Here is a 56,111-nt window from a genome sequence, read left to right on the forward strand (position 1 = left end):
GCTCCGCTCATGGGTCTAGATCCGGGGTTCTGGCAATTGGCCAGTCTCTCCATGCACGATGCCCTGGTGCCGGCCTTCATGGGCGGACTGCTCGGCGGTGCCATGGCGGGGCTGCTGCTTGAGATCTTCCGTTTCCCCTGGGTCCACGACCTCTAAGATCCGCTTCGAGACTCTCTGCAAGTCGATCATGACCTGGATTCTTGTGGTAGGCTTTTTGGTTCCGTTTTGGTCAACCCCTCACCACCTACATGTCACGTAGCAAATCCAGCCGCCGCTGGCTCGACCGACACTTCAACGATCCCTATGTCAAGCGTGTCCAGATCGACGGCTACCGCTCGCGTGCGGCCTATAAACTGCTGGAGATCCAAGAGAAAGACCTTATTCTTAGACCAGGGATGCGGGTGGTCGACCTGGGCGCAGCGCCGGGGAGCTGGTCGCAGATCGCGAGCAACCTGGTTGGTACCGATGGCTTGGTGGTGGCCCTGGACATCTTGCCGATGGAACCCTTGCCGGGCGTCATCGTGCTCCAGGGTGATTTTCGCGAGGATGAGGTACTGAGGTGCTTGCGGGCGGCGATTGGTGAGGCGCCACTCGACCTGGTGCTCTCGGACATGGCGCCCAATCTCACGGGGACTGCGGTCGTGGATCAAACGCGCGCCATGTATTTGGTTGAGCTCGCGTTGGATCTGGCGCGCACGCATCTAAGGCCCGGCGGTGCGCTCGTTACCAAGGTCTTCCAAGGCGCGGGTTGCGACGACTACACCCGTGAGCTGCGTGCGAGTTTCAAACAGGTGGTCACACGCAAGCCCAAGTCCTCGCGCTCGGAGAGCCGTGAGGTGTTTCTAGTTGCCAAGGGCTTTCGCCCCTAGAATTCGGGCATCGGGTCATTTTCCAGCGTTTTGACTTCAGGGGTCGTGAATCGTGAGTGACATGGCGAAAAATCTCTTGCTGTGGGTGGTCATCGCCATCGTGCTGATGTCCGTGTTCAACAACTTCACCGCGACCCAATCGACGCCTCGAAATCTGGATTACTCGGATTTCATCGCCCAGGTCAAGCAAGGCGGGGTCAAGGAGGTCACCATCCAGGATCGCCTGATCGAGGGCGTCACCGACACCGGTCAGCGCTTCAGCACCTACAGTCCGGGCGACGATGGGTTGGTGGGTGACCTGATCAACAACAATGTCATCATCAAGGCCGTGCCGCCCAAGGGGCAGCCGGTGCTGATGCAGATCCTCATCAACTGGTTCCCGCTGCTGATCCTGATCGCGCTCTGGATCTTCTTCATGCGTCAGATGCAGGGCGGCGTTGGTGGGCGTGGCGCCATGTCGTTTGGCAAGAGCCGCGCGCGCATGCTGTCTGAAGATCAGGTCAAGGTCACCTTTCAGGACGTCGCCGGGGCCGATGAGGCCAAAGAAGAGGTCGCCGAGATCGTCGACTTTCTCAGGGACCCGGCCAAGTTCCAGAAGCTTGGCGGTAAGATCCCCAAGGGTGTGCTCATGGTCGGCCCGCCTGGAACGGGCAAGACGCTCCTGGCGCGCGCCATCGCCGGCGAGGCCAAGGTGCCGTTCTTTACCATCTCGGGTTCGGACTTCGTCGAGATGTTTGTCGGTGTCGGGGCCTCGCGCGTGCGTGACATGTTCGACCAGGCCAAGAAGCATGCACCCTGCATCATCTTCATCGATGAGATCGACGCCGTGGGCCGGCATCGCGGTGCCGGTCTCGGCGGCGGTCATGACGAGCGCGAACAGACGCTCAATCAGCTCCTGGTCGAGATGGACGGCTTCGAGGGCAACGAGGGCGTGATCGTGATCGCCGCCACCAATAGACCCGATGTGCTCGATCCAGCGCTGCTGCGTCCCGGACGCTTTGACCGTCAAGTGGTGGTGCCGTTGCCGGACGTGCGCGGGCGTGAGCAGATCCTGAAGGTCCACATGCGCAAGGTGCCTGTCGCTGAGGATGTCAAGGCCTCCATCCTGGCGCGGGGTACGCCTGGTTTCTCGGGTGCCGATCTCGCCAATCTGGTCAACGAGGCGGCGCTCTTTGCCGCACGTGCCAACAAGAAGCTGGTCGAGATGAGCGACATGGAGAAGGCCAAGGACAAGATCCTGATGGGCACCGAGCGCCGGTCACTGGTCATGACCGAGAACGAAAAGAGGCTCACCGCCTATCACGAGTCGGGGCACGCCATCGTCGGGCGTCTGGTGCCAGATCACGACCCGGTGCACAAGGTCAGCATCATCCCGCGCGGTCGTGCGCTGGGCGTCACACTCTTCCTACCCGAGGACGACCGCTTCAGCTACAGCAAGCAGCGTCTTGAGAGTCAGATCTCCAGTCTGTTTGGGGGGCGCTGCGCCGAGGAGCTCATCTTTGGTCCGGACAGCGTGACCACGGGGGCGCAGAACGACATCCATCGTGCCACCGAGATCGCGCGCAACATGGTCACCAAATGGGGCCTATCCGATCGTCTGGGTCCGCTGACCTATAGCGAAGAAGAGCAGGAGGTCTTCCTTGGCCACTCGGTTACCCAGCACAAGAGCGTCTCGGACGAGACCTCGCACCTGATCGACGAGGAGATCAGGCGCATCATCGATCGCAACTACGAGCGGGCGCGCGAGCTGCTTCGGGAGCATCTCGACAAGCTGCATGCCATGGCCGCTGCGCTCATGAAGTACGAGACCCTCGACTCGGCCCAGATCGACGACATCATGGCCGGGCGCGCGCCGCGTCCGCCGCACGACTGGGAGGACGACGAGCCGTCGCGTCCGGCGGCTGCACCGGGGCGGCACAAGGATGGCGCCGACGATGGCTTCGAGGCCGGGGTTGGTCGTCCGGCGGGAGAGCACTGAGCCATGCGACGCTATTTTGGCACCGACGGTATCCGCGGCCGGGTCGGCGAAGGGCATATCACGCCCGACTTCGTGCTCAAGCTCGGCTGGGCGGCCGGGCGTGTGCTGACCAACGGGCGCGGCAAGATCCTGATCGGCAAGGACACGCGCATCTCGGGCTATATGTTCGAGTCGGCCTTGGAGGCTGGACTGGTCGCCGCCGGGGTCGATATTCGGCTGCTTGGTCCCATGACTACGCCGGGCGTGGCCTATCTGACGCGCACCTTCCGCGCCAGCGCTGGTATCGTCATCACCGCCTCGCACAATCCATTCGACGACAACGGTATCAAGTTCTTCTCCGCCGAGGGCGACAAGCTGCCCGACGAGGTAGAACTGGCCATCGAGTCTGAGCTCGAGCAACCGCTGCGCACGGTCGAATCGAGCGCACTCGGCAAGGTCAAGCGCATCGACGACGCCAACGGGCGTTATATCGAGTTCTGCAAGAGCACCATCCCGACAAGCATGAACTTCCGGGGTCTCAAGCTAGTGGTCGACTGCGCCAATGGCGCGACCTACAACACCGCGCCCTGCGTCTTCGAAGAGCTCGGTGCCAACGTCATCCGGCTCGGCACTGAACCCGATGGCTTCAACATCAACCGGGGCCTCGGCTCGACCCAGCCGGGTGCGCTCTGCGAGGCGGTGGTGCGCGAGGGCGCAGACCTCGGCATCGCCTTCGATGGCGATGGCGACCGGGTCGTGATGGTGGATTCGCGCGGCACCCTGATCAACGGCGACCTGTTGCTTTATCTGATCGCCAAATCGCGTCTGCGCACAGGTGCCATGCGCGGCGAGGTGGTCGGTACCCTGATGAGCAATCTCGGTCTCGAGCACGCGCTCAAGCGGCTCGGCATCGGTTTTGCGCGTACTAAGGTCGGCGACCGCTACATCCTAGAGCGGCTCAAGGCCGGCGACGGTATCCTCGGTGGCGAACCCTCGGGTCACATCATCTGTCGCGACCGTACCACCACAGGCGACGGCATCGTCTCGGCACTCCAGGTGTTGGCGGCACTCGAGCAGCTCAACACCAGGCTCGAAGACCTCAGCCGCGAGGTCGAACTCTACCCACAGGTACTCATCAATGTGCGTCTCGACCAACCGCGCGATGTGCTGAGCCTGCCTGAGGTCCGGGACGCCGTCGCCACGGCCGAGAACGAGCTGATGAACGGGGGCGGCAGGGTGCTGCTCCGTCCATCCGGCACCGAACCCCTGGTGCGCATCATGGTCGAGGGTCGCGACCGCCCGCAGGTCGAACGACTCGCCGAGCGGCTCGCCGAGGTTGTGCGCGCTCAGATCACCGCTTGATGGAGTTTTCGGAGTCATCGTGCCCATCATCAGAAAAAGCGCCCTGGTACCCTATTCGGCCTCGCGCATGTTTGATCTCGTCTATGACGTTGGTTCCTATCCGCAATTTTTGCCCTGGTGCGACAGTGCTAGCGTGCTTTCCGAGACCGAGGATAGGATCTGCGGTCAGATCGGGGTGCATCGGCTGGGGATTCGCCAGACCTTCAGTACCTGCAATCGCTTCGAACGTGATCGGCTGATGCACATCGATCTGCTCGACGGGCCGTTCCGCAAGCTGGTGGGGGCCTGGCGCTTCACCCCGCTGCGCGAGGATGCGTCCAAGGTCGAGCTGGAACTTGAGTTCGAGTTCTCGGGGCGCCTGATCGACAAGGCGTTCGGCGGCGTCTTCAACCAGATCGCCAATACCCTCGTGGATGCCTTCTGCAAGCGTGCCGAGGAGGTCTATGGCCGTGACTGAGTATCTGCGCGTCTCGGTCGCCTATGTCGGCGCAGACGGTCAGGCGCTGCGCGCACTGGAGGTGCGCGCCGGTACCAGCGTCGGTGAGGCCATCGAGCAGAGCGGTCTCCTGAGGCGGTTTCCTGAGATCGATCTCGACGTCAACAAGGTCGGTATCTTCGGACGGCTGGTCAAATTGGATCAGCCGGTCGAGGAGGGCGATCGGATCGAGATCTATCGCCCCCTGATCGCTGATCCCAAGACGGCGCGCAAGCGGCGCGTGACCTAAGGTTGGCCTTCACTCTTCGGCGCTGGTCAGGACGCGGGTGAGGTGGCGGATGGTGCCGATATAGTCGGCGGATAGTGGATCCACGACCTCCACCCGTCCGCCGATCTCCCGGGCGACCTGCTCGGCGGACTTGGTCGACATCTGAGGCTGGGCCAGGATGACCCGGATGTTCTCACGTCGCGCCTGATCGATCAGGGCCGCCAGCTGTCGCGGGCCAGGTTCCTTGCCTTCGGCCTCGATGGGGATCTGAGTGAGTCCATAGGTATCGGCAAAATAGCCCCAGGATGGGTGATAGACCATGAAGCGGCGGTACTTAAGCCGTCCGAGATCGGCGCGAACCTCGGCATCCAGATCCTTCAGCGCAGCGACGAAATCTGCGAGCCGTGACTCATAGTCGGTGGACCGATCCGGATCGATTTCATCGAGCGTTTTGGCAATCCGTTCTGCCATTCTGATCACGAGCAGCGGGCTGGTCCAGATGTGTGGATCCTGCTCGCCGTCGGCTTCATGGTGATGATCAGGCTTGGCTCCTTGTCCATCATGTTCATGCGCCTCGAGACGGCGCCGGGCGATGCCTTCGCTGAGATCCACAACACGAAGCTTCGGGTTCACAGCCAGAATCCGTTTTATCCAGGCCCCCTCCATCGGTAGTCCGACCCCAAAATAGACCTCTGACTCGGCCAGCCGTGCGATCTGACCGGGGGACGGCTCATAGGTATGTGGGTTGGAGCCGGCGCCGACCAGTGCCTCGACCTGGACCTGAGGTCCGCCGATCTGTTCGACGAAGGTCTGCTGTGGCGGCACGGTGACAAAGACCTGGATCCGGTCTGCACCCAGCAGGATGGTGGGTAGGCAGGCCAGAACGATGAACGATAGAAGGTGCATCCGCATCATTTACTCAGAGAGCAGTTCAAGTTGGGATTCGCGGCGGACACGAGCGCCTACTATTTGGTCAGGATGAGCTTGTTGTTGCGCGTCATCCGCAGGACGTAACGACAATCACCGTGCTCGATCATCACGAACGGATCATTGCCGAGCAATGATCGGACGTCGATCGTGCGCGGCATTGGAGACAGGGCGCTCTTGTCGAGGTGTTCAGGACGGCGATTGGCGGTGGATGTGGTCCTAGGCATCGTCAAACTCTCAACTAAGGTTGGCGGTGATCGAACTCAGGGACGGCCAGATGGCTATCAAATAACAATCATTCTCGTTAAAGATTAAGAGCTGAGTTCGAGCCTGTCAACTGGCAGCCAGCCATGACAACGCGCAGATTTCAGTCCTTGGGTTCCAGCCCAAGGGTTCTCAGACCCTTGCGGACGATACCTTCGCGTGCCTCATAGTCGGGCACCTCGATCAGGATCTGCTCGGGTTTGCGCGCGGCGGCGCGGGTCGGGTCGGGCCGCAGATCGCCCTCGATACGCACCAGTTGATCGCCCTCGAAATAGAGGGTCAGATGGCGCTGTTCCATCGGCTGATGGCCATGCTTGAGGGTATAGGTGTAGTCCCAGCGATTGTTATGGAAGAAACTGACCAGCGGCGGCGTGCCCAGCACCAAGCTAACCTGACGCTTGGTCATGCCGAGCTCGAGTGCATCGACCATCTCCTCGGTCAGGATGTTGCCCTGCTGGACCGTCATCTTGTAAACGAAGGGCAGATTCTCCAGCAACGAGGTCCGCGTCTCGTCCGGCTTGGTGTCACGTGCGCATCCCGTGACGGCGATCGAGACCATCATGGAACCCAGTATTGGAAAACTGAAAATCTTTCGCATCTTGTCCTGATCACGACTTTGCGCTAAATCAGCGCATCATACCGTAGCGCCCTTTCTGGATCACAGGGGGCGCTGATCCAAGTGGCCGAGCGTGATCGTCTAGGTCGGTCGTATTGGTCCGCGAGCTGGAGAATCGAATTGAAAAACGAGCAGATCAAACAGGCCGGACTCAAGGTGACGGCGCCGCGCGTCAAGATCCTGGGCATTCTCGAGCGCAGCGACAAGCGCCATCTGAGCGCTGAGGATGTCTACAAGGAGCTCCTGAGTCAGGATGAGGATATTGGTCTAGCCACCGTCTATCGCGTGCTGACCCAGTTCGAGGACGCCGGTCTCGTCTGTCGCCGTCACTTCGAGGGTGGTCAGTCGGTCTTCGAGCTCAACAGCGGCGAGCACCACGATCATCTGGTCTGCATCAAGTGCGGCGCGATCGTCGAGTTCCTCGACCCCACGATCGAGTCACGCCAAAAACGGATCGCCGCCGAGCATCACTTCAAGATCAAAGACCACTCACTCGTGGTCTACGGTATCTGTCCGGAGTGTCAAGGCAAGCGCTGAGTCTAACGGCTGACGTCCAGGTATTCGCGCTCGATGGCGGTCTCCAACGCCTGGGAGCCTTTGACCAGTTCTTCGTAGACGAGGCGCAGGCCGGTGAGCCGTTTGATGTCGGACTCACTCGGCTGGCCGTCTGGGGCCTGGTGGGCGATGTCGTAGAGTGTCCTCAGGTAGTTGGCGCGCGCCTTGGCCACCATCTCGATCACCGGGGTCAGATCAGCGAGTTTGAGTTCCTTGAACAAGGGGTTGATGGTCTGGCGGTTGATCTCGCGGATCTCGGCATCGATCGCGATGAGCAGGCGTCTGTTCTCAGTGGTCATCTTGAGGGGTCCTCGCTGATTTGGAAATACGTTCCGTTCGACTCTGAAACACCCCTGTCAGGGCTGTGCCGTCTTTATCGGCATGCAGCGCGGTAAGCATAGGCCGAGAACCCTCTGTGAAACGTTGCCTAGTTCACGAAATCTGGATGGATGGTCTTGTCTTGATCACCGCGGCGCGTTTTAGATAGCGGGTTTTTCCGCAACAGCAGCGTCGGATCCACGTTGCTCGAATCAGTGGCGTGTCGGAGATTCGTCACCCTCTGATTGTTGCGTCTCGGTTTCACACCGTACCTGTTATGTCAAGCCGGCTTGATATCGATTGGACGGCCTTTGGAATGCTGACCCCTGCGCGCGGCACGTAGCCGTGCCACGCCTAGCCATATCGATTCAGTCCAGCAGAGGTTTTAGGATGCGCCGAACCTCGTGGATCCGGACTCCGGGTTCGGCCATGTCGCAAAAGAATTTCAGCTTGTTGCCGCCTTCCAGCTTGTATTCTTTGGGCCGGCTTTGGATCAGGGCGATGAGTCGGGCCGGGTCGATCTTGGGCGATTCGGTGAAGAGTAGGCGCCCGCCTGCCGGGCCGGCCTCGATCTTGCGGATGCCCCAGGGTTGGATCAGGAGCTTGAGTGCGGTGATCTCGAGCAGATTCCTCGCCGGCTCGGGCAGGTCTCCGAAGCGGTCGATCATCTCGACCTGCAATTCGTGCAATTCCTCGCGATCGCGTGCGCTGGCGATGCGTTTGTAAAACACCAACCGTGCCTGGACATCGGGTAGATAGTCACTCGGCAGGAGCGCCGGGATTCCGAGATCGATCTCGGGACCGTGATCGAGCGGTCGATCGAGCTCAGGGACGCGCCCTGACTTCAGCGCCGCGACCGCGCGCTCTAAAAACTCCATATAGAGCGTGAAACCGACCTCGGTAATCTGGCCTGATTGTTCCTCGCCCAGCAACTCGCCCGCACCGCGGATCTCCAGGTCATGGGTGGCGAGCGTGAATCCGGCACCCAGATCCTCCATCGCTTCGATCGCCTCCAGCCGTTTCTTGGCATCCGCCGTCATGGCCTGGGTCGGGGGGGTGAGGAGATAGGCATAGGCGCGATGGTGTGAGCGCCCGACCCGACCGCGCAATTGATGGAGCTGGGCCAGACCCAGTTTGTCGGCGCGGTTGATGAGGATGGTGTTGGCCGAGGGGATGTCGATCCCGCTCTCGATGATGGTGGTACAGACCAGCAGGTTGAAACGTTGGTGGTAGAAGTCGCGCATGATGCGTTCGAGCGCGCGCTCGGGCAGCTGACCATGGGCGACCGCTAGCCGTGCCTCCGGGATCAGGGTGGCGAGCCTCTGGGCCAGGTTCTCGATGGTCTCGACTTCGTTGTGCAGGAAATAGACCTGGCCGCCGCGCTTGAGCTCGCGCAACACCGCCTCTCGGATCAGTGCGTCGTCCCAGGGGGTAACGCAGGTCTTGATCGGATGGCGCTCCACTGGTGGGGTGGCGATGATCGAAAGATCGCGCAGACCGGACAGGGCCAGGTTGAGGGTGCGCGGGATGGGGGTGGCAGTCAACGTCAAGACATCGACCTCAGTGCGCAGCGCCTTCAGCCGTTCTTTGTGACGCACCCCGAAGCGATGTTCCTCGTCGATGATGACCAGACCGAGTCGCTTGAATCGGATCTGTGGCTGAAGCAGCTTGTGGGTCCCGATCACGATGTCGATGCTGCCATCGGCGAGCCCATTGAGCACCGCCTTCTGTTCCCTGGCGGTGCGGAAGCGCGACAGACTCTCGATACGTACCGCCCAATCGGCGAAACGGTCGGAGAAGTTCTCGAAATGCTGGTGCGCAAGCAGGGTGGTCGGCACCAGGACCACGACCTGCCGCCCGCCCTGGACCGCGATGAAGGCGGCGCGCATGGCGACCTCGGTCTTGCCAAACCCCACGTCACCGCAGACCACGCGATCCATCGGCCTGGGACTGGCCATGTCGGCCAGCACCGACTCGATGGCGCGTTGCTGATCCGGTGTCTCCTCGAACGGAAAGGCGGCGGCGAAGGCGGCATAGTCCTCACCGCCCGTCGGGAAGGCGATACCCTGACGTGCGGCACGCCGCGCCTGGATATCGAGCAGCTCGGCGGCCACGTCGTGCGCCTCCTGCGCGGCACGCCGCTTGATCCGCTGCCACTGATCACCCCCGAGTTTGTGCAAGGGGGCGTTTTCTGGCGAGGCCCCGGTGTAGCGCGAGATCAGGTGCAGTGAGCTGACCGGCACATAGAGCCGGTCGCCATTGGCATATTCGAGCATCAGGAACTCGGTGGTCACTCCACCGACTGTGAGCGTCTGGAGACCTAGATAGCGTCCGACGCCGTGCTCCTCATGGACCACGGGTGCACCCTCGCTCAGCTCGGTGAGGTTGCGGATGATGGCGTCGCTGTCGCGCTCGCGGGCACGTCGGCGCCGTTCTTGACGCACCCGCTCGCCATAGAGCTGGCTTTCGGTGATGACGGCGAGCCCGGCGTCTTCGAGCAGCAGACCCTGCTCGATGGGGGCGACCGTCAGGGCGAGATCAGCCTCGCCGGCAAGGAATTTGTGCCAACCCGCGACCGGACGGGTCTGGATGCCGAAGCCCTTGAGCTGCTCGGCCAGCAGTTCGCGCCGTCCGTTGCTTTCGGCGACGAAGAGCAGGCGCCGCTGCGCGCTGGCGAGAAAGGCGCGCAGGGCCTGGTCTGGGTGCGCGCTGCGCGCCTGGATGGTCAGTGGCGGCAGGGGCTGGGTCGAGAAGTGATAGACCTCGGCATAGCCCTTGCGCCTCTGGTCGATGGGGTCTGACTGATGGATGACGCCCGAGAGCCGATTGAGCCGCCCGGCCAGTTCCTCGGGAGTCAGATAGAGCTGGGCGGGTGGCAAGGGTGGGCGTTCGCTGTCATGGCGACGCTGCGCATAACGCTGCTCGATCTCCGCGAAAAAGGCACGCGCCGTATCACGACACTCGACCGCCTCGATGACCAGGGTGTCTGCGGGCAGATAGTCGAAGAGCGTGGCCGTCTGCTCGAAGAAGAGCGGCAGATAGTATTCGAGCCCGCCTGGCGCCTGACCTCGGGAGACCTCGCGATAGATGAGGCTGCGTTGCGGATCGCCGGCGATGGCGGCGCGATAGCGGCGGCGGAAACCCGAGATGGCGTCCTCGTCGAACGGAAACTCGCGCGCCGGCAGCAGCCGGATCTGGTCGAGTGTATCCTTGGAGCGCTGGGTCTCGGGATCGAACACCCGGATCCCCTCGATCTCGTCGTCGAACAGATCGATCCGCAACGGCACCCGACTCCCCATGGGGAAGACATCCAAGAGCGAGCCCCGCACCGCATATTCGCCGTGTCCGAGAACCTGCGAGACACAGGTATAGCCTGCCTGCTCCAGGCGGCGGCGCATGGTGTCGCGATCAAACCGCTGGCCGACGGCCAGTACCAGCGAATGGCCATCGACATAGTCACGCGGCGGCAGACGCTGCATCAGGGTGGCGACCGGGACGATCAACAGACCCGACTCCAGGGTCGGCAGACGATACAGGGTAAGCAGTCGCTCCGAGACCAGCTCGGGCAAGGGCGAGAAGATGTCGTAGGCGAGGGTCTCCCAATCGGGAAAGTCGAGGAGCGGAGGCTCGCCTCCGTCCAGGAAGAAGCCCAGTTCAGCGCGTCGGGTCGCAGCGGCCTGGATGCTATCGACCACCACCAGGACCAATCCGGAGTGGCGTGCGGCGACCCTGGCGATCGCCAGCGAGGTGCCGGCACCATAGAGCCGGCCCCAGAGCTGACGTTCACCCGGGCGACGCGGCAGCGGTGGGTCGAGCGGAGAGTGCAAGGGGCGGGTTGAGGACGACGACATCGTGTGGCACATGACCTCAAGTGATTCGCTAAAAACGGACGCAGCGTGCTGGATTTTCGCACAGAGGCCGGCAGTCGTCCGATTCGGGCGGCCTAATTATTCGGGTTTTTAAGGAGCGCCGTAAGGCGCGATCGCGGTGCCCACCCCCGCATCAATCGCCAAGATCGCGGCTCAAGCCGCTCTACGGCACGAGCAAGAGTGGCAAGGGCGCCTTTGAGCGCGATGCACATCCGGGTCAATAAATTTGACTTGAGTGGTTGACAAGTGCCTCGCTAAATAAGAAAATTTTCATGTACTGAAGCGATTGCTCCAGTGCACTCCTCCATCCTCCTTTGGTGGTAATTTTTCTAGCGCGACACAACCCGTCGCGCTTTTTTTTTTTTGGTGCGCCCGGCAGGGCGCACTCACTGGGAGTTAGACGTCCTCCTCGGGGCCTTTCGCGCACGGAAAGGCAAACGCGGATCCACGCCTGGAGCGATCGGTTGCGCGGCATCGAGCGCAAGTCGCCGATCGTTAGCGACTCGATAAATACCGTCGGGAGGGACAGGTCTGCAAATACCTGGTGCGAACGTAAAACCGGTGGTGTCTTCGGGCTGCCGATCGATCGGGGTATGCCCTTGGTGTGAGAGGGTGACGGGGCGACCCCGCCCACTAGGCGCTCGCGCCCATCACCGACTCGATCTCTAGCATCCGCCAGGTCTCGACGGGTGGCAGCTGGGCACGGGCGACGGCGGCGCTATAACCGCACGCCGGGATGAAATGGGCGATCTGGGGGGCGACGGCCCTGGGCGGACGCGGGCGCAAGAGCCCACGCCCATCGCACTTGACGTCGGCCTCTAGGGCTGTCCAGGCGAGATAAAAGCGTTCCAGTCGCCCTGACTCGGGCACTGTCTCCAGTTCTGCGACAGTCTCGGGGTCGAACAGACGCCGGGCGATCGCCGCCAGATTGGCGCGTGGGCGGATCCATTCGCAATCGACACCAACGGTGGCGTTCGTTCCGCAGCTCAGGGCCACCAGGGCCAGATCGCCACTGTGACTGAAACTAAAGGACAACCAACCGTCTGCACCATCCAGATAGGGTTTGCCGGTGGGGCCACGTTCGATCCGAATCTGTTCGGGCTGCCGATCCAGGTAGGCGGAGAGGATGCGGTTGAGACCGGCACAGGCGCGTGCATAGCGTGCCCGTTGGACGTCCTGTCCCAGGGCATCGATACGTGCACGCTGTGCCTCGCTCAATAGCCCGCGACACCTGTCCAGAGGCGCGCCACCCTCACCCGTGTCGATACGCCATAGATGCAGGCCGCCAGGCTTGAGTGTCGCAGCGAGTTCCGGGCCCGGTTGAACGGATGTCGCCTGCCAGGGGACGAGGGGGAAGGAGGGCATGGTCCTTGAGTGATTCACACCGATCGGCGGTTTGTAGCATGTCGGGGCCGATCATGGCTCACCTGGGTGAAGCCCCGCCCAAGCCTTTCTCTCCACAGGCATCGCATCCATACCCTGCGGCGCAGGGGGGCATGAAGCAATCGTGGACGCCCTTCTTGCCCGCTTGCCCGCTGCGCGCGGGCAAGCGAAGGTTCGGATACCGGGCGCGTCCAGCAAAGTTCTTAAACGCCACACCCAACTGCCTTGTGGGTGACGATCACGCCTGCGCCTCTTCGACAGCCTTCTTCACGCCATCGATGAGCTTCTGGTTCTTGCGGCTGCGCACGCCGTACAGACGGGCAGAGAACAGGGTGATGATCTCCAGCACGTCCTTGGCCAAATCCTCTTCAAAAGTGGTGTCCTCGCCTTGGTTGAGGATGACCACCTCGACGTTCTTCGCTTCACAGATGGCAAAGACGAGTTCCGCGCCAAAGCGCAGCAGCCGGTCCTTGTGGGTGATGACCAGACGACCGACCTGGCCTTCGATGATCACATCCAGCAGGCGCTTCAGGCCCTTCTTGTGGTCGTTCATGCCCGAGCCAAGATCGGCGATCACCTCAAACGTCCAGCCTTGCCTGGCACAATAGAGTTCGAGCACCTGCTTTTGCCGCTCCAGGTCGTCTTTCTGGTCGTGGCTAGAGACACGGGCATAGGCGATGGTGCGACGCGCCGTCTCTGGCGCATGGAACTGCTCTGGCCGAAGCTGCGCCAGGTCATAACGTCGCCGCCCACCTGGTGTACGTTCGGTTGGTAAAAGCCGCCCCTCGCGCTCCCAGCGCCGCAGCGTCTGGGGTGAGACGCCGAGAAACTCAGCGGCTTTGTGGATACTGACCATCTTACGAGACATGATCTGAAGATACACCAATACGCAAGAACAAGAAAGACGTCAAAAAACTGTTCTGCTCTATAATCGCGCCTCTCGCCGGTCGATAGCCGGCTGGGCGGCGCCTTAAGCCGCCGAGGCTCGTTTGCCCAGCCGTCCATCTCTAATCCTCGCCAACTCTGATGTATCCATCATGAACCCGATCATCGTGACCCTCAGTCAGGAACTCGCCGCGCGTCCGGCCCAGGTCGAGGCGGCCGTGCGGCTGCTCGACGCGGGCTCCACCGTGCCCTTCATCGCGCGCTATCGCAAGGAAGCCACCGGCGGTCTCGACGACACCCAGTTGCGTCACCGCAAAGAGCGGCTCGGCTATCTGCGCGAGCTGGCCGAACGCCGGGCGGCGGTGCTCAAGGGCATCGGGAACAGGGTAAGCTGATGCCTGAGCTCAAGGCCGCGATCGAGACCGCCGACACCAAGCAGCGGCTCGAAGACCTCTATCTGATCTCGGCCAGGATGTGCCCGATCGCACCGCTGCAGTGGAAGGGACACGTCAGATCCTGATGGAGCGCTTCGCTGAGGATGCCGAGCTGGTCGGGCCTCTGCGCGATCTGCTCTGGGGGCAGGGGATCCTGGTCTCGACCCTGATTGCGGGCAAGGGACAAGAGGGCAACAAGTTCTCCGATTACTTCAACTATCGCGAGCCGATCGCCAGGGCGCCCTCGCATCGGGCCCTGGCGCTGTTTCGCGGTCGTAATCAGGGCGTGCTCAAGCTGGAGATGCTGGCGGGGGAGGGCAAGGATCCCGTCGTCAAATCGGGCGACCTGGTCAGGGTCCAGGTGCTGGAGGTGGATCTGGAGCGCAAGCGGATCGCCTTGAGCCGGCGTCTGGACGAGCCAGCCGAACGCGCGCGCCCTGGGCGCTCGGAGATGGCGGAGCGGGGCGCTCGTCAGCCCCAGGCCCCAAACACACCTTCGGACAGGGTGCGTGGCGGCGGCAAGGGGCCGAGTCGCCCGAGCAATGCGCCGGCGTCTGGGAGGGGTGGCGCGCTGGCCGATGCCTTCGCCAAGGCGCGCAAGGGATGAGACGTCGCTTCGGGGCCGAGACGCTCGAGCACCGCCTCCGGGTCGCGCCCTCGCCCATCCACGGCCAAGGCTGTTTCGCCCGGATCGCCTTCGAGCCGGGCGACCATATCGGTACCTTCGAGGGGCTGGAGGTCACCGAGGATGGCCCTCATGTACTCTGGGTCTATGATCCCGAGCGCGGTCGCCTGACCGGCCGGCGCGGAACCAATGTGCTGCGCTGGCTCAACCACAGCGATGACCCGAACGCCGAGTTCGATGGGTTCGAGCTCTATGCGCGGCGGGCGATCGCGGTCGGGAGCGAGATCACCATCGACTATGGCGCCGGCTCACCGTCGTGAGTCGTAGCGCCCCATAACACCGAGGCCACCGACATGCAGGAACGTCCCATCATCAAGACCGCCATCCCCAAGCGTCGCTATCAGGCCGGACGTTATACCGCCTCGCTGCTCGCTGAGATCGAGAGCGGCGATGGTCGAAGCTATCGCTATATCCTCGGCTTCGTGGCCCAGGGACAGGTCGAACCCGCACTCTATGTCTGCTCCGAGCCGACACCGCCTTCGGAGCGGGCCGAAGGTGCCTATCGGCTGCGGGTCGTGAGCGAGGTCATGACCGAGACGCTCGACACCGACGACGACTGGGGCGATCTCGACCGCTTCGCCGAACAGGCGCTCAGGGTCGGCATCCAAATGCTCGGATTGCCCGAGTCCGGTATCGTGCGGCTGATGTGAGCGGCTATTCCAATGCGCCTATGAAGGCCCACTGTTCGGGCGTCACCGGCAGGATGGAGAGCCGGTTGCCCCGGCGCAGCAGCGGCAGCCCCTCCAGGGCTCCGGTGGCATAGGTCTTGAGTTCGGCGAGCGAGATGACACGCCTCAGGTGCCGGATATAGCGCACATCGACCAGATACCACCGCGGCGAGGCAGGGTCGCTCTTGGGGTCGTAATACCTGGACTCGGGATCGAAGGCCGTGGGGTCTGGACGCGGCTCGCTGGCGATCTCGGCAATCCCGACGATCCCCGGGACCGTGCAGTTGGAGTGATAGAAAAAGACCTGGTCACCTGGCCGCATCTCGTCACGTAGCATGTTGCGCGCCTGGTAGTTGCGCACACCATCCCAGGGCTCGATTTGGCCGGGACGCGCTGCAAGATCATCGAGACTGAAAATTTCTGGCTCGGATTTCATCAACCAATGGCGCATTGGCCCCTCCCCGTCAGTCAGCCAGTAGATGATGGAAGTTGGCCAGTCGCTCGGGTGCGATCAACCCATCCTCGACCGCCTGACGAATCACGCAACCCGGCTCGCGGGCGTGCCGACAATCGCCGAAGCGGCAGCGCCCTAGATAGGGCCGGAACTCGCGAAATCCCTGCTGCAGCCGATCACGATCGATCTTTCCCAGGCGAAAGCCACGCACGCCGGGCGAGTCGATCAAAAACCCATTACCGCTCAGACGATAACAGGTCGTCGCCGAGGTTGTGTGACGCCCGAGTCCGGTCGCCTGCGACAGGCGCCCGATCTGGATCTCCCGGTCGGGCAGCAACAGCTTGACCAGCGACGACTTGCCCACACCCGACTGCCCGACCAGCACGCTGGTCTGTCCGGCCAACTCGGCGATGAATCCCTCGACCGATTTGGGTTCGAGCAGACTGATCCAGAAGGTCCGGTAGCCAATGGCGCCATAATGGGCGAAGCCTGACTGGAAGGCGGCCCGTTCCTCCGCGTTCGGTAGCAGATCCATCTTGTTGCCGACCAGGATGGCCTCGACGCCGATGAGCTCGGCGGCGACCAGATATTGATCGATCAGATAGCCGCTGGGCTCAGGTTGCGGGGCGATGAGGATGACCAGCTGTGTGAGGTTGGCCGCAAGCGGCTTTTCTTGCCCAGTTGCATCCAAACGACTCAGGGTGGTGGTACGCGGCAGGATGGCCGTGACCACACCCTGACCATCGGGCAGGCGCTGCCAGACGACGCGATCCCCGCACACCACCTGGCCGATGTGCTGGCGCGCCAGACAGTGCACCAGATGGCCGCGCGCGTCCTCGACCGCCAGATTGGCACCATGCCGGACGACGACCCGTCCTTCCTCCGGCTCCTGCTCGGCATCGAGTTCGGCCAGCGCCCGTTCGGGCCGCGTGGCGAGTCGCTCGCGGCGGCGCTCCTGGATGGCCCGGATGCGCTCGATCTGGCGCGCGGAGAGTCGTCGCCTGGTCAAGGGGTCAACCGAGCTGGCGGCTGGGACACGGACGAGGATTTGGCCCCCTCACGGCAGTGAGACCTGGACCGGCGGTTGCCAGCCGGCGGCACGATGCTCGGCCACCACCGTGGTATAGATCCCGCCGCGCACATTGAACTTGGCGGTCAGACGCATGAAGCGCGGTGCGAGCGCCTCGACCAGGTCATCGAGGATGCGATTGGTGACGGCCTCGTGGAAGACACCCTGGTCGCGATAAGACCAGATATAGAGCTTGAGGGACTTTAGCTCGACGCACCTTTGCTCGGGGACGTATTCGAGCGTCAGCTCGGCGAAATCCGGCTGACCGGTCTTGGGGCAGAGGCAGGTGAATTCGGGCACCCGGATGCGGATCGTATAGTCGCGCTCGGGCTGGGGATTGGGGAAGGTTTCGAGCGACTGGCTCGGGGCGCTGGGCATGAAGGACCTCTCCGCTGACAAGGATGGACCAAGCGAGCCGGCTCCTCGACTCGGCCGGCCGATCAAATTCCCATTATATAATCCTTCTGGCGTCTCTCCGGACGCGCTTTCTCAAACACATAGGTTCAGACGGGGACATCCATATCCATGGACACCAGCAGTGAGTTAGCCCGCTTCAATATGATCCAGCAGCAGATCCGCCCCTGGGGCGTGCTCGACGACCGCGTGCTGGAGGTGATGGGCACGGTTGAGCGCGAGCGTTTTGTGCCGGACGCCTATCGGTCGCTGGCCTATGCCGACATCGAGATCCCCAATGGTGACGGCACCTTTATGCTCGCGCCCAAGGTGGTCGGTCATCTATTGCAGGCGCTGTCCATTCAGCCGGGTGATGGGGTACTGGAGATCGGCACGGGCTCGGGCTATGTCGCTGCCTGTTTGAGCCGGCTCGGCGCGCGCGTGATCAGTCTGGAGATCGACCCGTTGCGGGCGGCTGAGGCAGACGCGCGGCTCAAGGCGCTCAATTTCCACTGGGTCGAGGTGCGCGAAGGGGATGGATTGGCCGGTCCGGTGAGCGGGGCGCCGTTCGACGGGATTGCCGTCAATGGATCCCTGCCGACTGAGGACGCCCTGCCGATGCTGCGCGAACAGCTGACCGTCGGCGGACGGCTGTTCTGCATCCTGGGAAGGGCGCCGGCGATGGAGTGCGTACGCATCACCCGCGTCGGTCGCAACGACTATCGACGCGAGTCGCTGTTCGAGGTCGAGGTCGCGCCCCTGCGCAACGCGCCCGAGCCGGCTGAGTTCGAATTCTGAGGCTCGCCTTTCAGACGATCTGGGCAGTGGCGCTGCCGCTCTCGCCTTTGTTGTCGGTCCAGGCGATCTCGATCGGATCGCCGAGGGCGCCGCCCTTGAACCTGAACGACAGATAGGGATTCTTGGAGACGGCCCCGCTCCAGGAGGCCCTCATCACCACGGCACCCTTAACCTTACACACCACCTCCTGGATGAAGTGCGCCGGGATGAGCTCATTGGTCTGGCTGTCCCTGCGCAGACCATTTTCCATCGGGTGGGTGATCAGACACTTGACCCTGGTCTCCTCACCTTCGAGCTTGGCGCGGATCTTGATGTCAGACATCGTCTCGACTCCTGGTATTCACAAGGATTTGTTTCGGCCTGGGATGGTCTTTGAAAGCGTCAGGGGTCGATCAACTGCCGCAGCCACCGAGGGTGACAGTCACCGTCTTGGCGTTTTTATAGAGCTTGTCGCCGGCCTTGACCACGGCGATGACATCGGCGGTCTCGGCCATCTTGATGTTGGTCTCGATGAATGGGATCAGGGATGGATCGACGAACTCGAAGGAGGCGACAAGAGGGTGCTGATTCTTGGAGGCAATGAGATTGATGGAGGTGACGCCATCCAGATCGGTCTCGACCATGACCCGCACCGAGGCGCCGTTCTCGGCGATGTCCGGGGCCTTGATCCTGATCCGGTCGCTGACCTCGGCAGCATCGCTGCCAAACAGACCGGTCATGGCCGTGGAGACCTCCTTGGCATGGAAGGCGTCCGCATTCCAGTCGGCAAGGGCGCTGGGTACGATCAGCCCGGCGCCGACGGCGGCCAGTGAGCCCTTGATGAATCTCCGGCGTTTGTGATCGATCATGGTTTAACTCCTCGCTTGTTTTGGCGTTTGGATTCGCGTTCTTCTTCTTTCCAGCTTTCAAGCCGCGCCTGGATCCGGGCGGCCTCGTGATAGGGCAGATCGCGTTGACGCAGTGCGATCTCAAGCTGACGGATGGCCGGCTCGCGCTCGCCCTCGGCATAGAGCTTCTCGGCACGGAAGCGATGGGTCGCCGCCTGATGTCCGGCGCGAAGGGCTGCCTGCTCCAGCCAATCGTACAACATGGGGTTGCCGGGGCGCAGCCGTGCGACCGTGGTTAGTTCGTCGATGGCCGATGCAGGGCGGTTGGCCTTCATCAGTGCCTCGGCGTAGGCCATGCGCAATGGCCAGCTTCCGGGTGAGAGGGCGACCGCCTGTTTCAGTGTCCGCACGGCGCGTTCGACCTGGCCCTGTTCGAGATCGAGCCGGGCGTCGAGGATGATGAACTCGGCAAGGCCGGCATTCGATTTCATCGCCTCGGCCAGTGCGGCGCGGGCGGCGTCGAACTGACCCGTGCGCATTAGGGCCAGGGCATGACCGTAGTGCTCGGCGGTGACATTACGGTAACGCCCCTCGCGCAGGGTGTCGCGGAAATAGGCCACCGCCTGCTCCGGGCGCTTGTAGGAGCGTTCGCGCAGGGCCGCACGCACCAGGTGGAAACGCAGGCTGTCGGGGCGCTGGCGGGCCCCAAAGACGTCGGCCCGACCGAGTGCCTCGGCGATGCGGTCGGCGTTGACCGGATGGGTACGCAGGAACTCGGGTGCATTGTTCTCGTAGGCGCGACTGGACTTGGATAGCCGCTCGAAGAAACCGGCCATGGCATAGGGGTCGAAGCCCGCCTTGGCCAGGGTCATGATGCCGAGCCGATCGGCCTCGTACTCGTTCTCGCGCGTGAAGTTGATCTGGCGTTGCAGGGAAGCGGCCTGGATCCCAACGATGGCGGCCGCCCCGGCGTCGCTCGAGACCTGGGCGCCGAGGATGGCGGCGGCCACCATCAGGGCCATGGTCGGGATGAGTGTCTTGTTTTGATCCTCCAGCGTGCGCAGCAGATGACGCTGGGTGAGGTGCGCGATCTCATGGGCAAGGACGGCAGCGAGCTCGCTCTCGGTCTCGGCAGCGAGGATGAGTCCGGCATAGACGCCGATGTTGCCGCCTGGTCCAGCGAAGGCATTGACCACCGACTGGTCGATGATGAAAAAGTTAAAACGTCCAGTGGCGCTTGGATCGGCGGCGACCAGGGTGTTGCCGAGCGATTCGATGTAATCGGTCAACAGCGGGTCGTCGAGGACAGGCAGCGACTCGCGCACATGACGCATGAAGGCCTGACCCAGACGCGCCTCGGCGCCTGTGGTCAGGATAGCGTCGGACGAATTGCCCATGTCGGGGAGATGATAGTCCTGGGCCTGGAGTTGAGGCGAGCCGACCAGGAGCAGGCTACCCAAGGCGATCACTGGCCGTATCGAGAGAGGTCGGGGCGCTGTCCGTTTCGTCATGGATGTTCAGTTGAGCTGGATGCGTTGTCCCCAAGGCACGGAGGCGCTGCCCTTGACCAGCCAGATCACTGGATAGCACGGCTCGCGTTTGGGGAACTCGCCCTGAGCATCGGTGAAATAGACCAGTAGATCTGGGCGTCCGTCCTGGCGCTCGACCCAGTCGAATACGGGTTTGAAGCTGGTTCCGCCGCCCCCCTGTAGACGCTCGGGACGCACGAAGGTTTCCCAAGGCTCGAACTGAAAGGGGGCACCCGGCGCCAGCGCGCGATCGCAGGGCAGCAGGGTGATACGCGCCCGGATCTGGCCCTTGAGCGCGTCGATCTCGCCGATGAATGCGCTCAGCTCGCCGTCCTGGATCGACCCCGAGGTGTCGATCGCCACCACCAGATCGGCCTGATGGCTGCGCAGTCCGGGCAGGATGAACGCCCCCTCGCGCCGCGATGGACGCTGATAGCTGTAGTCCTCGCGCGCGATCGCCATCAGATGACGCGCCAGCAGCATCCGCCAAGGCAGGCTGGGCTGGAGTAGATGGTCGATCTGACGCGCCAGCTCGCCGGCCAGCTTGCCGGCTTGTAACGCCTGCTGGGCGGCGCCGGCCAGGCGTTGGCGCCATTGGATGGAGAGGGCTTCACGTTCGTCTGGGGTCAAGGGGGTGGGCGGTGCCGTGCGAGGCTCCAGGCCCGATGCGGTTGTCGGGGTGTGCCGCTCGTTTGCGTCCTGGCCCTTGGGCGTGTGGTGCTGGCGCTGTTCGAGATCCTGTTCGTTCCGCCCAGACTGACTGCTGCCGTGGCGCTCGTCGAGGTCATAGGCGTGGGTGTCCAGCGTCTCTGAGTCGTCGCGTTCGTCGATGAGCGGATAGATCTCCTCGGCGGTCAGCCCGCGGTAGAGCGGCATCACCAGGGCATGCGGCGGCGGTATCAGACCGTCCTCGATCAGCAACGGATTGATCGCATAGTCACAGGCCAGGTCCCAACGCCGGCGTTGACGATGGCCGCGCCGTGCAAAGTGCGACAGGGCGCAGTGTAGGGCCTCGTGGGCGAGCACGAACTGGGTCTGCTCCAGACTCAGGGCCTCGATATAGGCCGGATTGTAATAGAAGGCGCGCGCGTCCGTGGCCGTGGTACGGCACCAGTCACCGGTGGCCGCGCGCAGCGGCAGACGCAGCACCAGGGCGCCGAGAAAGGGTTTGTCCAGAATCAACCGGGTGCGTGCCGCCGCGAGCTTGGTCTCGATGGCGGATGGGTCGGGCAGGGTCGCAGACGTCCTCTCAGGCATGGAGCATCACCTCTGCGACCGACCGCGCCCAGTTGGCGAAGGCCGGCACCTCGAATAGCCGTCCGCCGATCGCCCGATGCAGATCCGAGACCAACATCACCCCCATCTCGCGCTCGGGGAGGCGTCCGGCATAGTCGAGGATGTGGCCTATGACCTCCCGTCCGTCCGGGCCGTCGAGCGCGCGGATCGCCCGCCCGACCAGTGCGGCGGCGACGGCATACTGGAGATCGATCTCGCGCGGGACGGCGACCGGCTCGCCGCGCGTGATGGCGTCGAGATCCGGCATCTGGTCGAGGTTGGTGATGAAGGCGCTCAGCTCGATCCCAGCGGCCGGGCCCACGCAGGCCTGGAGCGCACCCGGTAATAGGTCGGGCGCCGCCTCGAACTTCTTGAGTGCGCGATGGGCAAACTCCCAGGAGCGCGGCGAGGGGAAGGCGACCGGATTGTGCGCCGGATCGAAGTCGAACAGGAGCTCAGGCCGAAAGCGCAGGAAGGCGATGATCCGCTCGTCGATGCCGCTGGCATAGGCCCAGTCGACCCAGTCGTCGAGATGGGTCTCGACCTCGAAGTGCGAGAAACGATTGGCAAGCGGTGCCGGCATGCTGTAGGTCAGCCCGCGATCGCCCTGGCGGTTGCCAGCGGCGAAGATCGCCCAGCCGTCCGGGAGGCGATAGTCGCCGAGCCGCCGGTCGAGGATGAGCTGATAGGCCGCCGCCGAGACCATGGGCGGGGCCGAGGTGATCTCGTCGAGAAAGAGCACGCCGCTCGGCCCATGGCGCTCGGCGTCGGGCAGCATAGCAGGCACGGCCCATTCGACCCGCTCACCCTGACGGAAGGGGATGCCGCGCAGATCGCTCGGTTCCATCTGCGACAGCCGGATGTCGATCATGGGCACGGCATGGCGCGCGGCGATCTGGGCCACCATCTGCGACTTGCCCACGCCGGGCGGTCCCCAGAGCATCACGGGTGTATGATGGCCCTCGGCGGTGCCGAGGAATTCGCGATCGAGGACGCGGAGCAGTTGGGCAGGGCGCATGATGGGGCCAAGTTCTCCAGCCGTTGGATTGGGTCAATCAAGATGCGTGTGACGCCGGCGTTTCGCAAGTTCGAGGTTCTTCGAGGTCCATGAGGCCAGACCTGGAGATCCCCGTCCATTCATAGACCCTCCGCAAGGAAACCCGCGACTTGAGTCGCGGGAGGAATGGCGGGTGCGTGAAGCGCACCATGTGGTGTATAATACAGTGTGGTCTCCGGGCGCACGCCGACTGTAACGCCAGTCGAAACCTGGCCCGGATTGGCAGCGGGGCCCCGCTGCCAAGGGTGGCTGTAAACACGCCCAATGTTGGGGATGCGGTCAACCATGTTTGCTGCGTCTTACAATAAAGCCTTCGACTTCAGTCGAGGGTTGTTTACCCAAGCGTACTTGTCCCCTATTAGAAAAACGCTGTATTCTTATCGCCCTTCTCGTCCCCACGATCGCGTCCGTGCCCGGGCGGCGTTCCGTCCGAGAGTTGTAGCGAGAGAGGACAGGGCGGCCGCAATCAGCGACGATCGGCTTGCCTGCATCATGACATCGAGTCGGCGAAGTCCCCCGACGACTGAGCCCTCACCCAAAATGACATTGCTCGGAGACCGGAAATGAATCAGTTCTACTACGATGCCGTGACCAAGATGGAACAGATGGGCGTCGACGACGATTACATCCAAGGATGGCAGTGCGGCTTCCTGCAGAACCCCAAGCGTGAGGTGCAACGTCTGACCGAGGCCTATGAGGCCGGTTACAGCGACGGCGAGGAAAAGAATACCGACAACTTCGAGCGGTGGATTACGGCCTGATCTTCGCTCGATTCGCCAGATGTTCCGCTTCTCAAACCAGGTTCGGCGCCCCTTGGTGGGGCGCGTCTCCATTCCAAGCCCCAAGACCGCTCAAAGCGCTGCGATCTTGACGCGCTGGGCGTGCAGGTGAGCGATCGCTGCCGCGTGCTCAGCGAGCTTGGCCCGCTCCTTGTCGACCACAGACGACGGGGCCTTGTCGACGAAGGCCGAGTTGGCAAGCTTGGCCTGAGTGCGCGCGACATCCTCGGTCAGACGTGCGATCTCCTTGTCCAGACGCTTCAACTCAGCCTCCTTATCGATCAGTCCAGCGATCGGGATCAGGATCTTCATCGACCCGACCAGCGCCATCGCTGACTCCGGGGCTTGGGATTCAGCGTCGAGCACGGTGATCGATTCGGTTCGGGCCAGGAAGTCCAGATAGGGCCGTGCCGTTTTAAGCCAGTGGCGTTCCTGCTCGGTCGCGTCCAGGACTAGGATCGGCAGCGGTCTGCCAGGGGCGATGTTCATCTCGCCCTTGATGCGCCGAATGCCGAGGATGCACTGTTTGACCCAATCGATCTCGCTGACCGCCTGGGCGTCCTCGACGGACGGATCGCGCCTGGGGTAGGGCGCCAGCATCAGGGTGTCGCCCTCGACCCCGGCGAGTGGGCGCACCTTCTGCCAGATCTCCTCGGTGATGAAGGGGATGATCGGATGCGCCAGACGCAACAGGGTCTCAAGCGTCTGGACCAGGGTGCGACGGGTGCCGCGTTTGGCAGCCTCACTGGCTTGGCTACTGGTCAGCACAGGCTTGGACAGCTCCAGATACCAGTCGCAGAATTCGTTCCAGGTGAAGTCGTAGAGCGCCTGGGCGGCCAGATCGAAGCGGTAGGCGTCGATGGCATCGCGGACGGTGCCGATGGTGCGATTGAGTTCGGCACGGATCCAGCGATCCGCTGCGCTGAGTTCGATCGTCGCCTGATCCGCATCCGGCCCCAGACCACAGTCCTGACCCTGGGTGTTCATCAGGACATAGCGCGCGGCGTTCCAGAGCTTGTTGCAGAAGTTGCGATAGCCCTCGGTGCGTCCAAGATCGAACTTGATGTCGCGTCCAGTGGTGGCGAGCGCAGCGAAGGTGAAACGCAAGGCATCGGTACCGAAGGCCGGGATGCCGTGGGGGAACTCATTGCGCGTATCCCGGGCGATCTTTGTCGCAAGATGCGGTTGCATCAGGCCCTTGGTCCGCTTTTCGATCAGTGACTCGAGGTCGATGCCGTCGATCAGATCGAGTGGATCGAGCACATTGCCCTTGGACTTGGACATCTTGTCGCCGTTCTTGTCGCGCACCAGCCCGTGGATGTAGACCTCGCGGAAGGGTACCTCACCCATGAACTTGAGCCCCATCATGATCATCCGCGCCACCCAGAAGAAGATGATGTCGAAGCCCGTGACCAGCACCGAGGTCGGATAAAAGGTCTTGAGCCGGTCGGTCTCTTGCGGCCAGCCGAGTGTGCTGAAGGGCCAGAGTGCGGAGCTGAACCAGGTGTCGAGCACGTCCTCGTCCTGGCGCAGTTCGACCTCGGGGCCGAAGCCGTGTTTGGCGCGGACCTCAGCCTCTGAGCGCCCGACATAGACATTGCCTGCGCTGTCGTACCAGGCCGGGATACGATGACCCCACCAGATCTGACGACTGATGCACCAGTCCTGGATGTTGCGCATCCACTCAAAATAGGTGTTCTTCCAGTTGTCGGGGACGAAGCGGATGTCGCCCCGCTCGACCGCCCTGATCGCCGGCTCGGCGAGCGGGGCGACGCGCACATACCACTGGTCGGTCAGATAGGGCTCGATGACCGCGCCCGAACGATCCCCACGCGGCTGCTGGAGACGGTGTTCCTTGACGGCGACGAGCAATCCGGCGGACTCGAGATCGGCGACGATGCGCTTGCGGGCCTCGTAGCGGTCGAGTCCGATATAGGCCGCCGGCAGCAATTGACCTTCCTCGGGTGCATTGGCGCGGATGGCGGCGTCTGGGGTGAAGATGTTGATCAGTCCGCCGTGTGGCTGTTCGGCGATCGCCGCCTCGTCGCGATGGCGCAGCCAGACCTGGTGGTCGTTGAAGTCGTGCGCCGGGGTGATCTTGACACAGCCGGTACCGAACGCGGGGTCGGCGTGCGCGTCGGCGATGATCGGGATGCGCCGCCCGGTCAGCGGCAACTCGACGAAGGCGCCGATCAGATGTTTGTACCGCTCATCTTCCGGGTTCACGGCGACCGCGCAGTCGCCGAGCAGGGTCTCGGGGCGGGTCGTGGAGACGATCAGAGACGCCGGACCGGACGCCCCCGGGGGCTGGACGAGGGGATAGCGGATCTCCCACATGAAGCCGCTCTCTTCCTCGGATAAGACCTCGAGGTCGGAGACGGCGGTGCGCAGCACCGGATCCCAGTTCACTAGCCGCTTGCCGCGATAGATCAGGCCCTCCTCGTAGAGACGCACGAAGACCTCGCACACCGCCTCCGACAGCCCCTCATCCAGGGTGAAGCGTTCGTGCGCCCAATCGAGTGAGGCGCCCAGACGCCGTAACTGGCGGGTGATGGTACCGCCAGACTCGGCCTTCCACGCCCAGATGCGCTGGATGAAGGCCTCGCGTCCATAGTCGTGGCGGGTCTTGCCCTCGGCCTCGATCAGACGCTCGACCACCATCTGGGTCGCGATCCCGGCATGGTCGGTACCGGCCTGCCACAGGGTCTGTTTGCCCTGCATGCGGTGGTAGCGGATCAGGGCATCCATGAGGGTGTCCTGGAAGGCATGACCCATGTGCAGACTGCCGGTGACGTTCGGTGGCGGGATCATGATGCAATAGGCGGCACCCTGGGTCGCAGGGTCGCCTGTCTGCTCGGACGGGGCGAAATAGCCCTGTTCCTCCCAGTAGCGATACCAGCGGGTTTCCAGGGTCCGGGGATCATAGGTTTTGTCCAGCATAGGGTCAGGCTCGTGATCGAACGGTGCGAAAAGGGTTCAGTTTACCCTAGAACCGATGTGCCTTGGTGTAGGGCCAAGGGCCCGAAGTCGGCATTCGGCCTGTCACCGGTCGGATTTGAGGTGTTCGATCTCAATTTTGAGATATCTCAGACGCCCCGGAATATGGCAGCATGTTGTCCAGAGCTTGAGCCCATTCCATCAACCAGAGAAAGAGGCGGACTCCATCGATGAACACCACGACCAAGTATGTCTTTGCGTTCGAGGAAGGCGATGGTAAGGACAAGAAGTTGCTCGGCGGCAAGGGCGCCAACCTGTGCGAAATGACCCAAATCGGGCTCAACGTCCCACCTGGCTTCGTCATCTCCACGGTGGCCTGTCTGGAATATCTCAATGATCCCAAGCGCGCCCTGCCGCCCGGTCTGATCGAACAGGTCCGTGAGCAGATGCGTGCCCTGGAACAGAAGACCGGCAAGGGGTTCGGCGACCCGGACAACCCACTCTTGGTCTCGGTGCGCTCGGGCTCGGCGCTGTCGATGCCGGGCATGATGGACACCATCCTCAACCTTGGCCTCAACAGCGAGACACTCCAGGGCGTGATCCGCGCCACCGATGACCCGCGCTTCGGGTACGACTCCTATCGGCGCTTCATCCAGCTCTTCGGCAAGGTCGCGCTCGGCGTACCGGACGAGTCCTTCGACAAGGAATTCGACGCCATCAAAGAGGCCGCGCACGCCAAGCAGGATGTCGATCTCTCGGCCAATGACCTGCGTGAGATCTGCGAGCGTTTCCTCAAGGTGGTCGAACAGAACACGGGCCGACCCTTCCCGAGCGACCCCTATGAACAGCTCGAGATCGCGATCAAGGCGGTCTTCAATTCCTGGATGGGTAAGCGCGCGGTCGATTACCGCAAGCAGTTCAACATCACGCCCGACATGGCCAACGGCACCGCGGTCAATGTCGTGACCATGGTGTTCGGCAACCGGGGCGAGGATTCGGCCACTGGGGTGGCCTTCACCCGCAACCCGGCCACCGGCGAGAACAAGCTCTATGGCGAGTATCTGGTCAACGCCCAGGGCGAGGACGTGGTGGCCGGGATCCGCACCCCCAAGCCGCTTGAACGGCTCAGGGTCGAGATGCCGGATCTGGCCGACCAACTCGAGGAGCTGCGGACCAAGCTCGAGTCCCACTATCGCGAGGTCCAGGACTTCGAGTTCACCATCGAGAAGGGGCGGCTTTACTGTCTCCAGACCCGCAACGGCAAGATGAATACCATCGCCCTGGTGCGCACCTCGGTCGAGATGGAACGCGAGGGGCTCATCACCAAGGAGCAGGCCCTGTTGCGCATCCCGCCCGAGTCGCTGGAACAGATGCTGTTCCCGCGTCTGGATCCCAACGTCAAGGCCGAACCTGTCGCTCAGGGTCTGCCGGCCTCGCCGGGTGCGGCCTCCGGCATCGCGGTGTTCGACGCCGACCGCGCCGAGCAGCTCGGCAAGGGCCAGGGGCTGAAGGTGATCCTGGTACGCGAGGAGACCAAGCCGGAGGACATCCACGGTTTCTTCGCCTCCGAAGCCATCCTGACCTCGCGTGGGGGCAAGACTTCGCACGCGGCTGTGGTCGCGCGCGGCATGGGCAAGCCCTGTGTCGCCGGCGCCGAGGGGATCAGTATCGACGTCGACCGGCGCGAGGCGCGCGTCGGACTCACCAGCTTCAAAGAGGGGGATGTCATCACCATCGATGGCACCTCGGGCAAGGTCTATCTGGGCGCGATCCCGACCGTGGAGCCGGATTTCACGCCCGAGCTCCACACCCTGCTCGGCTGGGCCGACGAGGTGGCCAAGCTGAAGGTCATGGCCAACGCCGACACCCCAGACGATGCCCGGCGGGCACGGCGCTATGGGGCGGTCGGCATCGGTCTGGCGCGCACCGAGCGCATGTTCAACGACGTCGAGCGGCTGCCGATCGTGATCGAGATGATCGTCGCGGAGACGCCCGCGGCACGTCAGGAGGCGCTCAATCGGCTGTTGCCCCTGCAACGCCAGGACTTCCGCGAGCTGTTCGAGGTGATGTCGCCCTACCCGGTCACGATCCGGCTGCTCGATCCGCCGATCCATGAGTTCTTGCCCAAAGAGTATGTGCTCGAGCGCGAGTTGTCCGAGCTACGGGTGCTGGCGCAAAACGCGCGCGGGGTGGCGGTGCTGGCCGGGGCCATGGGTCTGCTGCATGCCTCCGAGGGTCTGCGTCGCGAGGTCGAGACGGCGCGCCACATGATCGATCCGGCCTTAGTGGAGGAGGCGATCGCCAAGAAGGAGGCAATGCTCAAAAAGGTGCGCGCCCTCTACGAGACGAACCCCATGCTCGGACATCGCGGCGTGCGGCTCGGCATGACCTTCCCTGAGATCTACCAGATGCAGGTGCGCGCCATCCTGGAGGCCGCTGCCGAGTGTGCTAAATCCGGCATCGAGGTCCAGCCGCAGATCAAGGTACCGCAGGTGTGCACGGTACAGGAGTTGCGTAAGGTCAAGGAGTATGTCGAGACCATCCATGCGGAGGTGACCGAACGCTACGGCAAGCCGGTCAAGTTCAAGTTCGGCACCATGATCGAGGTGGTACGCGCCTGCCTGCGTGCCGACTCGCTGGCCGAGGAGGCCGAGTTCTTCTCCTTCGGCACCAATGACCTGACCCAGGCGGTGTTTTCCTTCTCGCGCGAGGATGCCGAAAACAAGTTCCTGCCGCTCTACAATCAGTCTGGTCTGCTCCAGGACAATCCGTTCGATGTGCTCGATGTCAAGGGTGTGGGCAAGCTGATGCAGTTGGCGGTCGACTGGGGGCGCGCGGTCAAGCCCGATCTGCATATCGGGATCTGCGGCGAGCATGGCGGGCATCCGGGGTCGATCGCCTTCTGTCATCAGATCGGACTCGACTATGTGAGCTGCTCGGCCCCGCGCGTCCCGATCGCGCGCCTGGCAGCGGCGCACGCGGCCTTGAAGGCGGTGGCAACACCGAACGCTTGAGGGCGACCCTTGGATCTCGATACGCCGAATGCGGCCTTCGCACCCCTGGGCATCCTGCGTTTCGTCGCAGGGCAGGGCGGTCTGACGCGGATCGAGATCGACACCGGCTTGGCGCGGCGATCCCTGGGTTGCTGGTGCGCAGGCGATGCCGGATCTCGACGACGCAGATGACCGAGGCCTCGTCTGTGTCGAGACCCTCAACGCCGCCTCCGAGTTGATCCGGGTCGTCCCCAGCAGAGGGTCTGGATCTAGGCCGAGTATCGGATCGAACCCCTATGAAGCGAGCCATGTCCGACGCGCCTTGCGACTCCCTGACCGAATCTCATTGGCACGACTGGCTCGCCTGGGCGAGCGAACAGGGTCTCGCCCTGCCGGACGATCCCGAGTTCGAGCAGGCGCGGCGGCGGGTATGGGAGGCAAGCGAGTATGTCGCGATCTCGGCCGCGCGCCATCCGGACGTTCTAGCCGAGCTGATCGCGAGCGGCGACCTCGCTCGGACCTATGGGGCCAGTGATCTGGCGACCCGGCTCAGCGCGCGACTCGAGGGCGTCGCCGACGAGGGCGCACTCCAGGCGGCCCTGCGTCGGTTCCGCCGGCGCGAGATGATGCGGATCATCTGGCGCGACCTCGCCAATCTGGCCCCGCTGGAAGAGACACTGGAAGACCTGTCTGAGCTGGCCGACGTCTGCATCCGGGGCGCGCTCGATCGCCTCTATCCCTGGGCCTGCGCCGAGTGGGGCACGCCGCGCGATGCGTCCGGTCGTCCGCTGCGGCTCCTGGTGCTGGCCATGGGCAAGCTCGGGGCGCGTGAGCTCAATCTCAGCTCCGACATCGACCTGATCCTAGCCTTCGCCCAGCCTGGGACGATCGAGGGTGGACGGCGCCCGCTCAGCCACGAGCAGTTCTTCATCCGTCTCGGCCAGCGCCTGGTACAGACACTGGCCAATAAGACCGCCGATGGCTTTGTGTTCCGGGTCGACACCCGATTGCGCCCCTTTGGCGAGGCCGGCCCCCTGGCGATGAGCCTCCCAGCGATGGAGGACTATTATCAGTCTCAGGCGCGCGAGTGGGAGCGCTACGCCATGATCAAGGCGCGTCCGGTCGCCGGCGACCCGGACGACATCGAACAACTGATGGCCATGCTGCGCCCTTTCGTCTATCGGCGCTATCTGGACTTCGGCGCCTTCGAGTCACTGCGCGAGCTCAAGCGTCTGATTGCCAAGGAACTCTACCGGCACGGCATGGACGCCAACATCAAGCTCGGCCCGGGCGGCATCCGTGAGATTGAGTTCATCGGACAGGCGTTCCAGCTGGTGCGCGGCGGGCGCGATCCCGCGCTCCAGGTGCGTCCGATCCGAACCGTGCTGGCCCTATTGGGGCAACGCCAGCTGATGCCCGCCACGGTTGTCACCCAGCTCGACGCGGCCTATGTGTTTCTGCGCCGGGTCGAAAATCGGCTCCAGGCCTATCGCGACCAACAAATCCATTGTCTGCCCGAGGATGGGCCTGGGCGGTTAAGGCTCGCCCGCGCGATGGGCTATGGGGATTGGGCCTCATTCGCGGTCGAGCTGAACGCCCATCGCCGGCGGGTCCAGGAGCAATTCGACGCCGTCTTCGCCCTGCCGGCGACCGAGACCGAGGTCGAGGACACCCCGCTGAGCGCCGTCTGGCACGGCGACCGCGACCCCACGCACGAACTGGAGCTCCTTGAACGCGCCGGTTTCGCTGCCCCCGAAGCGGTGCGTACTCGCCTCCACCAGTTCCGTGACACCTGTATGCGCAGGGGGCTGAGTGCACGCGGACAGGAGCGTCTCGGCCTGATCATGCCCCATATCCTGTGCGTCGCCGCTGGTTGTGCCCAGCCTGAGCTGGCCTTGGAGCGGGTGTTGCGGGTGCTGGAGTCCATCGTGCGCCGCAGTGCCTATCTGGCGATGCTCGCCGAGCATCCGCTGATCCTCACCCAGCTGATCCGGCTCTCCGATCTCAGCCCCTGGTTCGCCGACCAGATCGCCCGGCATCCGCTCTTGCTCGACGAGCTACTCGATCCGCGCCGGCTCTATGCGCCGTTGCGTCGCGAGAGTCTGGAGGCCGAACTCGACGCCCTGCTCGACCAGGTTGACGCCGAGGATCTGGAACAGCAGATGGAGCGGCTACATCAATTCGCCCAGGGTAATCAGCTGCGGGTGGCCGCCGCCGACCTGACCGAAACCATCCCGCTGATGGTGGTGAGCGACTATCTGACCGAGATCGCCGAGGTCGCACTACGGCGCGTGTTGAACCTCGCCTATGCCCATCTGGTTGCCCGTCATGGCCGTCCCACCCAGATCCAGGGCGAGGAGACGGGCTTTTTGGTCATTGGCTACGGCAAGCTCGGCGGCATCGAGCTCGGCTATGGCTCGGACCTGGACCTGGTGTTTCTGCACGGAAGCGACTCGGTCAGCGCCCTGACCGATGGCCCCAAGCCCATCAGCAACGAGCAGTTCTATGCCCGACTCGGCCAGCGCCTCATCCATATGATGACCACGCTCACCCCCTCGGGTCGGCTCTATGAGGTCGATCTGCGATTGCGTCCGGATGGCGCCAAGGGGATGCTGGTGCGCTCGCTGACCTCATTCGAGCAGTATCAGAACGAGAGCGCCTGGACCTGGGAGCATCAGGCCCTGGTGCGCGCCCGTCCAGTCGCCGGCGATCCGGTGCTGGCGGCGCGCTTTCAAGACATCCGCCGTGCCATCCTGTGTCGCAAGCGCGATCCCGATCAGCTCAGGCGCGAGGTGCGCGAGATGCGCGCCCGGATGCGCGAGAACCTCGACACGAGCGGCGCGGGCCGGTTCGATCTCAAGCAGGGCGCAGGCGGTATTGCCGATATCGAGTTTATGGTTCAATACGCTGTCCTGCGCTGGGCGGCGGACTACCCGGCGCTTACGGACTGGACCGACAACGTGCGGCTGCTCGACACCCTGGCGCGGCTCGATCTGCTTCCGGGGCGTTGTGTCAAGGATCTCACCGAGGCCTACAAGGCGCTGCGCGCAGCCTATCATCGCAGCGCCTTGCGCGAGCAGCCCAAGACCTTGTCCGACGATGAGCTAAGGCCCGAGCGTGAGCGCGTGCGGGCGTTGTGGCAGGAATGGATGGACGACTGACGCGGGCCGCACCGGTCGGCCCTGGACCCTCTCAAAGATCGAACTTGGGATGCGGCATCCCGAGCCTAGTGGAGTGAAGACAGATGGCAACGATGGCAGACCGTGACGGTCTGATTTGGCTGGATGGTGAGCTCATACCCTGGCGCGAGGCCAAGACCCATGTACTGACCCACACATTGCACTATGGCATGGGGGTCTTCGAGGGCGTCCGAGCCTATCCGACCGCTCGGGGGACGGCCATCTTTCGTCTGGAGGACCACACCCGCCGGCTGTTCAACTCGGCCCACATCCTGGGGATGCCCATGCCCTGGGATCAGGAGACGCTCAATCAGGCCCAGCGTGCCGTGGTGCGCGAGAACGGGTTGGAGGCGGCCTACATCCGCCCGATGTGCTTCTACGGCCCAGAGGGCATGGGGCTGCGTGCCGATAATCTGCAGGTCCACTGTATGGTCGCCGCCTGGTCCTGGGGCGCCTATCTGGGCGAGGACAACATGAAGAACGGCATCCGCATCAAGGTGTCGTCCTTCACCCGTCATCACGTCAACGCCACCATGTGCCGGGCCAAGGCCAATGGCAACTACATGAACTCGATGCTGGCGCTCCAGGAGGCCCTGCGCGACGGCTATGACGAGGCATTGCTGCTCGATGCCGCGGGCTTTGTGATGGAGGGTAGTGGTGAGAATGTCTTCATCGTGCGCGATGGCGTGCTCTATACCCCGGACCTGACCTCGGCGCTCGATGGCATCACGCGCCGCACCGTGATGACCCTGTGCCAAGAGATCGGACTCAAGGTGGTCGAGAAGCGCCTCACCCGCGATGAGGTCTATATCGCCGATGAGGCCTTCTTCACCGGTACTGCTGCCGAGGTGACCCCGATCCGTGAGGTCGATGCGCGCAGCATCGGTTCGGGCACGCGCGGCCCCATCACCGAGCGGTTGCAGGCGCTCTATTTCGACCAGGTCCATGGACGGCGCGAGTCACATCCCGAGTGGCTGGCGCTGGTCTGAAGGCGCTGCAAGCCTTCAGACCCATCCAGGGCCGGTACCGGGAGGGCTGGAGATCCATTAGGATGGCGTTTTCCAGCCTCTCCCGTCCCGGGCCTGGCTCCAAAGCTTGGTAAGCCGATCAGGTCAGCCGGGCTCCAAGCAACGCAGCCGGGCGCGCAGCCTATCCATCTCTTCCAGCATGTCGGCCACCAGGGCCGCCAACTCTGGTACGGCCTCAAAGTCGCGCTCGATCCCATACATGCGCCGAGCATGGAGCAAGGCGGCACCGGACAGACGCCAGACGCCCGCCACACTTTCGGCGTGCGGGATGAGCCCTTCCGTCAGACGTGCCAGAAGCCAGGCCGGCTCCACGGCACAGGCGGCCGCCGCTTGTTCGAGCGTCAGCCAACTCTCTTCCAGCAGGCTACCCAGCAGGATGTCGTTATGGTTCATGGCATCAGTCCCCGTTGCGTGGGTTGAAGGCCAGCTCCCTGGCCATCTGTTCATACAGGGCCCGTGCCTGCGGCGTATCCGCCGGTGGCAAGACCACCCGTACCTCTAGCAACAGGTCTCCTGGCGGCTGGCTAGGGATGCCGCGACCACGCACCCGCAAGATCCGACCGCTGTCGGTCCCCGGTGGGATGCGCACCTTCACCGGCCCGCTGGGCAGATCGACGCTGACGATACCGCCCAGCGCCGCCTCCCAAGGGGTCACGGGTAAGCGTAGGTGCAGATCGCGCCCCGCAGGACGGAAACGCGGGTGGGGATTGAAACGCACCTCAAGCAACAGATCGCCAGCGCGACCGCCGCCGGTACCCGGCGCCCCCTGTCCAGCCAGACGGATGACCTGGCCCTCACTCACGCCCTTGGGGATCTTCACGTTCAGGGTGCGGGTATCCAGGACCAGTCGCCCGTGCTCATCCAGCCTGGGGGCGCGCAGTGAGATCGAGCGAGTGGCGCCGGTGAAGCTGTCCTCGATGTCGAGATAGATGCGCGCGTGATGGTCCTGGCCCGCGTCGCCTCTGGTTTGGAAGCCGCGCCCACCCAGGCCGCCGAAAAGCTCGGCAAAGAACTCGGAGAAGCCCGCCGCCTCATGAGGCGAGAAACCATGGCCAGAAAACTCAAAGCCGGCGTCCCAACCCGGCGGTGGGTGAAACTCCTGGCCTGGACGGTAACCCCGCCCGAGCTGGTCATAGGCGGCGCGCTTCTCCGGATCGGAGAGCACGGCATAGGCCTCGTTGACCTCCCTCATGCGCTGCTCGGCGTCCTTCTCCTTCGAGACATCGGGGTGATACTTGCGCGCCAGCCGACGGAAGGCCTTTTTGATGTCTTCGGCACTGGCATCGCGGGGCACGCCGAGTACGGCATAATAGTCCTTGTATTCCATGGCAGGTATTCTTATGACTTGGATGGCTGCGATTTTGGCGTCTCAGCCAGCGTTTGCAAGCGCTTGGAATCCCGGTGATGGACGGTCATTTTAGGGTCTGTAGGCGCCAAGGCGCTCATCCCCGACGTGATTACGCAATAAGGAGGATTGAAGCATGTTGTATCGATCGCTTTTCCCGCGCGATCTGTTTGCCGAACTCGACCGCCTGCAACGCGAGCTGACCCGGGGCCTCGACTGGTCACCCAGCATCCGCGGTCTTGCCCGTGGCTTCCCGGCCATGAACGTGGGCAACACGCCCCGCTCGGTAGAGGTCTATGCCTTCGTACCAGGTGTGGATCCGGCGAGCCTCGAAGTGCAGATCGAGAAGGGTGTGCTCACCATCGCCGGCGAACGCAAGGCAGAGGCGGTACCAGAGAACGCCGCCGTGCATATCGACGAGCGTTTTGCCGGGCGCTTCCGGCGCGTGCTGACCCTACCTGACGACATCGATCCCAACGCCGTGACGGCGCGCTGCCGCGATGGCGTGCTGCATGTCAGCGTGGCGCGCAAGGAAGCGGCCCAGGCCCGTCGCATCACAGTTCAGTAAAGGAGAAAGGCCATGACCGACAAGACCCAGGTTGCCGAACCACGCCGCGATGAAGCCACCCTGTTGCCGCCGGTGGATGTCATCGAAGACGCCAATGGCATCACACTCTATGCCGACCTCCCCGGCGTGTCCAAGGACAAGCTTAGGCTCCAGGTGGAGGGCGAGACCCTCTCCATCGAGGGCGAGCTGGCCCTGGACATGCCTGAGGGCATGGAGGCCATCCATGCCGAGGTGGAGCTACCGCGTTATCGCCGTGCATTCACCCTCTCCAAGGAACTGGATACCGAGAAGGTGAGTGCCGAGTTCAATCACGGCGTGCTCAGGTTGCGCATCCCGAAGGTCGAACACGCGCAGCCACGCCGTATCCAGGTGCAGGTGCTCTGATCAGCGCTTCTCTTAAGCCTAGACTTGCCGGACGCCTGGCGTCCGGCGGCGCGATTGGAGGTGAGCATGAAACTTGGTCAACTTAAGCAAGATGTATTCGGCTTCTTGGGGCAGGTGGCCGAGGGTTGGCGTCACCTGGTACAAAGCGCCTCCGGGGCGCTCACCCGTTTCCGACCGAGCGAACACACCCAGCTACCGGACAAGACTGAGGTCGATGACGCAAGCTGGCTGCCGAGTCGCGGTTGGGCCATGCTGGGTGGTGACCTCTTTGAAGACGAACATAAGCTGGTGGTGCGACTAGAGATCCCAGGTCTCGACAAGACGGATCTGAATGTCGAGATCGGCGCGGATACCCTCGTCGTCTCCGGCGAGAAGCGCTTCGAACAGGAAGGCACCAAGGGCCGTTGGCGGGTGATGCAGTGTGCCTATGGCAGCTTCCGGCGCGTGGTGCCATTACCGCTGAGCGTGAAGCCAGACGAGGCGCGGGCCACCTACAAGAACGGCGTCCTGCGGGTGGAACTACCCAAGGCCGAGCCCAGCCAGCCGAAGTCGGTGCGCATCGAGGTCAGGTGACTGTGGCACACACCTGCGATGGATAGAGGATAAGTGGCCAGGAGTCCCGGTCAACCGGGTGGGGCCCTGGGTATCGCAGTGGCAACCGGGATATGAGCCCAGTTTTACAACAGGAGGACCAGACGACGATGTCGAACCCAGCCACGGCAAGGCCACAGGAATCGCCGCCGATCGCAATCAGCCGCCGGGAGCTTCCAGTGTGTTGTCCTCGCCCGGATGCCCCGCTCTGGAACATGCACCCCCGGGTCTATCTGCCGATCGCAGACGACCCGCCGCATGAGGCTGTCTGTCCCTATTGTGGGGCTAGATATCGGCTCATCGACTAATAAAAAATCCGGACACCTCGGGGCGGCCAGCGGATTTCCGCTCCAGATATCCGGGGCTATCGCCTCATACTCAGCTGACGAAGCGGCGCCTTCGTCAGCCAAAACTCGTTTGCTCGGTATCTCCAGTCGTACGAGGGCTTCGATTTCTCGTCCTTCGATGATCGGATCGAACGGCTCCAGTCCGAGGGCAAGACGCTGCTCTATGTCGCCAATGAGCGCGGTCCTGTGGGTCTGATCGCGCTTCGCGACACCCTGCGTGCCGAGACCCCGGCGACGCTGGCGCGTTTACGGCGGCTGGGGATCAAGCGGCTGGTGATGATCTCGGGTGATCGGCGCGTCATGGCCGAGGCGCTGGGACGTGAACTCGGTTTCGACACCATCCATGCCGAGGTCGTGCCCGAAGACAAGGCCGCGCTGGTGCAGCAGCTACAGGCTGAGGGGGCGAGGGTGGCCTTCGTCGGCGACGGGGTGAACGATGGACCGGCGCTGACCGTGGCCGATGTCGGCATCGCCCTGCCGCGCGGTGCAGATATTGCGCGCGCGACGGCGGATATCCTGCTGATGGACGATCGGCTGGATGCCGTGGCCGATGCACGCGAGATCGCGGCCAAGACCATAGCACTGATCCGGACCAATTTCCGCGCGGCGGTCGGGCTGAATACCGCCATCCTCGCCGGCGCGGTGAGCGGTCGCCTGCCACCCCTGGGCAGCGCCCTGCTGCACAACGGCACGACGCTGGGCGTGTTGTTCAATGCACTCAAAGGCGTGCAGCTGGGGCGCTGATCGACTTGCTCAGCCTGCCGTGCGTTTCTCGCGCCGCCTGAGCCAGACCTCCAACCCCTGGGCGTTGAGTTCAGTATCCACTGCCAGGACCCTCTGGATTTGGTGATCGTCCAGGGTCACGCCCTGCTCGCGTGCGCACTGGATCAGGTGCGCCCCGACCGCCGCCTTGATCCGATCCCGTCGCCCGTCCTCGGGCCGTCCTTCCTCGCGCAGCGCCAGCTCGGCCAGATCGCGGATGCTACGGCGCACTGTCTCGACGCACGCCTCCGGGCGATCGACACGGCCATAGTGGGTCAGATACATGGTCTGCGGCTCATATGCCATCAGCCGGTCGAGACTGGTAAGCCAGGCGTCCGGATCGAAGGCGACTGGCGTGGTGGGCGCAAACAGCCAGGGGCCGTGCGTCGTCGCGAACTCGCGATAGGCGATGCCGAAGGTATCGCCGGTGAAGAAGCCCTGCGTCCGGCGATCGAGGATGCAGCCATGATGATTGGCGTGGCCTGGTGTGTCGATGAAGGTCAGGCTGCGACCATTCAGGTCGAAGGTCTGTCCGTCCTCGGCGAGGATAACGCGCTCGGACGGGATCGGCAGGGGAATGCCAAAGTCGCGCTCGAAGTTCTCCTCACCATAGACGACACAGGCACCGGCGATCAGTTTTCCTGGGTCAATGAGATGCGGCGCGCCCCTGGGATGGACCACGAGGCGGGCGTTCGGGCAGGCGGCCATCAGATGACCCGCGGCGCCGGCATGATCCAGATGGACATGGGTCGGCATGACATAATCGACCTGTTCAGGTGTCAGACCCAGCGCGGCGATGGCCGCCAGCAGGGTTGGGGCGGCATTGGCCGGTCCGGTATCGATGAAGGCCAGACGCTCACCCGAGCGCACCAGATAGGCCGCAGCCAGACCCTGGCGATAGAGTCCAGTGTCGAGGCAGTGGATGCCCTCGGCGATCTCCTGAAAGTGGGGCTGTGACATGCTCAAATGACTCCGAAAATGGATTGGAATGGAGGGCAATAGCGTCAACAAAAGGGCTTGAACTCAAAGCTTGTACCAGCAAGCCTCGGCATCTTCGATGGTCGTGCCAAGTTACCCGAGGTCTCGCAAGAAAGGCGTCCACAGCAAAACTGGCACGGCTTCATGCCCGCATCGCCAACATCCGCTCGGATGCCCTGCATCCGCTTACGTCGGACCTCAGGCGGCGGTTTTACACCATCGTGATCGAGGATTTAAACGTGCAGGGGATGATGGTGGGCCGCCGTCTGGCCCGTTCGATTGCCGACATGGACCTTTCGGTCGTGGCGGACATCGATAAACTCCTTATGCCTTCTACCCGCCGATACTTTATATGCTCACGCTTGTCCACAAGCACCAACACATACACGCCCATGTCTGAGCGAGGGCGTATCTACCTGTCAAGTCCCGGAAGATCATGTGGCTGTTTGTCAAACAGGTGAGGGTGGCTTTGGTACCACTGTCGCATGGCGGCCAGGGGTGTTTGTCCTTTGAGTGCGGCCTGGGGCAGTTGATGGTTATACAGCCAGACGTAACGGGCAATGGTGCGCTCGAGGTCTTCGCCGCTGGTGAAGTGGTGACTTCGCAGCACCTCTTCGAGGCGGCCGTTGAAGCGCTCGACCATGCCGTTGGTCTGAGGACGCTGAGGGCGGGTGAGGCGATGCTCGATGGCGAGGGCCTGGCACAGCTGAACAAATTCATGCCGGCCGCTTTCGCGGCGGGCGGCGCGACCAAAGAGCCGAACGGTGAACTCCTTGCCGTTGTCGGTCAGAATCTTGCGAATCTTGATGGGGCAGGACTTCGAGAGCGCCTTGAGGAAGGCCGCTGCCGAGCGCGCGGTCTTGTGGGGTTTGATTTGGACGAATACCCAGCGTGTGGCCCGGTCGATGGCCACGAACAGGTAGCGGCGAGCGGTCTCGTCGGGCATTTGGGGCAGATATTTCACGTCGAAGTGCACAAAGCCCGGCTCGTAGGCCTGGAACGGCTTGTGCGCCACTTGTCGAGCCTCGGGGCGCAGCGCGAGCAGCTTGTTGAGGCGATGCCGACTCAAGCAACGGTGGATGGCAGAACGCGAGGCTTTGGGTTCGATGAATTCCTTGACCACGGCGACGAGGTCATCGAGCGGCAAAAGCAGCAGTCGACGCAGCTCCACCACCACCGCCTCTTGGGCGGGTGTGAGCGTCGTTTGCAGACGGTGCGGCGTGTGCGATCGGTCGTTGAAGTCGGCTCGAGCTTGCCACTTGCGAACCGTCGACTCGGTGATGTTGTAGCGCTGCGCCAGCACCGATACCGGCTCATCGCTGGCCGCGATCTCGGCGCGCACCGCAGGGGTGGTACGCGCTTGCTTGTGCAGGGCGATCAACATGATGACGACTCTCCTTCGTTGGGCCTCGACTGGATGCTGGCTGCGGCTTCTCCAGCCGCCCTACGGGCGCCCGGAGAAGCCGCAGCCAGCCGAGACTTGTTCTCTGATTCCATCTCTGCGGTGAGTGTGTGCAAAACATCGCGCGCAAAGAATAACGGAAAGCGGCTCGGGGCTATATGATCATCCGGGACGGGACATCTACCAAAGCACGCAGGAAGATCCCACGTGCGCCATTGATGTCACGATCGACGGTGAGACCGTTGCTCGTGATGGTTTTCGCGCCACCGATCGACTTGATCTCGTCGGTCCAACTGGCCGTTTTCGAGGTATAGGCCTCGTTGACCCGTAACACGACCTTACCGACGCGCTTGGCCACTGCCTCCAGGCGTTGACCGAAGCGGAAGAAGGCGTAACCGAGTATCGCCCTGACCGACTTTGCCCGGATCTTGCACCTTGATTTCGCTGACAGCTCCTTGGTCTCAAAGGTCGGCAGCAGGATCAGGTCGAAGCGGTCCAGCAGGAAGCAAATCGCCTGGAAGTGCAGCTCGTCCACCAGATCGCGAATCCTCCAGCGCAGCCGGTGCGCGGCCTTCTTGAGCCGGGCCTTCTGACGACATCGGGCCTTGGCGATCCGAGAGATCAGCCGATCGAGGTGATGACAAAGCCTGGCGATGCGCGCGAAATCGCCCTCGCCGAGCTTAAACGCCCGATCCTCGGCAAAGCCGGTCAGGAAGGTCCGGATGCCCGGATCGAGCGCCACCACCCGACCTTGGTTCAGTGAGCGTGTGTTGGCTTATTTCCTGAATCCGTGGTCATCAAAGCCGAAACCCCTCCTGTGAGAGGTCTGGCATGACTTCTCTGGCTGACCGCCCGGAATTTCTGTCTGCCGATGGTCTTTCCCGGGCCGGCGCACGGCCTTTGGGCTTCGAAAGTCGGCGCTGGTAGAACGGCGTGACGTCATTTTCCTGCTCCGGGACGACTTCCCGCCTTCCACTGGCGCGGAACCGGGTGTTTCGGGGATGAACAACCGCTGCGCCGCGCTCATGGCGACGCTGCTCGCCACAATCGGTCTTGCAGCGCAACGAACACCTTGACGTGTTCAGCAACGTTGCGGCCAAAGTCGAGCACCCGTTTCCTCGCATGCGCCACAAACTTCGCCGCGCGATACATGATCTCCTGCAACACCGTCTTCAGCCGTCTTCTCTTGGCCGGATGACGGATCGGCGCAATCTCACCCGTCAGGCCCAACTGCCCCAGCAGACGCAGGCAGTTGTAGGCAAACGCCCCCAGGCGCAGCACGCAATCGTTGGTGTCGAACTTGCCCGAGGGCAGCCGCTCCAGATCGAGATCAGACTTGATCTCCGCATGGAACTGCTCGTGCGTGCCGTGATACTGGTAATGCTCGATCACCTCTTTGGCCGGCAGGTCGAGGCTTATCCACCAGCCTTCGAGTTCGATCTCCGGCGCCAAGAGATGCTGGCCATTCCTGTCGATGGTGCGTTCGGTCACTTCGACGATCAGACGGAAGCTGCGCTTCTCTTTGCCCCACGCCCGTTCGACCGTGATCTCGAGCCGCCCAACGCGCTTGCCCGGCCGGGTTTCCTGAAAGACACCGGCCGCCTCGGCCTGAGCCACCCAGGCCGACTTGTCCTGCTTGCGCGGATTCCACTTCGTGATGAATTCCAGCCCTCGCCCTTCAGCGGCCCAGGCATCCCGTTCTGCGGCCTTGGCAAACAACAGCCGCGCGCTGTCAAAGCCGCTGTCTTCGACCATCAGGACAGCCTGTTCCGGCTTGACCAGACGCTTGACCCGAGGAAAGGCGCGCTCGTAGAAATACTCGGTCTGGCGGGCACAATGCCAAGTGCCGGCCCGCAATTCCAGTCCGACGTTCCAGCCTTCGTTACCCAGATAGCCGGCGATCGGACAGTAGCCATCGACACCTTGATAAGTGCGGCCCACGTCTTCTTTCTTCGTATCGCTATTGTCCATGACGAAGGTGTCGATCTCGAAGCGCACATAGCCTTTATACGGGGTGATCGGGGCTTCGGTGCGCTCCAGCAGCCGCACCGACAATTCATCCGTCAGCGCCCGCAACTCGCTGGCCTTGGCGTCACACCGCTGCCGCATCCAGGCGCTGGAGGGCACTTTCGACAGCCCCAATACTTCCTTGAAGAAGCGATCCGTCCGAAACGGCTCGATGGCTTCGAAGTCGCTCTTGCCAAGACTCAACAGCCCCACCATCGCCTTGACCAGGTCCGAGGTCTTCATGCCTTGCGAGACGGGCAGCCGAGGATCGATCACACTATCGACTTGTGCCGCTTCGCAGCACTGGCCGATGAGCGCCAAGCCGGAGTAAGAGGTCAGGTTCAGCTTGCTGGTCTGACACACCCCAAATTTCGGCATGTTCAGTTGGGTGAAGAGTTGCGATGCAGTATTCTCGCAAATAATCAAAAAGTTATGCTTGATCTATGACAAACGAACACGGATTCAGGTATTTGTAACTGTTTATCAGCCCTCGGCGAGGGGGCAGGTTCAATCGTGTCGGCGCGGATGATAGGTATCTGGGATCAGGATCGTCGGCGTGCGCTGACTGGCGTCCTTGAACGGATGGTCGAGGGTGTAGTGTAAACCTCGACTCTCACGCCGACGCAGGGCCGATTGGATGATGAGATCCGCGACCTCCAGCAGATTTCTGAGTTCGATCAGATCATTGTTGACCCGGAAGTGGCTGTAGTACTCGATCACCTCCTGAGCCAGCAGATCGGCCCGGCGCTTGGCGCGGCGCAGACGCTTGTTGGTGCGCACGATACCGACATAGTCCCACATGAAGCGCCGCAGTTCCTCCCAGTTGTGGGTAACGACCACTTCCTCGTCGGGCTCGGTGACCCGACTCTCGTCCCAGTGCGGTACCTCAGGCGGCGGTGCGACCTCAGACGACAAGCGGACGATGTCGGCAGCGGCAGCCTCTGAGTAAACCAGACATTCCAGGAGCGAGTTGCTGGCCATGCGATTGGCCCCATGCAAGCCGGTATAGGCGGTCTCACCGCTGGCATAGAGCCCAGGCAGGTCGGTGCGTGCCCGGCGATCGACCATGACGCCTCCACAGGTATAGTGGGCCGCCGGCACCACTGGGATGGGTTCGCGGGTGATGTCGATCCCGAGCTCCAGGCAGCGGCTGTGGATGGTCGGGAAGTGCTCGACGATGAACTCGGCCGGTCGATGTGAGATGTCGAGATAGACGCACTCGGCCCCCAACCGTTTCATCTCATGGTCGATGGCGCGTGCGACGATATCGCGCGGCGCCAGCTCAGCGCGCGGATCGAAGCGCGGCATGAAACGCTCGCCGTCGGGCAGCAACAGGCGTGCGCCCTCGCCGCGCAGTGCCTCGGTGATGAGGAAGGAACGCGCCTGCGGATGATAGAGACAGGTCGGGTGGAACTGCATGAACTCCATGTTGGCGACCCGACAGCCGGCGCGCCAGGCCATGGCGATGCCGTCGCCGGTGGAGACATCCGGATTGCTGGTGTAGAGATAGACCTTGTTGGCGCCTCCGGTCGCCAGCACGACGAAGCGCGCCAAAAAGGTCTCGACCCGCCCGCTGCTGCGGTTGAGGATGTAGGCGCCCAGACAGCGATGATCGCGATATCCGGGCAGGTGCTGGGTCGTGATGAGGTCAACGGCGATATGCTGTTCGTAGATCGCCACATTGGGACAGCTGCGTACCCGCGCCTCGAGTGTGGTGGCCACGGCGCGCCCGGTGGCATCGGCGGCATGGATCACGCGCCTGTGGGTGTGTCCACCCTCGCGTGTGAGATGATAGAAGCCCGCGGACCCCCGTTCGGGGTCGCGGGTGAACTCGACCCCTTGATCGAGCAGCCAGCGGATATTGTCCGGACCGCGCTCGACGACATGGCGCACCACGGCGGGATCGCAGAGGCCGGCACCGGCCTTGAGCGTATCCTGGACATGCGATTCGATCGAGTCCGCCGCGTCGAGCACCGCCGAGATACCGCCCTGGGCATAGAGCGTACTGCCCTCGCGCAGCTCTCGCTTAGAGACGACTGCGACCGACAGTGTGTCGGGAAGCCGCAGGGCAAGGCTCAGTCCGGCGGCGCCGCTGCCGAGGATCAGGACATCATGACGGTGACAGGTCTCTGGCATGGGTTGAACTCGTGATGGCGATCGATTCCTTGTAAGCTCGTCGATTTGGTGATCTGGATCAAGTCGCTGTGTCATACCCTAGAAAAATACCTGTCATCGATGCAGATGGTCACGAACTTCCCAGGCGCTGGATTGTCCATCCCATCGGAACCGATGGTGGACCAACGGGTGGTGTGTCGCGATGACTGAACGACATGCCGATCATGAGTTGGTCGGTCGCGCCCAGTCGGGCGACAAGCGCGCCTTCGATCTCCTGGTGCTCAGATATCAGCAGAAGGTATCGAATCTGATCTCGCGCTATGTGCGCGATCCAGTCGAGGTTTTGGACGTGACCCAGGATGCCTTTATCAAGGCCTATCGTGCGCTACCCAGCTTTCGCGGCGAGAGCGCCTTCTATACCTGGCTTTACCGGATCGCAGTCAATACCGTCAAAAACCATCTGGTGACCCAGGGTCGGCGTCCACCGGGCGACGACATCGAGGCCGAGATGGCCGAGCAGATGGATATGAGCGGGCGTCTGCGTGAGCACGCGACTCCGGAGCGTCATCTATTGAGCGACGAGATCGCTGCCACGGTCCAGCGTGCGCTCGACGATCTGCCGGACGATCTGCGTACAGCCATTGTGCTCCGGGAGCTGGAGGGGCTGAGCTACGAGGAGATCGCGACGGCCATGCATTGTCCCATCGGGACCGTCAGGTCGAGGATCTTCCGTGCGCGCGAGGCCATCGACAAGCGACTCAGACCATTGCTCGATGACTGAGTCCGGACGGGACTCGCCGCCGGCGAGTCCCCTAAGTCAGAACCTTCAGCCTAGGGATAAACGACGATGACCGACGAGCCTAGACAACGACTCTCCGCCTTACAGGATGGCGAGCTCGCGCCGGACCAGGTGGTGGCCCTGCTCGATGCCCTGGAGGCCGATCGCGATCTGCGTGCGTGCTGGGAACGCTACACGCTCATCGGCCAGGCCATTCGTGGCGAGGCGATCGACCCGAATGCTCGCGTGTTGGCCGACCGCGTGCAGGCCGCCCTGGCCAACGAACCAGCCATCCGCTGTCCACGACGTCTGGCGCCTGGGCTGCGCCGCTGGACGGGCCGTCATAGCCGTTATATCGGTATCGCCCTTGCCGCCTCGGTGCTGCTGGTCGCTATCCTGACGACCTCCATCTTCGTGGGCGACTCCGTGGGCCCGACAGCCTTTGCCCCTGTGGCGATCCGTCTGACCGAACGTCGCCCCCCCCAGGTCCAACGCTGGCTGGGGCATCCCGGGCGGGCCAGTAAGCTCGATCTTTATCTCCTTACCCATCAAGCAACGGCCCCGGCGACCGGGGCCAAGGGATTGCTGCCCTATGCAATGCTCGTCGGCTATGAACCTGGGCGTTGATCGACGCCTGGCCTCGTATTGGTTGCTACTGGGTCTGTGTTGTCTGCTGCCATTCCAGGGGCTGGGCGCCGAGGGGAGAGACGCATCGGATTCGGCCCCCGACAGCCTCTCACCCAGTGTGTTGCTCACGCGCATGACCGAGGCCGTGCGCTCGCTGAGCTATGATGGGACCCTGGTCTATCTGCACCAGAATCGGCTCGAAACCCTGAGCATCGATCACCGCGTCGAGGATGGGCAGGTCGAGGAGCGTCTGATCGCGCTCAGCGGTCCGATCTGGGCGGTCGCGCGCGACAAGGATCGTGTCAACTGCGTCCTGACCGATGGTCGTCCGATCTCGTTCGAGTATAAGGGCGGGTCGCGTTTCCTCGATACCGACGGCATCGACCCACAGGCGCTGCACGCGCACTATAGTGTCGAATACCTGGGGCGGGCGCGCGTCGCCGGACGCGAGACCGAGGTCGTTGGCATCCTGCCGAAGGATGATCTGCGCTATGGTTACCGCTTCCACATCGACCGTGAGACCGCGCTGCCGCTCAAGTCTGATCTGATCGATCATCGGCATGAACCGCTCGAACAGCTCATGTTCACATCGATCAATGTGCATCTATCCAGCCCGCCCCAGTCCGCGTCACCTGTCCAGGCCGCACCATCCTTGCGCGGCGCGCCGGCGACCACGTCGAGCAGTCAGTGGCGCTTCGAGCCGATACCAGATGGATTCAACCTGGTCATGCAGCATCAGATTGATCAGTCCAATGGCACGCACGTCGAGCACTTCCTTTTTACGGATCGTCTCTCGTCCTATTCGATCTATATCGAACCGGCAAGCGACGACGGACTGGAGGGCAGCACCAACATCGGCACGGTCCATGCTGCCGGTCGTCGTCTCGACGGCTATCAGATCACCGCCGTCGGCGAGGTGCCCCTGGTCACGGTCCAGGTGGCCATCGCCAGCGTCCATCGCGCCCCCTGACCACTCAATGAGAGTACCATCACCATGATCGAAGAACAGGGTCGCGTCATCGCCCTCATTGGCGATCAGGCCCGTATTACGTCCGAGCGGCGCAGTGCCTGTGGTCACTGTGGTGCCAACCTGGTCTGTGGCACCTCGCTCTTGGATCAGTTCTTGGCGCATCGCCCGGTTGAACTGCTGGTGCGCAATCCGATCGGGGCGCGGATCGGCGACAAGGTAGTCGTCGGGTTTGCCGAACAGGAATTGCTGCGCCTGGCCGTCGCGGCCTATCTGGCACCGATCCTGGCGCTGATCATCGGCGCCATGCTCGGTGGAACCTTTCACGAGGTCGCCAGCCTCCTGGGTGCCCTGGTCGGACTGGCACTGGCGTTCTGGTGGTTGCGCGTCTACAGTAGGAAGCTTGCCCGACGCCCTGAACGTCAACCCGTGATCCTGAGACGCCTGGGTAAACAACCCTCGACTGAAGTCGAAGGCTTTATTGTGAGACGCAGCAAACATGGTTGACCGCATCCCCAACATTGGGCGTGTTTACAGCCGCCCTTGGCAGCGGGGCTCCACTGCCAATCCGGGCCAGGTTTCGACTGGCGTTGCAATCGGCGTGCGCCCGGAGACCACGCTTGCGGTGCATTATACACCACATGGCGCACTTCGCGCGCCCGCCATTCCTCCCGCGACTCAAGTCGCGGGTTTCCTTGCGGAGGGTCTATGAACAAGTCCCCGTGACTCGATCCGAGACGCACTAGGAACAAGATCTGCACAGACATCTTCGATTCGGAGTATTCATGCGCCCCACATCCAAACTGTCGCTCGCCCTGGCCCTTGTGCTGATCTGTCTGTCGTCCGTTGGCCCGGTATTTGGGCGGGATCTCCCCGACTTTACCCGGCTGGTCGCAGAGAATGGCCCAACGGTGGTCAACATCAGCACCAAGCAATCGTCCTCGATCGCCCAACGCCTCTACCAGCATTCGATCCCGGGTCTTCCCGATGGCAGTCCGCTCGAGGACCTGTTCCGGCACTTTTTTGACGATGAGGGGCCAAGCCCCGATGATCGACTGCAATCGCGCTCGCTCGGTTCGGGCTTCGTCATCTCGGGTGATGGTTATGTGGTCACCAACGCGCATGTGGTCGAGGGCGCCGAGGAGATCGTCGTGCGCACTAGCGATCGGCGCGAGTTCGTCGCCAAGCTGGTCGGTACCGACAAACGCAGCGACATCGCCTTGCTTAAGATCGAGGCCGAGGGCCTCCCTGCGGTGCGTATCGGCTCGGGCAAGGATCTGAAGGTCGGCGAGTGGGTGTTGGCAATCGGCTCGCCCTTCGGCTTTGAGTCCTCGGCCACCGCCGGTATCGTCAGCGCCACCGGACGCAGCCTGCCGAGCGAGAACTATGTGCCCTTCATCCAGACCGATGTGGCCATCAATCCCGGCAATTCGGGCGGGCCGCTGTTCAATCTCGACGGCAAGGTGGTCGGGGTCAATAGCCAGATCTACAGTCGCACCGGCGGCTTCATGGGGCTGTCGTTCGCCATCCCGATCGAGGTCGCCATGGATGTGGTCGAGCAACTCAAGACCAAGGGGCGTGTGAGCCGCGGCTGGCTGGGGGTGCTGATCCAGGACGTCACGCGCGAGTTGGCTGAATCCTTTGGGATGCCCCAGCCGCTCGGCGCCCTGGTGGCCCAGGTGCTGCCCGACAGTCCGGCCGCGGCGGCTGGCCTGCAACCAGGTGACGTGATCCTCTCTTATAACGGGCGCGACATACCGACCTCAAGCAGTCTGCCGCCGCTGGTCGGGGCCACACCTGTGGGTGAGCACGCCAGCCTGGTGGTGTTGCGGCGCGGCGAGCGGATTGAGTTGAAGATCAGGATCCAGGAGCTACCCGAAGACAATCAGTTGGCCGATCATCCAGAGCCGTTCGACAAGCCCACGGTTAACCGTCTCGGTCTGTTAGTGCGTGATCTGACACCCGAGATGCGCCAACAACTCAAGATCGAACACGGCGGTGTGCTGGTCGAGTCCGTTGATCAAGGACCCGCTGCCTCCGCCGGTCTGAGTGCGGGCGATGTGATCTTGATGCTCGACAACCAGCCGATCATGGGTCTCGCCGACTTCGAACGCATCCTCGCTGCCATCGAACCCGGACGGGTCACAGCGGTACTGGTGCAGCGCGGCGATACCCGGATGTTCTACGCGCTCAGGCTGACTAAGCCCTGATCTGAACACACGCGCCGCCGGACGCTAAGCCGGTCGGCGCGTTACCGGATACGCCAGGACGCTGCCCTCTGGTATCATGGCGCGCCGTTTTCCACGTGGTGCCGGATTCGAAGCCACGAGGTCTTGCATCCCGTCTCCTTAAAAATACCTCCTTGGCTTATCGATGCCCGATCTTAGTCATATCCGCAACTTCTCGATCATCGCGCACATCGATCACGGCAAATCGACCCTCGCCGATCGCTTCATCCAGATCAGCGGCGCCCTGAGCGAGCGCGAGATGTCCAGCCAGGTGCTGGACTCGATGGAGATCGAACGCGAGCGCGGCATCACCATCAAGGCCCAGAGCGTGACGCTGAACTATCAGGCACGCAACGGTGAGACCTATCAGCTCAATTTCATCGACACCCCTGGGCATGTTGATTTCTCTTATGAGGTCTCGCGCTCGTTGGCAGCCTGTGAGGGTGCGCTGCTCGTGGTCGATGCCGCTCAAGGGGTCGAGGCCCAGAGTGTCGCCAACTGCTATACCGCCATCGAGCAGGGTCTGGAGGTGCTGCCGGTCCTCAACAAGATCGACCTGCCCTCGGCCGAGCCGGAGCGTGTCATCAAGGAGATCGAGGAGATCATCGGTCTGGAGGCCCAGGATGCACTGCGGGTGAGCGCCAAGACCGGCGAGGGCATCCCGGAACTGCTCGAGGCGCTGGTGGCACGCATCCCGCCGCCCCAGGGCGATGTCGCCGCGCCCCTTCAGGCGCTCATCATCGACTCTTGGTTCGACCCCTATGTCGGAGTGGTGTCATTGGTCCGGGTCATGAACGGTGAGATCAGGCCGCGCGACAAGGTGCTGATCATGTCGACCGGGCGCATCCATCAGGTCGACAACGTCGGCGTCTTCACACCCAAGAAGACCGAGCGCGATACACTGCGCGCTGGCGAGGTCGGTTATATGATCGCCGGCATCAAAGAGATCGACGGTGCACCGGTCGGAGATACCATCACATGGCCGGATCGTCCGGGCGAGAAGCTCCCTGGCTTTAAGGAGATGCGCCCGCGCGTCTTCGCCGGGCTCTATACCGTGGTCTCGGACGACTACGAGGACCTGCGCGAGGCGCTCGGCAAGCTTCGTCTGAACGATGCCGCTCTGCACTATGAGCCTGAGGTCTCCCAGGCGCTCGGCTTCGGGTTTCGTTGCGGTTTCCTCGGGATGCTGCACATGGAGATCGTGCAAGAGCGTCTGGAGCGCGAATACGACCTGGATCTCATCACCACCGCGCCGACCGTGGTCTATGAAGTCCTGCGCGCCGACGGCGAGACGCTGCGCATCAACAACCCCGCCGAGCTGCCCGATCCGTCTCAGATCCGCGAGATCCGCGAGCCGATCATCGAGGCCCATATCCTCACCCCGCCGGACTTTCTGGGCGCGATCATCAATCTTTGCATCGAGAAGCGCGGTGTGCAGAAGAACATCCAGTATCTGGGCGGTCAGGTGCAGCTCACCTATGAGTTACCGCTGAGCGAGGTCGTCCTCGACTTCTTCGATCGGCTCAAGTCGTGCAGCCGGGGTTTTGCCTCGTTCGATTATGAGCTCAAGCGTTTTCAGGCGTCCGACCTGGTCAAGCTCGATGTGCTCATCAATGGCGACAAGGTCGATTCGCTGTCGTCCATCGTCCATCGCTCGCTGTCCCAGACCCGTGGACGTGAGCTCACCGAGCGCCTCAAGGAGCTGATCCCGCGCCAGATGTTCGAGGTTGCGATCCAGGCCGCGATCGGCTCCAAGATCATCGCGCGCTCGACGGTCAAGGCGCTGCGCAAGAATGTGACCGCCAAGTGCTACGGCGGCGACGTCACACGCAAGCGCAAGCTCTTGGAGAAACAAAAAGAAGGCAAGAAGCGCATGAAGCAGGTCGGCAAGGTCGACATCCCCCAGGAGGCCTTCCTGGCCGTGCTCCAGAGCGGCAAGGACTAGTCCGGGTCCAGGATCGATAGGATCGCATTCAAAGCTTGAGGAGAGACTCTGACCATGACATTCGACTTCCCGGCCTTTCTCGTCCTGGCCTCGTTTCTGACCGGTGGGATCTGGCTGTTCGACGCTCTGGTGTTTGCACCGCGCCGTCGGGCCGCAATCGCCGCCGCTGGCGGCAGGACCCTGACCGAGGATGGGCGTCCACTCATCAAGGAACCGGTGTTGGTCGAGTATGCGCGCTCTTTCTTTCCGGTGATCTTTGCGGTGCTGGTGTTGCGCTCCTTCGTGGTCGAGCCATTTCGCATCCCCTCGAACTCGATGATGCCAACCTTGTTGACCGGCGACTTCATCCTGGTCAATAAGTTCGCCTATGGATTGCGCCTGCCGGTCCTTAACCTCAAGTTCCTCGATCTCGGGGCGCCCCAGCGCGGCGATGTGGTGGTGTTCAAGTTTCCGCTCGACCCCAGCACCGACTACATCAAGCGTATCATCGGCGTCCCAGGCGACGTGATCGGCTATCGCAACAAGACACTCTTCATCAATGGCAAACCTGTCGCCCAGTTGCCGCTCGGCACCTATACAGGCGTCGGTTCCGGACGGGAGATGACCGGGGCGCGCAAGTCGCTGGAACATCTCGACGCAGTCGAGCACGCGATCCTGATCCGTCCGAACGCACCTGATCTGCCACTCGGCTGTCAGGTGCTGGCATTCGGCCCGATCGAGGTTCCCAAGAAACAGTATTTCGTCATGGGCGACAACCGTGACAACAGCAACGATAGCCGCTGTTGGGGCTTCGTACCCGAGGACAATCTCGTCGGTAAGGCGTTTGCAATCTGGATGCACTGGGATGGCGCGCGCGATGGCTTCCCCATCGCCTGGTCGCGTCTTGGGAACGGCATACACTGACCCTGAGGTCTATCCATGTCCAGTCTCACTCAATCGGTCCGGTATCAACGCGGTCTTGGCTTTCCGTCCGTGATCGCGATCATCGCCCTGGCGTCATTTTTCATCACCATCCTCTTCAAGGTCGGCCCGCTCTATATGGGATTCTGGACGGTGCGCTCCATCATGGAGGATATGGCCGCAGATTATGGTAATTCGAGGGAAAATAACTCGCGGGCGATCCTAACGGCGCTCGAAAAACGACTCGACGTCAATAGCGTGACCCATGTCAAGCTCAGTGATTTCGATGTCGAACGGACTGGTGAGCGTCGCTTCAATCTCAAGCTGAATTACGAGCAACGCACGCATCTGTTCTTCAACATCGACGTGGTCGTTTCTTTCAGTCATAAAGTCGAACTCGGTTCAACGTGAATGCCGATCCACATCGATTCGCCAAGCGGCTGGGGCATGACTTCGCCCGTCCAGAGCTGTTGATCCAGGCACTCACCCATCGCAGTGCAGGATCCCTCAACAACGAACGTCTCGAGTTTCTCGGCGACGCCCTGATCGGCCTCGTCATCGCCGAGGCGCTCTGCGAACGCTTTCCCAAGGCCGACGAGGGGACACTGAGCCGGATGCGTGCCTCGCTGGTCAAACGCGAGTCCCTGGCGGCCCTGGCGCGTGAGCTCAGGCTCGGCGATGCCTTGCGGCTCGGGGCCGGCGAGCTTCGCAGCGGTGGGCAGACCCGCGACTCGATCCTGGCCGATGCCCTGGAGGCCGTACTCGGCGCGGTCTATCTGGATGCCGGGTTCGAACGCGCCCGCTCGGTGGTGCTCAGACTCTTCGCCGACCGGCTTGAGCAGACCGATGCCGATCGTGCCGACAAGGATCCCAAGACGCGCTTGCAAGAGTGGCTCCAGTCCTACAAGCGCCCGCTGCCTCAATATCTGGTGCTGTCGATCGATGGCGACCAGCACGATCAGACCTTTATCGTGAGCTGTCAGCTCCAGGATGCCGATATGGCGACATGCGGAATCGGGACCAGTCGGCGCCGCGCCGAGCAGGCGGCGGCCCAATCCATGTTGGAGCGGATCCGGCATGGCTGAATCACACCCCAATGGCTCAGCGCCTGCGGTTGCAACCCGCTGCGGCACCGTGGCCATCGTCGGCCGGCCTAATGTCGGCAAGTCGACCCTGTTGAACCGGATCCTGGGTCAGAAGCTCGTCATCACCTCGCACAAGGCGCAGACGACCCGACACGCGATCCTGGGGATCAAGACCCGCGCCGAGGGCCAGATCCTGTTCGTCGATACGCCCGGCATCCACGAGCGCGGCAACAGCGCGCTGAATCGCTATCTCAACCGTGCCGCGCGGACGGCCATCGCTGAGACCGATCTGGCGCTCCTGGTGGTCGAGGCCGGGCGCTGGACCCAGGAGGACGCCAAGGCGCTGGAGGCGATCGCGGTAGCCGGCGTGCCTGTGATCGCGGTCGTCAACAAGATCGACCGGATTCGCGAGAAACCGAGTCTGTTGCCCTATCTCCAGACGCTCGGGGCGCGCCATGTCTTCCACCAACTCGTCCCGGTCTCGGCGATCAAGGGTGATCAAATCGAGCTCTTGGAACGCCTGATCCTGGAGTCGCTGCCCGAGGCTGAGCCGCTCTTCCCCGAGGATCAGATCACCGACCGCTCGGAGCGGTTCTTTGCTGCTGAATTGGTACGCGAGCAGTTGGTACGGCGCTACGGCCAGGAGCTTCCCTATTGCACCACGGTCGAGATCGAGCGTTTTGAGGTCGCCGAGGGCCGGTATCTGATCTATGCGTTGATCTGGGTCGAGCGTCCGGGGCAGAAGGCCATCCTCATCGGCAAGCACGGCGAGGCGCTCAAAGTCGTGGCCACCCAGGCACGGCTGGAGATGCAGAGGCTCTTCGACCGTCCTGTGTATCTGAAGGTCTGGGTCAAGGTCAAGAAGAGCTGGTCGAGCGACGAGTCGGCGCTCGCCACGCTCGGCTATCGCGACTGAAGCGATTTTCGGTCAAGACCCGGCCCGTCCTAACCAAGGGCGAGCGACCCGACCCTGCGGCCCTGCCGACCCGGATGCACACCGACGCCATGAGCACACTGCAAGCCTTCTCCGACAAAGGGCGCGCCGATCACGCGCTATCAGGCGCTCCAGAGCGATCTGCGCGAGCAAGGCAGCATCCAGCGTCACCTGGACGACCTGAAGGTCGAAACCGAACGGCAACGGCCTGGACGATAAAGATGTTCGTAAACTGTCCTCATCTGAATTGACCCGCGAACTGTTTCCAGCCTTCGTACTCCATCGGCGCGACTATGGCGATACCAGTCTGTTGCTGGAGATCCTGGCCGTGGGGCAGGGGCGTTTGGCCGCCATCGCCAAGGGTGCACGGCGTCCGCGCCGGATGGCGAGTGCGCTCTTGCAGCCCTTCCAGCCGCTGTGGCTGGCGATGACCGGGCGCGGCGAGGTGCGAACCCTGACCACCGTCGAGGCGGCCGGGGCGCCGCTTGCGCTCCAGGGGGCGGCGCTGTTCGCCGGCTTCTATCTCAACGAACTGCTGTTGCGGATGCTGGTGCGTCACGATCCCCATGATGCGCTGTTCGTCTTCTACCAGAAGACCCTGGCCGATCTGACCGAGGGCTCGGATCTGGAGACGCCGCTACGCCATTTCGAGTGCCGACTGCTCGCCGAACTCGGCTATGGGCTGATACTCGATCGGGTCTTTGGCAATAACACACCCGTGGTCGCCGAGGCCGTCTATGTCTATGAACGCGAGCGAGGTCCATGCCATCCGAGTGAATGTGGGCATGGCCCTCGGGTCTCGGGCGCGACCCTGCTCGCGCTCGCCCACGACCAACCGCTCGCCGGCGAGTCGCGACGCGAGGCGCGGACCCTGTTGCGCCATGTGCTCGAACCCCATCTCGGCGCTCGACCGCTCAAGAGCCGCGAACTCTATCGACATTGGCTCGCCGCTAAATCCATTCACGAGAAATAGCTCATGTCATCACCTTCGCAGACCCCAACCGAGATCCTGCTCGGTGTCAATATCGATCATGTAGCCACTCTGCGTCAGGCGCGTGGCACCCGCTACCCCGAACCCATCCAGGCCGCACTCGTGGCCGAACAGGCCGGGGCCGACGCCATCACGCTCCATCTGCGCGAAGACCGGCGTCATATCCAGGACCGCGACGTCGCGATGTTGCGCGACATCCTGCAAACGCGCATGAACCTGGAGATGGCCGTCACCCCCGAGATGGCCGCCGTCGCCGACCGGATCCGTCCGTCCGATTGCTGTCTGGTGCCCGAGCGGCGCGAGGAACTGACCACCGAGGGCGGGCTGGACGTGGCGAGCCGTCAGGACGAGCTGCGCGCCTTCTGCACCCGGCTGGCTGAGTCCGGCATTCGGGTCTCGCTCTTCATCGACGCCGATCCGCTCCAGGTCGAGGCCGCACATGCGGTCGGTGCCCCGGTAATCGAGATCCATACCGGACACTATGCCGACGCGCGTGATCCAACCGAGCGTGCAGCCCAGCTGGAACGCATCCGCTCAGCCGTCGAACTGGGGCTGTCGCTCGGGCTTCAGGTCAACGCCGGGCATGGGCTCGACTATCACAATGTCGTGGCGATCGCCGCGATTCCGGGCGTGCGCGAACTCAACATCGGGCACGCGATCATCGCGCGTGCGCTCTTTTCCGGACTCGACCGGGCGGTGCGCGACATGAAGTCCCTCATGGAACGCGCCGCCGCCGCTCGCCCTCCAGTTTGATGGGGACAGGATGAGCGGCGGTATGGCGCTTGGGTTGTATACCGCGCTCTGGCGTCTGGCGCTGCCGCTGGTGCTGGCGCGTCTCTATTGGCGCGGTCGCACGCATCCGGACGCTCGCCGCCGCCTCGGCGAGCGGTTGGCCTGGGGGCAGGGGCGAGACGGGATTGGCGCGTCGCCGGTCGATCTCTGGATCCATGCCGTCTCTGTGGGCGAGGTCCAGGCCGCCGCCGCCCTGATCCGGCGTCTGCTGGAGTCCGAGCCAGGGCGCCGGATCCTGGTGACCACCACCACACCGACGGGGGCCGAACGACTGCGGGCGCTCTTCGGCGACCAGGTCGCGCATCGCTATACCCCCTTCGATCTACCGGGCGTGATGGAGTGCTTCATCGCCCGGGTTAGGCCCCAGCTCGTCATCGTCATGGAGACCGAGATCTGGCCCAACATGCTCGCCGTACTCGAACGGCATGGTATTCCGGCGGCCTTGGTCAATGCACGATTGTCGGAGCGCTCGGCACGCGGCTATGCGCGTCTCCCTTGTCTGATACGCCCCGCATTGGCGCGGTTTAGCCTGATCGCTGCCCAGACCCGTG

General features: G+C 63.0%; 55 protein-coding genes and 2 pseudogenes (2 of these 57 cut by a window edge). 34 read left to right on the top strand and 23 right to left on the bottom strand.

From position 1 onward, the window contains the following. The 6 genes from E6P07_RS00535 to E6P07_RS00560 form a co-directional block, all read left to right on the top strand. Positions 1–156, top strand: the end of a protein-coding gene (locus E6P07_RS00535) for a hypothetical protein (RefSeq protein ID WP_153973809.1). The gene continues 696 nt to the left of window position 1, outside the view; only the last 156 of its 852 coding nucleotides appear in the window; its start codon lies off the left edge, out of view; its stop codon occupies positions 154–156. A gap of 92 nt (positions 157–248) precedes the next feature. Further along, positions 249–869 (top strand): 23S rRNA (uridine(2552)-2'-O)-methyltransferase RlmE, encoded by a 621-nt coding sequence (gene rlmE, locus E6P07_RS00540; RefSeq protein ID WP_153973810.1) that lies wholly within the window; start codon positions 249–251, stop codon positions 867–869. Positions 870–930: 61 nt separating this feature from the next. Then, the gene (gene ftsH, locus E6P07_RS00545) at positions 931–2,847 is read left to right on the top strand and encodes an ATP-dependent zinc metalloprotease FtsH (protein ID WP_211363136.1); all 1,917 of its coding nucleotides are present in this window, start codon (positions 931–933) and stop codon (positions 2,845–2,847) included. Between the two features lie 3 nt (positions 2,848–2,850). Further along, positions 2,851–4,188: a phosphoglucosamine mutase gene (glmM, locus tag E6P07_RS00550; protein ID WP_153973812.1), complete on the top strand. Its 1,338-nt coding sequence runs from the start codon at positions 2,851–2,853 to the stop codon at positions 4,186–4,188. 19 nt (positions 4,189–4,207) lie between these two features. Continuing rightward, positions 4,208–4,645 carry a type II toxin-antitoxin system RatA family toxin gene (locus tag E6P07_RS00555; RefSeq protein WP_153973813.1) on the top strand — a complete coding sequence of 146 codons (438 nt, stop codon included), beginning with the start codon at positions 4,208–4,210 and terminating at the stop codon, positions 4,643–4,645. Further along, positions 4,632–4,913, top strand: coding sequence for an RnfH family protein (locus tag E6P07_RS00560; protein ID WP_153973814.1), 282 nt, complete (start codon positions 4,632–4,634; stop codon positions 4,911–4,913). Before E6P07_RS00555 ends, E6P07_RS00560 begins: the two co-directional genes overlap by 14 nt. 9 nt (positions 4,914–4,922) lie before the next feature. Here the strand turns inward: E6P07_RS00560 and E6P07_RS00565 are convergent, their stop codons facing one another. The 3 genes from E6P07_RS00565 to E6P07_RS00575 form a co-directional block, all read right to left on the bottom strand. Next, positions 4,923–5,798: a metal ABC transporter solute-binding protein, Zn/Mn family gene (locus E6P07_RS00565; RefSeq protein WP_343031239.1), complete on the bottom strand. Its 876-nt coding sequence runs from the start codon at positions 5,796–5,798 to the stop codon at positions 4,923–4,925. A 59-nt stretch (positions 5,799–5,857) separates the two neighbouring features. Continuing rightward, positions 5,858–6,046 carry a hemin uptake protein HemP gene (gene hemP / locus E6P07_RS00570; RefSeq protein ID WP_153973816.1) on the bottom strand — a complete coding sequence of 63 codons (189 nt, stop codon included), beginning with the start codon at positions 6,044–6,046 and terminating at the stop codon, positions 5,858–5,860. Between the two features lie 140 nt (positions 6,047–6,186). Beyond that, positions 6,187–6,681: an outer membrane protein assembly factor BamE gene (locus E6P07_RS00575; RefSeq protein ID WP_153973817.1), complete on the bottom strand. Its 495-nt coding sequence runs from the start codon at positions 6,679–6,681 to the stop codon at positions 6,187–6,189. A gap of 138 nt (positions 6,682–6,819) precedes the next feature. Here E6P07_RS00575 and fur point away from each other — a divergent pair, with 138 nt between their 5' ends. Further along, a complete protein-coding gene (gene fur, locus E6P07_RS00580; protein WP_153973818.1) occupies positions 6,820–7,236 on the top strand; it encodes a ferric iron uptake transcriptional regulator in 417 nt (138 codons plus the stop codon). 2 nt (positions 7,237–7,238) lie between these two features. Here the strand turns inward: fur and E6P07_RS00585 are convergent, their stop codons facing one another. The 4 genes from E6P07_RS00585 to E6P07_RS00600 form a co-directional block, all read right to left on the bottom strand. Beyond that, on the bottom strand, positions 7,239–7,553 hold the full coding sequence (locus E6P07_RS00585) for a hypothetical protein (protein ID WP_153973819.1): 315 nt from the start codon (positions 7,551–7,553) through the stop codon (positions 7,239–7,241). Positions 7,554–7,940: 387 nt separating this feature from the next. Beyond that, positions 7,941–11,423 carry a transcription-repair coupling factor gene (gene mfd / locus E6P07_RS00590; protein ID WP_153973820.1) on the bottom strand — a complete coding sequence of 1,161 codons (3,483 nt, stop codon included), beginning with the start codon at positions 11,421–11,423 and terminating at the stop codon, positions 7,941–7,943. A gap of 651 nt (positions 11,424–12,074) precedes the next feature. Then, positions 12,075–12,806 (bottom strand): 4'-phosphopantetheinyl transferase family protein, encoded by a 732-nt coding sequence (locus E6P07_RS00595; RefSeq protein ID WP_153973821.1) that lies wholly within the window; start codon positions 12,804–12,806, stop codon positions 12,075–12,077. Between the two features lie 256 nt (positions 12,807–13,062). After that, positions 13,063–13,692, bottom strand: a complete 630-nt coding sequence (locus E6P07_RS00600) for an IS607 family transposase (protein ID WP_153973822.1) — start codon at positions 13,690–13,692, stop codon at positions 13,063–13,065. 169 nt (positions 13,693–13,861) lie between these two features. On the opposite strand from E6P07_RS00600, the pseudogene E6P07_RS00605 reads away from it, so the two are divergent. The 3 genes and pseudogenes from E6P07_RS00605 to E6P07_RS00615 all read left to right on the top strand — a co-directional run. After that, positions 13,862–14,471: pseudogene (locus tag E6P07_RS00605) on the top strand (Tex-like N-terminal domain-containing protein); the annotation flags it as partial. Between the two features lie 275 nt (positions 14,472–14,746). Next, on the top strand, positions 14,747–15,088 hold the full coding sequence (locus tag E6P07_RS00610) for an SET domain-containing protein (RefSeq protein WP_153973823.1): 342 nt from the start codon (positions 14,747–14,749) through the stop codon (positions 15,086–15,088). Between the two features lie 33 nt (positions 15,089–15,121). Then, positions 15,122–15,478, top strand: a complete 357-nt coding sequence (locus E6P07_RS00615) for a hypothetical protein (RefSeq protein WP_153973824.1) — start codon at positions 15,122–15,124, stop codon at positions 15,476–15,478. A 4-nt stretch (positions 15,479–15,482) separates the two neighbouring features. Here the strand turns inward: E6P07_RS00615 and E6P07_RS00620 are convergent, their stop codons facing one another. Genes E6P07_RS00620 through queF form a run of 3 tightly spaced genes read right to left on the bottom strand, consistent with a single transcriptional unit; the run spans position 15,483 to position 17,397 of the window. After that, on the bottom strand, positions 15,483–15,947 hold the full coding sequence (locus E6P07_RS00620; RefSeq protein WP_153973825.1) for an EVE domain-containing protein: 465 nt from the start codon (positions 15,945–15,947) through the stop codon (positions 15,483–15,485). A gap of 13 nt (positions 15,948–15,960) precedes the next feature. Continuing rightward, a complete protein-coding gene (rsgA, locus tag E6P07_RS00625; RefSeq protein ID WP_153973826.1) occupies positions 15,961–16,959 on the bottom strand; it encodes a ribosome small subunit-dependent GTPase A in 999 nt (332 codons plus the stop codon). Positions 16,960–17,007: 48 nt separating this feature from the next. After that, positions 17,008–17,397: a preQ(1) synthase gene (gene queF, locus E6P07_RS00630; RefSeq protein ID WP_153973827.1), complete on the bottom strand. Its 390-nt coding sequence runs from the start codon at positions 17,395–17,397 to the stop codon at positions 17,008–17,010. Positions 17,398–17,544: 147 nt separating this feature from the next. Here queF and E6P07_RS00635 point away from each other — a divergent pair, with 147 nt between their 5' ends. Continuing rightward, positions 17,545–18,210 (top strand): protein-L-isoaspartate O-methyltransferase family protein, encoded by a 666-nt coding sequence (locus E6P07_RS00635; protein ID WP_153973828.1) that lies wholly within the window; start codon positions 17,545–17,547, stop codon positions 18,208–18,210. 10 nt (positions 18,211–18,220) lie between these two features. Here E6P07_RS00635 and soxZ read toward each other — a convergent pair whose 3' ends face one another. From soxZ to E6P07_RS00660, 5 genes are all read right to left on the bottom strand, one after another. Next, positions 18,221–18,532 (bottom strand): thiosulfate oxidation carrier complex protein SoxZ, encoded by a 312-nt coding sequence (gene soxZ / locus E6P07_RS00640; protein WP_153973829.1) that lies wholly within the window; start codon positions 18,530–18,532, stop codon positions 18,221–18,223. 70 nt (positions 18,533–18,602) lie between these two features. Beyond that, entirely contained in the window at positions 18,603–19,058 is a 456-nt protein-coding gene (soxY, locus tag E6P07_RS00645) for a thiosulfate oxidation carrier protein SoxY (protein WP_153973830.1), read from the bottom strand. After that, complete coding sequence (locus E6P07_RS00650) at positions 19,055–20,506, bottom strand: beta-barrel assembly-enhancing protease (protein WP_425505138.1); 1,452 nt, start codon at positions 20,504–20,506, stop codon at positions 19,055–19,057. Before E6P07_RS00650 ends, soxY begins: the two co-directional genes overlap by 4 nt. Positions 20,507–20,554: 48 nt before the next feature. Further along, complete coding sequence (locus E6P07_RS00655; protein ID WP_153973832.1) at positions 20,555–21,823, bottom strand: vWA domain-containing protein; 1,269 nt, start codon at positions 21,821–21,823, stop codon at positions 20,555–20,557. Continuing rightward, on the bottom strand, positions 21,816–22,859 hold the full coding sequence (locus E6P07_RS00660) for an AAA family ATPase (protein ID WP_153973833.1): 1,044 nt from the start codon (positions 22,857–22,859) through the stop codon (positions 21,816–21,818). Before E6P07_RS00660 ends, E6P07_RS00655 begins: the two co-directional genes overlap by 8 nt. 602 nt (positions 22,860–23,461) lie before the next feature. Between E6P07_RS00660 and E6P07_RS00665 the strand changes: the two genes are divergently transcribed. Further along, positions 23,462–23,659, top strand: coding sequence for an Alvin_2107 family globule sulfur oxidation protein (locus E6P07_RS00665; protein ID WP_153973834.1), 198 nt, complete (start codon positions 23,462–23,464; stop codon positions 23,657–23,659). A gap of 90 nt (positions 23,660–23,749) precedes the next feature. Here E6P07_RS00665 and E6P07_RS00670 read toward each other — a convergent pair whose 3' ends face one another. Then, positions 23,750–26,617 (bottom strand): valine--tRNA ligase, encoded by a 2,868-nt coding sequence (locus tag E6P07_RS00670; protein ID WP_153973835.1) that lies wholly within the window; start codon positions 26,615–26,617, stop codon positions 23,750–23,752. A gap of 227 nt (positions 26,618–26,844) precedes the next feature. Here E6P07_RS00670 and ppdK point away from each other — a divergent pair, with 227 nt between their 5' ends. The 3 genes from ppdK (at position 26,845) to E6P07_RS00685 (ending at position 33,775) form a co-directional block, all read left to right on the top strand. Beyond that, entirely contained in the window at positions 26,845–29,628 is a 2,784-nt protein-coding gene (ppdK, locus tag E6P07_RS00675) for a pyruvate, phosphate dikinase (RefSeq protein ID WP_153973836.1), read from the top strand. A 287-nt stretch (positions 29,629–29,915) separates the two neighbouring features. Continuing rightward, positions 29,916–32,768: a bifunctional [glutamate--ammonia ligase]-adenylyl-L-tyrosine phosphorylase/[glutamate--ammonia-ligase] adenylyltransferase gene (glnE, locus tag E6P07_RS00680; protein WP_153973837.1), complete on the top strand. Its 2,853-nt coding sequence runs from the start codon at positions 29,916–29,918 to the stop codon at positions 32,766–32,768. Positions 32,769–32,851: 83 nt separating this feature from the next. After that, positions 32,852–33,775 carry a branched-chain amino acid transaminase gene (locus tag E6P07_RS00685; RefSeq protein WP_153973838.1) on the top strand — a complete coding sequence of 308 codons (924 nt, stop codon included), beginning with the start codon at positions 32,852–32,854 and terminating at the stop codon, positions 33,773–33,775. A gap of 123 nt (positions 33,776–33,898) precedes the next feature. Here the strand turns inward: E6P07_RS00685 and E6P07_RS00690 are convergent, their stop codons facing one another. Together E6P07_RS00690 and E6P07_RS00695 are read right to left on the bottom strand one after the other, a co-directional pair. Then, complete coding sequence (locus E6P07_RS00690; protein WP_153973839.1) at positions 33,899–34,207, bottom strand: chaperone modulator CbpM; 309 nt, start codon at positions 34,205–34,207, stop codon at positions 33,899–33,901. A 4-nt stretch (positions 34,208–34,211) separates the two neighbouring features. Beyond that, positions 34,212–35,141, bottom strand: a complete 930-nt coding sequence (locus tag E6P07_RS00695) for a DnaJ C-terminal domain-containing protein (protein ID WP_153973840.1) — start codon at positions 35,139–35,141, stop codon at positions 34,212–34,214. A 154-nt stretch (positions 35,142–35,295) separates the two neighbouring features. On the opposite strand from E6P07_RS00695, the gene E6P07_RS00700 reads away from it, so the two are divergent. The 5 genes and pseudogenes from E6P07_RS00700 to E6P07_RS00720 all read left to right on the top strand — a co-directional run. Then, positions 35,296–35,727 (top strand): Hsp20/alpha crystallin family protein, encoded by a 432-nt coding sequence (locus E6P07_RS00700; protein WP_246172877.1) that lies wholly within the window; start codon positions 35,296–35,298, stop codon positions 35,725–35,727. Between the two features lie 12 nt (positions 35,728–35,739). Next, entirely contained in the window at positions 35,740–36,111 is a 372-nt protein-coding gene (locus E6P07_RS00705) for an Hsp20/alpha crystallin family protein (protein ID WP_153973841.1), read from the top strand. Positions 36,112–36,177: 66 nt separating this feature from the next. Next, positions 36,178–36,684: an Hsp20/alpha crystallin family protein gene (locus E6P07_RS00710; protein WP_153973842.1), complete on the top strand. Its 507-nt coding sequence runs from the start codon at positions 36,178–36,180 to the stop codon at positions 36,682–36,684. A 128-nt stretch (positions 36,685–36,812) separates the two neighbouring features. Further along, positions 36,813–37,010, top strand: a complete 198-nt coding sequence (locus E6P07_RS00715) for a zinc-finger domain-containing protein (protein ID WP_153973843.1) — start codon at positions 36,813–36,815, stop codon at positions 37,008–37,010. 141 nt (positions 37,011–37,151) lie between these two features. Next, a pseudogene (locus E6P07_RS00720) lies at positions 37,152–37,793 on the top strand (HAD-IC family P-type ATPase); the annotation flags it as partial. 9 nt (positions 37,794–37,802) lie between these two features. On the opposite strand, the gene E6P07_RS00725 reads toward E6P07_RS00720, so the two are convergent. After that, the gene (locus E6P07_RS00725; protein ID WP_153973845.1) at positions 37,803–38,771 is read right to left on the bottom strand and encodes an MBL fold metallo-hydrolase; all 969 of its coding nucleotides are present in this window, start codon (positions 38,769–38,771) and stop codon (positions 37,803–37,805) included. On the opposite strand from E6P07_RS00725, the gene E6P07_RS14105 reads away from it, so the two are divergent. Next, positions 38,765–39,250, top strand: coding sequence for a transposase (locus E6P07_RS14105; protein ID WP_425505139.1), 486 nt, complete (start codon positions 38,765–38,767; stop codon positions 39,248–39,250). The genes E6P07_RS00725 and E6P07_RS14105 overlap by 7 nt on opposite strands. Here E6P07_RS14105 and E6P07_RS00735 read toward each other — a convergent pair. The 4 genes from E6P07_RS00735 to nadB all read right to left on the bottom strand — a co-directional run bounded on the left by E6P07_RS00735 (position 39,202) and on the right by nadB (position 44,334). Beyond that, positions 39,202–40,173, bottom strand: a complete 972-nt coding sequence (locus E6P07_RS00735) for an IS481 family transposase (protein WP_153973846.1) — start codon at positions 40,171–40,173, stop codon at positions 39,202–39,204. The two genes, E6P07_RS14105 and E6P07_RS00735, sit on opposite strands and share 49 nt — an antisense overlap. 172 nt (positions 40,174–40,345) lie before the next feature. Continuing rightward, a complete protein-coding gene (locus E6P07_RS00740) occupies positions 40,346–40,933 on the bottom strand; it encodes a zinc ribbon domain-containing protein (RefSeq protein ID WP_162008583.1) in 588 nt (195 codons plus the stop codon). 281 nt (positions 40,934–41,214) lie between these two features. Continuing rightward, positions 41,215–42,576: an IS1380 family transposase gene (locus E6P07_RS00745; RefSeq protein WP_153976105.1), complete on the bottom strand. Its 1,362-nt coding sequence runs from the start codon at positions 42,574–42,576 to the stop codon at positions 41,215–41,217. A 129-nt stretch (positions 42,577–42,705) separates the two neighbouring features. Then, positions 42,706–44,334: an L-aspartate oxidase gene (nadB, locus tag E6P07_RS00750; protein WP_153973848.1), complete on the bottom strand. Its 1,629-nt coding sequence runs from the start codon at positions 44,332–44,334 to the stop codon at positions 42,706–42,708. A 181-nt stretch (positions 44,335–44,515) separates the two neighbouring features. On the opposite strand from nadB, the gene rpoE reads away from it, so the two are divergent. From rpoE to waaA, 13 genes are all read left to right on the top strand, one after another. Further along, on the top strand, positions 44,516–45,094 hold the full coding sequence (rpoE, locus tag E6P07_RS00755; protein WP_153973849.1) for an RNA polymerase sigma factor RpoE: 579 nt from the start codon (positions 44,516–44,518) through the stop codon (positions 45,092–45,094). A gap of 66 nt (positions 45,095–45,160) precedes the next feature. Then, the gene (locus tag E6P07_RS00760; RefSeq protein WP_153973850.1) at positions 45,161–45,718 is read left to right on the top strand and encodes a sigma-E factor negative regulatory protein; all 558 of its coding nucleotides are present in this window, start codon (positions 45,161–45,163) and stop codon (positions 45,716–45,718) included. Next, positions 45,702–46,688 (top strand): MucB/RseB C-terminal domain-containing protein, encoded by a 987-nt coding sequence (locus E6P07_RS00765; protein WP_153973851.1) that lies wholly within the window; start codon positions 45,702–45,704, stop codon positions 46,686–46,688. The genes E6P07_RS00760 and E6P07_RS00765 overlap by 17 nt, the downstream gene beginning before the upstream one ends. A 24-nt stretch (positions 46,689–46,712) precedes the next feature. Continuing rightward, a complete protein-coding gene (locus tag E6P07_RS00770) occupies positions 46,713–47,192 on the top strand; it encodes a SoxR reducing system RseC family protein (RefSeq protein WP_153973852.1) in 480 nt (159 codons plus the stop codon). A 278-nt stretch (positions 47,193–47,470) separates the two neighbouring features. Beyond that, the gene (locus E6P07_RS00775) at positions 47,471–48,895 is read left to right on the top strand and encodes a DegQ family serine endoprotease (RefSeq protein ID WP_153973853.1); all 1,425 of its coding nucleotides are present in this window, start codon (positions 47,471–47,473) and stop codon (positions 48,893–48,895) included. A 163-nt stretch (positions 48,896–49,058) separates the two neighbouring features. Beyond that, complete coding sequence (gene lepA, locus E6P07_RS00780; RefSeq protein ID WP_153973854.1) at positions 49,059–50,858, top strand: translation elongation factor 4; 1,800 nt, start codon at positions 49,059–49,061, stop codon at positions 50,856–50,858. Between the two features lie 54 nt (positions 50,859–50,912). After that, positions 50,913–51,761 carry a signal peptidase I gene (gene lepB, locus E6P07_RS00785; protein WP_153973855.1) on the top strand — a complete coding sequence of 283 codons (849 nt, stop codon included), beginning with the start codon at positions 50,913–50,915 and terminating at the stop codon, positions 51,759–51,761. Between the two features lie 15 nt (positions 51,762–51,776). Further along, a complete protein-coding gene (locus E6P07_RS00790) occupies positions 51,777–52,169 on the top strand; it encodes a DUF4845 domain-containing protein (RefSeq protein WP_153973856.1) in 393 nt (130 codons plus the stop codon). Continuing rightward, the gene (gene rnc / locus E6P07_RS00795; RefSeq protein ID WP_153973857.1) at positions 52,166–52,843 is read left to right on the top strand and encodes a ribonuclease III; all 678 of its coding nucleotides are present in this window, start codon (positions 52,166–52,168) and stop codon (positions 52,841–52,843) included. Before E6P07_RS00790 ends, rnc begins: the two co-directional genes overlap by 4 nt. After that, entirely contained in the window at positions 52,836–53,759 is a 924-nt protein-coding gene (era, locus tag E6P07_RS00800; RefSeq protein ID WP_153973858.1) for a GTPase Era, read from the top strand. Before rnc ends, era begins: the two co-directional genes overlap by 8 nt. 265 nt (positions 53,760–54,024) lie before the next feature. Beyond that, a complete protein-coding gene (gene recO / locus E6P07_RS00805) occupies positions 54,025–54,750 on the top strand; it encodes a DNA repair protein RecO (protein WP_153973859.1) in 726 nt (241 codons plus the stop codon). Between the two features lie 3 nt (positions 54,751–54,753). Continuing rightward, complete coding sequence (gene pdxJ / locus E6P07_RS00810; protein ID WP_153973860.1) at positions 54,754–55,521, top strand: pyridoxine 5'-phosphate synthase; 768 nt, start codon at positions 54,754–54,756, stop codon at positions 55,519–55,521. Between the two features lie 22 nt (positions 55,522–55,543). Next, positions 55,544–56,111: the start of a lipid IV(A) 3-deoxy-D-manno-octulosonic acid transferase gene (gene waaA, locus E6P07_RS00815; RefSeq protein WP_246172878.1), read on the top strand. 713 nt of this gene lie beyond the right edge of the window; only the first 568 of its 1,281 coding nucleotides appear in the window; its start codon is at positions 55,544–55,546; its stop codon lies beyond the right edge, outside the window.

The organism is Thermochromatium tepidum ATCC 43061 (assembly GCF_009664085.1).
Lineage (GTDB): Bacteria > Pseudomonadota > Gammaproteobacteria > Chromatiales > Chromatiaceae > Thermochromatium > Thermochromatium tepidum.

What these genes read in the sequence shown, in the direction of transcription:
- E6P07_RS00695 (WP_153973840.1), bottom strand. Translation starts at nt 35,141, where the DNA reads ATGGAATACAAGGACTATTATGCCGTACTCGGCGTGCCCCGCGATGCC.
- E6P07_RS00770 (WP_153973852.1), top strand. Translation starts at nt 46,713, where the DNA reads ATGATCGAAGAACAGGGTCGCGTCATCGCCCTCATTGGCGATCAGGCC.
- E6P07_RS00705 (WP_153973841.1), top strand. Translation starts at nt 35,740, where the DNA reads ATGACCGACAAGACCCAGGTTGCCGAACCACGCCGCGATGAAGCCACC.
- E6P07_RS00615 (WP_153973824.1), top strand. Translation starts at nt 15,122, where the DNA reads ATGCAGGAACGTCCCATCATCAAGACCGCCATCCCCAAGCGTCGCTAT.
- E6P07_RS00765 (WP_153973851.1), top strand. Translation starts at nt 45,702, where the DNA reads ATGAACCTGGGCGTTGATCGACGCCTGGCCTCGTATTGGTTGCTACTG.
- E6P07_RS00665 (WP_153973834.1), top strand. Translation starts at nt 23,462, where the DNA reads ATGAATCAGTTCTACTACGATGCCGTGACCAAGATGGAACAGATGGGC.
- rpoE (WP_153973849.1), top strand. Translation starts at nt 44,516, where the DNA reads ATGACTGAACGACATGCCGATCATGAGTTGGTCGGTCGCGCCCAGTCG.
- era (WP_153973858.1), top strand. Translation starts at nt 52,836, where the DNA reads ATGGCTGAATCACACCCCAATGGCTCAGCGCCTGCGGTTGCAACCCGC.
- E6P07_RS00760 (WP_153973850.1), top strand. Translation starts at nt 45,161, where the DNA reads ATGACCGACGAGCCTAGACAACGACTCTCCGCCTTACAGGATGGCGAG.
- E6P07_RS00595 (WP_153973821.1), bottom strand. Translation starts at nt 12,806, where the DNA reads ATGCCCTCCTTCCCCCTCGTCCCCTGGCAGGCGACATCCGTTCAACCG.
- E6P07_RS00775 (WP_153973853.1), top strand. Translation starts at nt 47,471, where the DNA reads ATGCGCCCCACATCCAAACTGTCGCTCGCCCTGGCCCTTGTGCTGATC.
- ppdK (WP_153973836.1), top strand. Translation starts at nt 26,845, where the DNA reads ATGAACACCACGACCAAGTATGTCTTTGCGTTCGAGGAAGGCGATGGT.
- E6P07_RS00660 (WP_153973833.1), bottom strand. Translation starts at nt 22,859, where the DNA reads ATGCGCCCTGCCCAACTGCTCCGCGTCCTCGATCGCGAATTCCTCGGC.
- E6P07_RS00575 (WP_153973817.1), bottom strand. Translation starts at nt 6,681, where the DNA reads ATGCGAAAGATTTTCAGTTTTCCAATACTGGGTTCCATGATGGTCTCG.
- E6P07_RS00790 (WP_153973856.1), top strand. Translation starts at nt 51,777, where the DNA reads ATGTCCAGTCTCACTCAATCGGTCCGGTATCAACGCGGTCTTGGCTTT.
- hemP (WP_153973816.1), bottom strand. Translation starts at nt 6,046, where the DNA reads ATGCCTAGGACCACATCCACCGCCAATCGCCGTCCTGAACACCTCGAC.
- E6P07_RS00655 (WP_153973832.1), bottom strand. Translation starts at nt 21,823, where the DNA reads ATGCCTGAGAGGACGTCTGCGACCCTGCCCGACCCATCCGCCATCGAG.
- queF (WP_153973827.1), bottom strand. Translation starts at nt 17,397, where the DNA reads ATGCCCAGCGCCCCGAGCCAGTCGCTCGAAACCTTCCCCAATCCCCAG.
- E6P07_RS00735 (WP_153973846.1), bottom strand. Translation starts at nt 40,173, where the DNA reads ATGTTGATCGCCCTGCACAAGCAAGCGCGTACCACCCCTGCGGTGCGC.
- E6P07_RS00745 (WP_153976105.1), bottom strand. Translation starts at nt 42,576, where the DNA reads ATGCCGAAATTTGGGGTGTGTCAGACCAGCAAGCTGAACCTGACCTCT.
- pdxJ (WP_153973860.1), top strand. Translation starts at nt 54,754, where the DNA reads ATGTCATCACCTTCGCAGACCCCAACCGAGATCCTGCTCGGTGTCAAT.
- E6P07_RS00670 (WP_153973835.1), bottom strand. Translation starts at nt 26,617, where the DNA reads ATGCTGGACAAAACCTATGATCCCCGGACCCTGGAAACCCGCTGGTAT.
- E6P07_RS00690 (WP_153973839.1), bottom strand. Translation starts at nt 34,207, where the DNA reads ATGAACCATAACGACATCCTGCTGGGTAGCCTGCTGGAAGAGAGTTGG.
- E6P07_RS00700 (WP_246172877.1), top strand. Translation starts at nt 35,296, where the DNA reads ATGTTGTATCGATCGCTTTTCCCGCGCGATCTGTTTGCCGAACTCGAC.
- lepA (WP_153973854.1), top strand. Translation starts at nt 49,059, where the DNA reads ATGCCCGATCTTAGTCATATCCGCAACTTCTCGATCATCGCGCACATC.
- mfd (WP_153973820.1), bottom strand. Translation starts at nt 11,423, where the DNA reads ATGTCGTCGTCCTCAACCCGCCCCTTGCACTCTCCGCTCGACCCACCG.
- E6P07_RS00725 (WP_153973845.1), bottom strand. Translation starts at nt 38,771, where the DNA reads ATGTCACAGCCCCACTTTCAGGAGATCGCCGAGGGCATCCACTGCCTC.
- soxZ (WP_153973829.1), bottom strand. Translation starts at nt 18,532, where the DNA reads ATGTCTGACATCAAGATCCGCGCCAAGCTCGAAGGTGAGGAGACCAGG.
- E6P07_RS00635 (WP_153973828.1), top strand. Translation starts at nt 17,545, where the DNA reads ATGGACACCAGCAGTGAGTTAGCCCGCTTCAATATGATCCAGCAGCAG.
- soxY (WP_153973830.1), bottom strand. Translation starts at nt 19,058, where the DNA reads ATGATCGATCACAAACGCCGGAGATTCATCAAGGGCTCACTGGCCGCC.
- lepB (WP_153973855.1), top strand. Translation starts at nt 50,913, where the DNA reads ATGACATTCGACTTCCCGGCCTTTCTCGTCCTGGCCTCGTTTCTGACC.
- ftsH (WP_211363136.1), top strand. Translation starts at nt 931, where the DNA reads ATGGCGAAAAATCTCTTGCTGTGGGTGGTCATCGCCATCGTGCTGATG.
- E6P07_RS00565 (WP_343031239.1), bottom strand. Translation starts at nt 5,798, where the DNA reads ATGCACCTTCTATCGTTCATCGTTCTGGCCTGCCTACCCACCATCCTG.
- nadB (WP_153973848.1), bottom strand. Translation starts at nt 44,334, where the DNA reads ATGCCAGAGACCTGTCACCGTCATGATGTCCTGATCCTCGGCAGCGGC.
- E6P07_RS00585 (WP_153973819.1), bottom strand. Translation starts at nt 7,553, where the DNA reads ATGACCACTGAGAACAGACGCCTGCTCATCGCGATCGATGCCGAGATC.
- E6P07_RS00685 (WP_153973838.1), top strand. Translation starts at nt 32,852, where the DNA reads ATGGCAACGATGGCAGACCGTGACGGTCTGATTTGGCTGGATGGTGAG.
- glnE (WP_153973837.1), top strand. Translation starts at nt 29,916, where the DNA reads ATGTCCGACGCGCCTTGCGACTCCCTGACCGAATCTCATTGGCACGAC.
- E6P07_RS00560 (WP_153973814.1), top strand. Translation starts at nt 4,632, where the DNA reads ATGGCCGTGACTGAGTATCTGCGCGTCTCGGTCGCCTATGTCGGCGCA.
- rlmE (WP_153973810.1), top strand. Translation starts at nt 249, where the DNA reads ATGTCACGTAGCAAATCCAGCCGCCGCTGGCTCGACCGACACTTCAAC.
- E6P07_RS00710 (WP_153973842.1), top strand. Translation starts at nt 36,178, where the DNA reads ATGAAACTTGGTCAACTTAAGCAAGATGTATTCGGCTTCTTGGGGCAG.
- glmM (WP_153973812.1), top strand. Translation starts at nt 2,851, where the DNA reads ATGCGACGCTATTTTGGCACCGACGGTATCCGCGGCCGGGTCGGCGAA.
- E6P07_RS00620 (WP_153973825.1), bottom strand. Translation starts at nt 15,947, where the DNA reads ATGCGCCATTGGTTGATGAAATCCGAGCCAGAAATTTTCAGTCTCGAT.
- E6P07_RS00610 (WP_153973823.1), top strand. Translation starts at nt 14,747, where the DNA reads ATGAGACGTCGCTTCGGGGCCGAGACGCTCGAGCACCGCCTCCGGGTC.
- E6P07_RS00715 (WP_153973843.1), top strand. Translation starts at nt 36,813, where the DNA reads ATGTCGAACCCAGCCACGGCAAGGCCACAGGAATCGCCGCCGATCGCA.
- E6P07_RS00600 (WP_153973822.1), bottom strand. Translation starts at nt 13,692, where the DNA reads ATGTCTCGTAAGATGGTCAGTATCCACAAAGCCGCTGAGTTTCTCGGC.